This window comes from Allobosea lupini, from assembly GCF_900109525.1.
GTDB classification, from domain to species: domain Bacteria; phylum Pseudomonadota; class Alphaproteobacteria; order Rhizobiales; family Beijerinckiaceae; genus Allobosea; species Allobosea lupini.
Window position 1 is genome coordinate 497,450 of record NZ_FOAN01000004.1, and the last position, 54,898, is coordinate 552,347.

Annotated in this window: 56 protein-coding genes (2 of these 56 cut by a window edge); 35 read left to right on the forward strand and 21 right to left on the reverse strand. The window is 67.1% G+C overall.

All coding sequences use genetic code 11. The features are described from left to right. From murJ to BMZ21_RS15095, 13 genes are all read left to right on the forward strand, one after another. Positions 1–975: the 3' portion of a murein biosynthesis integral membrane protein MurJ gene (gene murJ / locus BMZ21_RS15035; RefSeq protein WP_091835779.1), read on the forward strand. Its footprint begins 630 nt before the window's first position; only the last 975 of its 1,605 coding nucleotides appear in the window; its start codon lies beyond the left edge, outside the window; it ends in the stop codon at positions 973–975. A 53-nt stretch (positions 976–1,028) separates the two neighbouring features. Then, positions 1,029–2,090 (forward strand): tryptophan--tRNA ligase, encoded by a 1,062-nt coding sequence (gene trpS / locus BMZ21_RS15040; RefSeq protein WP_091835784.1) that lies wholly within the window; start codon positions 1,029–1,031, stop codon positions 2,088–2,090. A 249-nt stretch (positions 2,091–2,339) separates the two neighbouring features. Then, positions 2,340–2,834 (forward strand): universal stress protein, encoded by a 495-nt coding sequence (locus BMZ21_RS15045; RefSeq protein WP_091835787.1) that lies wholly within the window; start codon positions 2,340–2,342, stop codon positions 2,832–2,834. 93 nt (positions 2,835–2,927) lie between these two features. Further along, positions 2,928–3,494: a NifU family protein gene (locus BMZ21_RS15050; RefSeq protein ID WP_091835790.1), complete on the forward strand. Its 567-nt coding sequence runs from the start codon at positions 2,928–2,930 to the stop codon at positions 3,492–3,494. Positions 3,495–3,529: 35 nt separating this feature from the next. Beyond that, positions 3,530–4,213, forward strand: a complete 684-nt coding sequence (gene tsaB, locus BMZ21_RS15055) for a tRNA (adenosine(37)-N6)-threonylcarbamoyltransferase complex dimerization subunit type 1 TsaB (protein ID WP_091835792.1) — start codon at positions 3,530–3,532, stop codon at positions 4,211–4,213. A 117-nt stretch (positions 4,214–4,330) separates the two neighbouring features. Next, positions 4,331–4,828 carry a GNAT family N-acetyltransferase gene (locus BMZ21_RS15060; protein WP_091835795.1) on the forward strand — a complete coding sequence of 166 codons (498 nt, stop codon included), beginning with the start codon at positions 4,331–4,333 and terminating at the stop codon, positions 4,826–4,828. 96 nt (positions 4,829–4,924) lie between these two features. After that, entirely contained in the window at positions 4,925–5,722 is a 798-nt protein-coding gene (locus BMZ21_RS15065; protein ID WP_091835798.1) for a lysophospholipid acyltransferase family protein, read from the forward strand. A 124-nt stretch (positions 5,723–5,846) separates the two neighbouring features. After that, a complete protein-coding gene (gene miaB, locus BMZ21_RS15070; RefSeq protein WP_091835801.1) occupies positions 5,847–7,202 on the forward strand; it encodes a tRNA (N6-isopentenyl adenosine(37)-C2)-methylthiotransferase MiaB in 1,356 nt (451 codons plus the stop codon). Between the two features lie 110 nt (positions 7,203–7,312). Continuing rightward, on the forward strand, positions 7,313–8,464 hold the full coding sequence (locus BMZ21_RS15075; RefSeq protein WP_425285443.1) for a PhoH family protein: 1,152 nt from the start codon (positions 7,313–7,315) through the stop codon (positions 8,462–8,464). An 83-nt stretch (positions 8,465–8,547) separates the two neighbouring features. Continuing rightward, positions 8,548–9,060, forward strand: coding sequence for an rRNA maturation RNase YbeY (gene ybeY, locus BMZ21_RS15080; RefSeq protein ID WP_199777568.1), 513 nt, complete (start codon positions 8,548–8,550; stop codon positions 9,058–9,060). Then, complete coding sequence (locus BMZ21_RS15085; RefSeq protein WP_091835809.1) at positions 9,057–10,049, forward strand: hemolysin family protein; 993 nt, start codon at positions 9,057–9,059, stop codon at positions 10,047–10,049. Before ybeY ends, BMZ21_RS15085 begins: the two co-directional genes overlap by 4 nt. Then, positions 10,046–11,644 (forward strand): apolipoprotein N-acyltransferase, encoded by a 1,599-nt coding sequence (gene lnt / locus BMZ21_RS15090; RefSeq protein WP_091835811.1) that lies wholly within the window; start codon positions 10,046–10,048, stop codon positions 11,642–11,644. Before BMZ21_RS15085 ends, lnt begins: the two co-directional genes overlap by 4 nt. 107 nt (positions 11,645–11,751) lie before the next feature. Next, positions 11,752–12,171 carry a helix-turn-helix domain-containing protein gene (locus BMZ21_RS15095; RefSeq protein WP_091835814.1) on the forward strand — a complete coding sequence of 140 codons (420 nt, stop codon included), beginning with the start codon at positions 11,752–11,754 and terminating at the stop codon, positions 12,169–12,171. Positions 12,172–12,274: 103 nt separating this feature from the next. Here BMZ21_RS15095 and BMZ21_RS15100 read toward each other — a convergent pair whose 3' ends face one another. From BMZ21_RS15100 to BMZ21_RS15110, 3 genes are all read right to left on the reverse strand, one after another. Continuing rightward, a complete protein-coding gene (locus tag BMZ21_RS15100; RefSeq protein ID WP_091835817.1) occupies positions 12,275–12,562 on the reverse strand; it encodes a hypothetical protein in 288 nt (95 codons plus the stop codon). Next, positions 12,555–13,199 carry an acyl-homoserine-lactone synthase gene (locus tag BMZ21_RS15105; RefSeq protein ID WP_158673583.1) on the reverse strand — a complete coding sequence of 215 codons (645 nt, stop codon included), beginning with the start codon at positions 13,197–13,199 and terminating at the stop codon, positions 12,555–12,557. The genes BMZ21_RS15100 and BMZ21_RS15105 overlap by 8 nt, the downstream gene beginning before the upstream one ends. A gap of 144 nt (positions 13,200–13,343) precedes the next feature. Continuing rightward, positions 13,344–14,075 carry a LuxR family transcriptional regulator gene (locus BMZ21_RS15110; protein ID WP_158673584.1) on the reverse strand — a complete coding sequence of 244 codons (732 nt, stop codon included), beginning with the start codon at positions 14,073–14,075 and terminating at the stop codon, positions 13,344–13,346. Between the two features lie 147 nt (positions 14,076–14,222). Between BMZ21_RS15110 and BMZ21_RS15115 the strand changes: the two genes are divergently transcribed. The 3 genes from BMZ21_RS15115 to trmB all read left to right on the forward strand — a co-directional run bounded on the left by BMZ21_RS15115 (position 14,223) and on the right by trmB (position 16,776). Continuing rightward, a complete protein-coding gene (locus BMZ21_RS15115; protein WP_091835826.1) occupies positions 14,223–14,636 on the forward strand; it encodes a helix-turn-helix domain-containing protein in 414 nt (137 codons plus the stop codon). 159 nt (positions 14,637–14,795) lie between these two features. Further along, positions 14,796–16,001 (forward strand): methionine adenosyltransferase, encoded by a 1,206-nt coding sequence (gene metK / locus BMZ21_RS15120; RefSeq protein WP_091835829.1) that lies wholly within the window; start codon positions 14,796–14,798, stop codon positions 15,999–16,001. A gap of 82 nt (positions 16,002–16,083) precedes the next feature. After that, complete coding sequence (gene trmB / locus BMZ21_RS15125; protein ID WP_091835832.1) at positions 16,084–16,776, forward strand: tRNA (guanine(46)-N(7))-methyltransferase TrmB; 693 nt, start codon at positions 16,084–16,086, stop codon at positions 16,774–16,776. Here trmB and BMZ21_RS15130 read toward each other — a convergent pair. Then, positions 16,724–17,839, reverse strand: coding sequence for a DUF2336 domain-containing protein (locus BMZ21_RS15130; RefSeq protein WP_091835835.1), 1,116 nt, complete (start codon positions 17,837–17,839; stop codon positions 16,724–16,726). The two genes, trmB and BMZ21_RS15130, sit on opposite strands and share 53 nt — an antisense overlap. 243 nt (positions 17,840–18,082) lie before the next feature. Here BMZ21_RS15130 and rimP point away from each other — a divergent pair, with 243 nt between their 5' ends. From rimP to BMZ21_RS15165, 7 genes are all read left to right on the forward strand, one after another. Further along, positions 18,083–18,781 carry a ribosome maturation factor RimP gene (rimP, locus tag BMZ21_RS15135; RefSeq protein WP_091835838.1) on the forward strand — a complete coding sequence of 233 codons (699 nt, stop codon included), beginning with the start codon at positions 18,083–18,085 and terminating at the stop codon, positions 18,779–18,781. A gap of 5 nt (positions 18,782–18,786) precedes the next feature. Next, on the forward strand, positions 18,787–20,382 hold the full coding sequence (gene nusA, locus BMZ21_RS15140; protein WP_091835843.1) for a transcription termination factor NusA: 1,596 nt from the start codon (positions 18,787–18,789) through the stop codon (positions 20,380–20,382). 16 nt (positions 20,383–20,398) lie between these two features. Beyond that, a complete protein-coding gene (locus BMZ21_RS15145; protein ID WP_091835846.1) occupies positions 20,399–21,088 on the forward strand; it encodes an RNA-binding protein in 690 nt (229 codons plus the stop codon). After that, positions 21,085–23,925 (forward strand): translation initiation factor IF-2, encoded by a 2,841-nt coding sequence (infB, locus tag BMZ21_RS15150; RefSeq protein WP_091835849.1) that lies wholly within the window; start codon positions 21,085–21,087, stop codon positions 23,923–23,925. Before BMZ21_RS15145 ends, infB begins: the two co-directional genes overlap by 4 nt. Before the next feature lie 100 nt (positions 23,926–24,025). Beyond that, a complete protein-coding gene (gene rbfA / locus BMZ21_RS15155; protein WP_091835852.1) occupies positions 24,026–24,484 on the forward strand; it encodes a 30S ribosome-binding factor RbfA in 459 nt (152 codons plus the stop codon). Then, positions 24,471–25,418, forward strand: coding sequence for a tRNA pseudouridine(55) synthase TruB (truB, locus tag BMZ21_RS15160; protein WP_091835855.1), 948 nt, complete (start codon positions 24,471–24,473; stop codon positions 25,416–25,418). The genes rbfA and truB overlap by 14 nt, the downstream gene beginning before the upstream one ends. 172 nt (positions 25,419–25,590) lie before the next feature. Beyond that, positions 25,591–27,666, forward strand: coding sequence for a methyl-accepting chemotaxis protein (locus tag BMZ21_RS15165; RefSeq protein WP_143079715.1), 2,076 nt, complete (start codon positions 25,591–25,593; stop codon positions 27,664–27,666). A gap of 98 nt (positions 27,667–27,764) precedes the next feature. Here BMZ21_RS15165 and BMZ21_RS15170 read toward each other — a convergent pair whose 3' ends face one another. After that, on the reverse strand, positions 27,765–28,664 hold the full coding sequence (locus BMZ21_RS15170) for an AraC family transcriptional regulator (protein WP_091835861.1): 900 nt from the start codon (positions 28,662–28,664) through the stop codon (positions 27,765–27,767). A 300-nt stretch (positions 28,665–28,964) separates the two neighbouring features. Here BMZ21_RS15170 and BMZ21_RS15175 point away from each other — a divergent pair, with 300 nt between their 5' ends. Continuing rightward, complete coding sequence (locus BMZ21_RS15175) at positions 28,965–29,351, forward strand: Atu4866 domain-containing protein (protein ID WP_091835864.1); 387 nt, start codon at positions 28,965–28,967, stop codon at positions 29,349–29,351. A 39-nt stretch (positions 29,352–29,390) separates the two neighbouring features. Here BMZ21_RS15175 and BMZ21_RS15180 read toward each other — a convergent pair whose 3' ends face one another. Continuing rightward, complete coding sequence (locus tag BMZ21_RS15180) at positions 29,391–30,002, reverse strand: NAD(P)-dependent oxidoreductase (RefSeq protein WP_091835867.1); 612 nt, start codon at positions 30,000–30,002, stop codon at positions 29,391–29,393. Positions 30,003–30,120: 118 nt separating this feature from the next. On the opposite strand from BMZ21_RS15180, the gene BMZ21_RS15185 reads away from it, so the two are divergent. Continuing rightward, positions 30,121–30,492, forward strand: a complete 372-nt coding sequence (locus BMZ21_RS15185; RefSeq protein WP_091835870.1) for a winged helix-turn-helix transcriptional regulator — start codon at positions 30,121–30,123, stop codon at positions 30,490–30,492. Here the strand turns inward: BMZ21_RS15185 and ligD are convergent, their stop codons facing one another. From ligD to BMZ21_RS15200, 3 genes are read right to left on the reverse strand one after another with little or no spacing between them, the layout of a single operon-like run. Further along, entirely contained in the window at positions 30,493–33,039 is a 2,547-nt protein-coding gene (gene ligD / locus BMZ21_RS15190; RefSeq protein ID WP_091835873.1) for a DNA ligase D, read from the reverse strand. An 18-nt stretch (positions 33,040–33,057) separates the two neighbouring features. Continuing rightward, positions 33,058–33,936, reverse strand: coding sequence for a non-homologous end joining protein Ku (gene ku, locus BMZ21_RS15195; protein WP_091835877.1), 879 nt, complete (start codon positions 33,934–33,936; stop codon positions 33,058–33,060). Then, complete coding sequence (locus BMZ21_RS15200; protein ID WP_091835880.1) at positions 33,936–34,178, reverse strand: hypothetical protein; 243 nt, start codon at positions 34,176–34,178, stop codon at positions 33,936–33,938. Before BMZ21_RS15200 ends, ku begins: the two co-directional genes overlap by 1 nt. A 255-nt stretch (positions 34,179–34,433) precedes the next feature. Between BMZ21_RS15200 and rpsO the strand changes: the two genes are divergently transcribed. The 3 genes from rpsO (at position 34,434) to BMZ21_RS15215 (ending at position 37,915) form a co-directional block, all read left to right on the forward strand. After that, complete coding sequence (gene rpsO / locus BMZ21_RS15205; protein ID WP_091836097.1) at positions 34,434–34,703, forward strand: 30S ribosomal protein S15; 270 nt, start codon at positions 34,434–34,436, stop codon at positions 34,701–34,703. A 282-nt stretch (positions 34,704–34,985) separates the two neighbouring features. Then, positions 34,986–37,157: a polyribonucleotide nucleotidyltransferase gene (pnp, locus tag BMZ21_RS15210; RefSeq protein ID WP_091835883.1), complete on the forward strand. Its 2,172-nt coding sequence runs from the start codon at positions 34,986–34,988 to the stop codon at positions 37,155–37,157. Between the two features lie 128 nt (positions 37,158–37,285). Beyond that, complete coding sequence (locus BMZ21_RS15215; protein WP_091835886.1) at positions 37,286–37,915, forward strand: pyridoxamine 5'-phosphate oxidase family protein; 630 nt, start codon at positions 37,286–37,288, stop codon at positions 37,913–37,915. Positions 37,916–38,102: 187 nt separating this feature from the next. On the opposite strand, the gene BMZ21_RS15220 is transcribed toward BMZ21_RS15215, so the two are convergent. Then, the gene (locus tag BMZ21_RS15220; RefSeq protein ID WP_091835889.1) at positions 38,103–39,734 is read right to left on the reverse strand and encodes an HAL/PAL/TAL family ammonia-lyase; all 1,632 of its coding nucleotides are present in this window, start codon (positions 39,732–39,734) and stop codon (positions 38,103–38,105) included. 209 nt (positions 39,735–39,943) lie between these two features. Between BMZ21_RS15220 and hemA the strand changes: the two genes are divergently transcribed. Further along, a complete protein-coding gene (gene hemA, locus BMZ21_RS15225) occupies positions 39,944–41,155 on the forward strand; it encodes a 5-aminolevulinate synthase (RefSeq protein WP_091835892.1) in 1,212 nt (403 codons plus the stop codon). An 18-nt stretch (positions 41,156–41,173) separates the two neighbouring features. Here the strand turns inward: hemA and BMZ21_RS15230 are convergent, their stop codons facing one another. From BMZ21_RS15230 to BMZ21_RS15250, 5 genes are read right to left on the reverse strand one after another with little or no spacing between them, the layout of a single operon-like run. Continuing rightward, entirely contained in the window at positions 41,174–42,172 is a 999-nt protein-coding gene (locus BMZ21_RS15230) for an adenosine kinase (RefSeq protein WP_091835896.1), read from the reverse strand. Between the two features lie 56 nt (positions 42,173–42,228). Continuing rightward, positions 42,229–42,603: a helix-turn-helix domain-containing protein gene (locus BMZ21_RS15235; RefSeq protein ID WP_091835899.1), complete on the reverse strand. Its 375-nt coding sequence runs from the start codon at positions 42,601–42,603 to the stop codon at positions 42,229–42,231. Further along, positions 42,603–43,160: a Smr/MutS family protein gene (locus BMZ21_RS15240; RefSeq protein WP_091835902.1), complete on the reverse strand. Its 558-nt coding sequence runs from the start codon at positions 43,158–43,160 to the stop codon at positions 42,603–42,605. Before BMZ21_RS15240 ends, BMZ21_RS15235 begins: the two co-directional genes overlap by 1 nt. A 3-nt stretch (positions 43,161–43,163) precedes the next feature. Further along, positions 43,164–44,327 carry a murein transglycosylase A gene (gene mltA / locus BMZ21_RS15245; RefSeq protein WP_091835904.1) on the reverse strand — a complete coding sequence of 388 codons (1,164 nt, stop codon included), beginning with the start codon at positions 44,325–44,327 and terminating at the stop codon, positions 43,164–43,166. Then, entirely contained in the window at positions 44,324–45,049 is a 726-nt protein-coding gene (locus BMZ21_RS15250; RefSeq protein ID WP_091835907.1) for a Tim44/TimA family putative adaptor protein, read from the reverse strand. The genes mltA and BMZ21_RS15250 overlap by 4 nt, the downstream gene beginning before the upstream one ends. 241 nt (positions 45,050–45,290) lie before the next feature. Here BMZ21_RS15250 and secB point away from each other — a divergent pair, with 241 nt between their 5' ends. After that, positions 45,291–45,791 (forward strand): protein-export chaperone SecB, encoded by a 501-nt coding sequence (secB, locus tag BMZ21_RS15255; RefSeq protein ID WP_425285444.1) that lies wholly within the window; start codon positions 45,291–45,293, stop codon positions 45,789–45,791. A gap of 152 nt (positions 45,792–45,943) precedes the next feature. Continuing rightward, entirely contained in the window at positions 45,944–46,687 is a 744-nt protein-coding gene (locus BMZ21_RS15260; protein ID WP_091835913.1) for a TerC family protein, read from the forward strand. Positions 46,688–46,728: 41 nt separating this feature from the next. On the opposite strand, the gene dnaQ is transcribed toward BMZ21_RS15260, so the two are convergent. The 5 genes from dnaQ to BMZ21_RS15285 are packed head-to-tail and all read right to left on the reverse strand — an operon-like array spanning position 46,729 to position 50,376. Next, on the reverse strand, positions 46,729–47,436 hold the full coding sequence (dnaQ, locus tag BMZ21_RS15265; RefSeq protein ID WP_091835916.1) for a DNA polymerase III subunit epsilon: 708 nt from the start codon (positions 47,434–47,436) through the stop codon (positions 46,729–46,731). Between the two features lies 1 nt (position 47,437). Next, the gene (gene coaE / locus BMZ21_RS15270) at positions 47,438–48,049 is read right to left on the reverse strand and encodes a dephospho-CoA kinase (RefSeq protein WP_091835919.1); all 612 of its coding nucleotides are present in this window, start codon (positions 48,047–48,049) and stop codon (positions 47,438–47,440) included. Positions 48,050–48,071: 22 nt separating this feature from the next. Then, entirely contained in the window at positions 48,072–48,905 is an 834-nt protein-coding gene (locus BMZ21_RS15275; RefSeq protein ID WP_091835922.1) for a shikimate dehydrogenase, read from the reverse strand. A gap of 20 nt (positions 48,906–48,925) precedes the next feature. Then, complete coding sequence (locus tag BMZ21_RS15280; protein ID WP_091835925.1) at positions 48,926–49,549, reverse strand: Maf family protein; 624 nt, start codon at positions 49,547–49,549, stop codon at positions 48,926–48,928. Next, positions 49,546–50,376 (reverse strand): pyruvate, water dikinase regulatory protein, encoded by an 831-nt coding sequence (locus BMZ21_RS15285; RefSeq protein ID WP_091835929.1) that lies wholly within the window; start codon positions 50,374–50,376, stop codon positions 49,546–49,548. The genes BMZ21_RS15280 and BMZ21_RS15285 overlap by 4 nt, the downstream gene beginning before the upstream one ends. Before the next feature lie 461 nt (positions 50,377–50,837). Here BMZ21_RS15285 and hemE point away from each other — a divergent pair, with 461 nt between their 5' ends. The 3 genes from hemE to rho all read left to right on the forward strand — a co-directional run bounded on the left by hemE (position 50,838) and on the right by rho (position 53,792). After that, positions 50,838–51,863: a uroporphyrinogen decarboxylase gene (gene hemE, locus BMZ21_RS15290; protein ID WP_091836099.1), complete on the forward strand. Its 1,026-nt coding sequence runs from the start codon at positions 50,838–50,840 to the stop codon at positions 51,861–51,863. 19 nt (positions 51,864–51,882) lie between these two features. Beyond that, a complete protein-coding gene (gene hemJ, locus BMZ21_RS15295) occupies positions 51,883–52,308 on the forward strand; it encodes a protoporphyrinogen oxidase HemJ (protein WP_091835934.1) in 426 nt (141 codons plus the stop codon). Positions 52,309–52,526: 218 nt separating this feature from the next. Then, positions 52,527–53,792: a transcription termination factor Rho gene (rho, locus tag BMZ21_RS15300; protein WP_091835939.1), complete on the forward strand. Its 1,266-nt coding sequence runs from the start codon at positions 52,527–52,529 to the stop codon at positions 53,790–53,792. A 431-nt stretch (positions 53,793–54,223) separates the two neighbouring features. Here rho and BMZ21_RS15305 read toward each other — a convergent pair whose 3' ends face one another. Beyond that, positions 54,224–54,436, reverse strand: coding sequence for a hypothetical protein (locus tag BMZ21_RS15305; RefSeq protein WP_091835942.1), 213 nt, complete (start codon positions 54,434–54,436; stop codon positions 54,224–54,226). Between the two features lie 94 nt (positions 54,437–54,530). Between BMZ21_RS15305 and mnmE the strand changes: the two genes are divergently transcribed. Further along, positions 54,531–54,898 carry the start of a tRNA uridine-5-carboxymethylaminomethyl(34) synthesis GTPase MnmE gene (gene mnmE / locus BMZ21_RS15310; protein ID WP_091835945.1) on the forward strand. The gene runs 937 nt beyond the window's last position, so 368 of the gene's 1,305 nt are visible here — the first part of the coding sequence; its start codon is at positions 54,531–54,533; its stop codon lies off the right edge, out of view.

A 54,898-nucleotide genomic window follows, 5' to 3' on the forward strand; every position in this document is an offset into this window, starting at 1 on the left:
GGCCTGGCGCATCTCGCCATGATCCTATGGCGGCTGCTTGGCATCGGCCTGCCGCGCCCCGGCCTGCGCTGGTCAACGGATATGAGCCGGCTGGTCAGGACCGGCGGGGCGACATTGCTCGCTGCCTCCGCCGCGCAACTCGTCCTCCTGATCTCGACGCAAATCGCCTCGACCGGGCCCGGCTCGGTCTCGGCGCTGTATTATGCCGACCGCGTCTTCCAGTTGCCGCTCTCCTTCTTCGGCGTCGCGATGGGCACGGTCGTGCTCTCGGCCATGGCTGGCGAACGCTCGCAGGCGGACCACGACGCCCTGCTCGGCCGGGCGCTGGCACTTGGCCTGGCACTGGCGATCCCAGCCGCGACGGCCCTGTTCGTGCTGGCCGAACCGATCGTCTCGGTTCTGTTCGAGAACGGGCAGTTCACCGCTGCCGACCGCGAGCGTACCGCCGCCGCGCTCGCAGCCTTCGCCTGCGGCCTGCCCTTCGCACTCGCCGCCAAGGTGTTCGGACAGGTCTATTTCGTGCGACGGCAGCCGCGCCTGCCATTGATCGCCGGCTTTGCCGCTGTCGCCGTCGCCGCGCTAGCCGGTTTCGCTTTGCTGGGCTGGCGCGATGCGGCGATGATCGGTGCACTGGCGGCAAGCCTCGCCTTCATCGTCCAGGCGGGCCTGCTCGCGATCCATCTGCTGCGGGCAGGGCTGTGGCGACCGCGCTGGACGGATGGCCGGACGATCCTCGCGATCATCATGGCCGCCTTGCTCATGATCGCGGTGCTCGAGGCCATGCTCAGGCCGCTGCTCTCCGCGCTCGACCTGGGCCAGCCGGCCCTGTGGCGGGCCGGCGCGCTGGCAGTGCTGTGCTGCGCGGGTGCTGCGGTCTACGCCGTTGCCGGCTTCCTGCTCGGCGCCTTCGACGCTGTCCTGCCTTCGCGGCTCTTGCGCCTTCGCGGCGCATCCGTCAGAACGCCGCGTTCCTGAGCGGATCGACCCCCGACTCGAAGGATTTCTTCGCCCTGACGACGGAGCGCCCCATGGCCGCTTTCTCTCCCCGCGTCTTCTCCGGCATGCAGCCGACCTCGACGCTCCATCTCGGCAATTATCTCGGCGCGCTGGTGAACTGGGTCGCGATGCAGAAGACCCATGACTGCATCTATTGCGTCGTCGACATGCACGCGATCACGCAAGGGCTCGACGTCTGGGGCGGGCCGGCCGAGCTGACCCGCGCCACACGCGAGGTCGCGGCCGCCTACATCGCTGCCGGCGTCGACCCGAAGAAGAGCATCATCTTCAACCAGAGCCAGGTCTCCGGCCATGCCGAGCTCGCCTGGGTGTTCAACACCGTCGCCCGCCTCGGCTGGCTCAACCGCATGACCCAGTTCAAGGAGAAGGCCGGTAAGGACCGCGAGAACGCCTCGGTCGGGCTCTACGACTATCCCGTGCTGATGGCGGCCGACATCCTGCTCTACAAGGCGACCCATGTGCCGGTCGGCGAGGACCAGAAGCAGCATCTCGAGCTGACCCGCGACATCGCCCAGAAGTTCAACAACGACTTCGCCGAGCGCATCGCCGAGCTTGACCTCGGCACCGGCGAGCTCGGCTATTTCCCGCTGCCCGAGCCGATGATCCAGGGCCCGGCCCCACGGGTGATGAGCCTGCGCGACGGCACCAAGAAGATGTCGAAATCGGACCCGTCGGACTATTCGCGCATCAACCTGACCGACGATGCCGACATGATCGCCCAGAAGATCCGCAAGGCGAAGACCGATCCGGAGGCGCTGCCCTCCGAGGAGAAGGGGCTGGAGGGCCGACCGGAGGCCGAGAACCTGGTCGGGATCTATGCCGGGCTCTCCGGCGAGAGCAAGGCGCAGGTGCTCGGCCAGTTCGGCGGCAGCCAGTTCTCCGGCTTCAAGGCGGCGCTGGTCGAGCTGGCGGTCGGCAAGCTCGCGCCGATCGCCGACGAGATGCGCCGCCTGCTGGCCGATCCCAGCCATATCGACGCCATCCTCAGCGACGGCGCCGACCGCGCCGCCGCGATCGCCGCGCCGATCATGCTCGACGTCAAGGACATCACCGGCTTCGTGCGCAGGCGCTGATCCGGCGGGCGCCCAGTGTCGTGATTTCGATGTTCGCTCTCGGTCGATATCAGGTGCGGCGCGAACTTCGAAATCAAAGAAAGGCACTAGGAATCAAGGGCTTACGAGTGTCCCTGACGATTCTGGAATTCGCTCCACACTCGATATCGGGCAGTGGCTAATTTCGGAATCGGGACAATTGGGAGGCTTGCACTGACGTTGCGACGCCTGTCACCATGACATGTCCTGAAACGGCGGCAGGCAACGGCAATGGTCAAGAGACGGCGGTCCTATGAGACGGGCCATCGCCCGAAATTCCTCGCTGTCGTCGACGACAGCCCGGAATGCGCGAAGGCGGTGCGCTTCGCGGCGCGCCGCTGCGCGCGCCTGGGTGCGTCGATCGTGCTGCTCGGCGTGGTCACCCCGCCACCGGACGAGACCTGGCTCGGCGTCGGCGACATGGTCCAGGCCGACGCCGAGGCCGAGGCGCAGGAGCTGATCGACGCGGCCGCCGCGGCCGTGCGCTCGCTGGCCGGACTCGAGCCGGAGAAGGTCGTGCGCACCGGCGTCAAGGCCGACGAGATGGTCAAGCTGATCGATGCCGACGAGGACATCTCGCTGCTGGTGCTCGCCGCAGGCACCGGTCGCGACGGGCCGGGCCCATTGGTCGCCGCGCTCGCCGGCAAGGGCGCCGGCAGCTTCCCGATCCCGGTCGCGATCGTGCCCGGACACCTCGCCGACGAGGAAATCGACGCGCTGGCCTGATCAGCGCTTGCAGCTGCTGGAATGATTCCAGCGTCCGGCCTATATCGGGACCAGGAACGGCGGCCTTGACCCGCCGGCGCCGGAGACAAAGCCATGTTCATCCAGACCGAAGCCACGCCCAATCCCGCCACCCTGAAGTTCCTGCCCGGCCGCAGCGTCTCGCCGCAGGGGCCGATCGAATTGCGCGACCCAGCCCTGGCCGAGCGCTCGCCGCTCGCGACGCGCCTGTTCGGCGTCAAGGGCGTCTCGGCCGTGTTCTTCGGCTCGGACTTCATCACCGTGACCAAGGCCGAGGGCGAGTGGCCGCATCTCAAGCCCGCCATCCTCGGCGCGATCATGGAACATTACATGTCGGGCGCGCCGCTGATGAGCGACGGCGCCCCGGTCGATGAACTCGCCGAAAGCGAGGACGAGTTCTTCGCCGAGGAAGACGCCGCGACCGTCGACACGATCAAGGAGCTGCTGGAGACCCGCATCCGCCCGGCGGTGGCCGGCGATGGCGGCGACATCACCTTCCGCGGCTACAAGGACGGCACCGTCTACCTCGTGATGAAGGGCTCCTGCTCGGGCTGCCCCTCCTCGACGGCCACGCTGAAACACGGCATCCAGAACCTGCTGCGGCATTTCCTGCCGCAGGTGCGCGAGGTCGAGGCGGTTTGATCTCCGTCCGCATCGCAGACCGGACCTAAGCCCCGATGCGCATCCTCGCGATAGACACCGCGCTCGGCGCCTGCTCGGCCTGCGTGCTCGACGCCGGCGATCCCGCCCCGCTCGCGATCGAACAGACCGCGATGGAACGCGGCCATGCCGAGGCGCTGATGCCGATGATCGAGCGCGTGATGGCCAAGGTGGAAGGCGGCTTTTCGTCGCTCGACCGGGTCGCCGTGACCATCGGCCCCGGCAGCTATACCGGCCTGCGCGTCGGCATCAGTGCGGCGAGAGCGATCGCGTTCGCCGCCGGCATCCCCGCCATCGGGATCTCGACGCTGGCCGCCAGCGCCGCGCCCTTCATCGGCCGCGAGGGCGGACGCGTCGTCGCCGCCGCAGTCGATGCCAAGCACGGCCAGGTCTGGTTCCAGGCGATGAACGCGCAGGGCAAGCAGCTGGTCTCGGTCCGCCAGGTCAACCATCGCGACGCTGCCCGCGCCATCGGCGCCGGCCCGGTCTCGCTGGTCGGTTCGGCCGCGCTCGCCGTCGCCAATGAGGCCTGGGCGATCGGCCTCGACGCGCTCGTCGTCGACGACGCTAAGGCTCCGGACGTGATCTGGGTGGCGCGCCTCGGCATGATCGCCGAACCGGAAAGCGCCCCGCCGCGCCCGCTCTATCTCAAGGCGCCGGAAACGACGCCGCAGGACCGCGCCCGGCTGCCGCGGCGCTAGAGCAGGATGCGAAAAGTGGGAACCGGTTTTTCGCAGGATTCCTGCTCTGAACTGTTAGAATCGATCACGTTTTTTGATTCTAGAACGATTCGATCCGAATCATCGTGATCTAGCGCGATGGACTGGTTCCAATCCCTGTTCCAGCGCCGGCCGAAGACGGGCCGCGCCGGCCCGCTCGACGTCCGCCATGCCCGCCAGGTCGCGGCCCTGCATCACCAGGGCGGCTTCGCGCGGCTGTGGGAACCCGGCGAGTGCGCGGCCCTGCTCGCCGACCGGGCGGTCGTGGCCGAGGGTGTGTTCATCGGCAGCGCCAACGAGCCTTGCGGCTTCGTGATGTCGCGGCTGGCCGCCGACGAGGCGGAAATCCTGAGCATCGTCGTCGCCGGCGGGAAGCGCCGGTCAGGGCTCGGGCAGACGCTGCTGTCAGCCCATCTCGCGCAATTGGCGGCGCGCGGCACGGCACGGCTCTTCCTCGAGGTCGAGGAGGGCAACGCGCCGGCAATCGCGCTTTACCGGCGTCTCGGGTTCGAGACCGTCGGGCGGCGCGAGGGATACTACCCGAAGCCGGACGGCAGCCGCGCCGCCGCGCTGGTGATGCGGCGCGATCTCGGTTGAGCTTCGTGCCGTTGGCGGCATGGACGGCCGCAGGAGGTCCGATTATAGCCGGGCTCGCAGAAGCGGGGCGCCAACGCAGAGAATGAGCGGCTCAGCATGAAAGGCATCCGTCCCGGCGCCATGGTGCGGCTTGCGCTGCTCGTCTTCGGCACGCTCGTCCTGATTCCGCCGCAGCTTGTCGCCATGCGCCTCGGGCGGCCGTTCTATTTCACTCGGCTGTTCCAGAAACTGGGCTGCCGCTGCTTCGGGGTGCGCATCACCACGCGCGGCGCGCCTCCGCCGGCAGGCCAAGGCGGGCTGATCGTCGCCAACCACACTTCCTGGCTCGACATCCCCGTCATCGGCACCACCGGGCCGCTCTCCTTCGTCGCCAAGGCCGAGGTCGCGACCTGGCCGGTGATCGGCTGGCTCTCGACACTGCAGCGCACCGTCTTCATCGACCGGATGCGCCGCGGCGCCACGGCCGGCGTCGCCAGCGAGATGGGCAGGCGGCTGCAGAACGGACAGTCGGTGGTTCTGTTCGCCGAGGGCACCACCGGCGACGGCACACGCGTCCTGCCGCTGCGCTCCTCGCTGCTCGGGGCCGCTCACGAAGCCGTGCGCGGGGCGGACGAGGCCGAGACAACGATCTACCCGCTCTGCGTCACCTATACCGGCTTCCACGGCCTGCGCGGCGGGCGGGCCGAGCGCTCGGCGCTGTCCTGGTATGGCGACACCGAACTCGCGCCGCATTTCCAGGCGATGATCAATTCCGGCGCCATCGATGTGGAGCTCGCCTGGGGCGAGCCGATCCGGATGGGCCGCAAGCTCTCGCGCAAGGAGGCGACGCGCCTCGCCGAGATAGCGATCCGGCGGGCGCGGCAGGAAGCCGTCACCGGCCGGTCACGCGGCTGAGCCAGATACGAACAGCTTGGACTGTTGCGGCCCGGATATTGCGTGTCGACCAGCGAGAGCGATATGATTCCCAAGCTAGCGGCGATTGGGATAAGGAGACGCGGTTGAGGCCGGATCAGCGTTGATGAAGAAAGTCCATATCAAGTCCTATGGCTGCCAGATGAATGTCTATGACGGCCAGCGGATGGCCGACGTCCTGGGCCAGGAGGGCTATGTCGAGACTGCTACGCCCGACGATGCCGACCTCATCCTGCTGAACACCTGCCATATCCGCGAGCGCGCGGCGCACAAGGTCTATACCGAGCTCGGCAAGCTGCGTGACCTGAAGCGCGAGCGTAAGGCGCAGGGGCGCGAGACCACGCTCGTCGTCGCCGGCTGCGTCGCCCAGGCCGAAGGCGCCGAGATCCAGCGCCGCCAACCGGCCGTCGATCTCGTCATCGGCCCACAGACCTATCACCGCCTGCCGGAATTGCTGGCGCAGGCGAAAAGCGGCCGCGTCGTCGATACGGACCTGCCGCCGGAGGACAAGTTCGATCACCTGCCGGCGCCGAAGCTGGCGGCGATCGTGGCCCGCGGCGTCTCGGCCTTCGTTACCGTGCAGGAAGGCTGCGACAAGTTCTGCGCCTTCTGCGTCGTGCCCTATACGCGCGGCGCCGAGTTCTCGCGCCCGGTCGCGCAGGTGATCGCCGAGGTCGAGCGCTTGGCGCAGGCGGGCGTGCAGGACGTCTCGCTGCTCGGCCAGAACGTCAACGCCTATCATGGCGACGGCCCCGATGGCCGGGTCTGGACGCTGGCGCGATTGATGCGGCGCATCGCCGAAGTGCCCGGCATCGCCCGCATCCGCTACACGACCAGCCACCCTCGTGACATGGACGAGGACTTGATCGCCCTCCATCGCGACCTGCCGCAGGCGATGCCGTTCCTGCATCTGCCGGTGCAAGCCGGTTCCGACCGGATCCTTGCAGCGATGAACCGCAAGCATACCGGCGACGAGTACCGCCGGCTGATCGACAAGATCCGCGCGGCGCGGCCCGATATCGCCTTGTCCTCGGACTTCATCGTCGGCTTCCCCGGCGAGAGCGATGCCGATTTCGAGGAGACGCTGCGGCTGATCGCCGATGTCAGATTCGCCTCGGCCTATTCGTTCAAGTACTCGCCGCGCCCCGGCACGCCCGCAGCCGAGCTGTCCGAACAGGTGCCGCCCACCGTGATGGACGAGCGGCTCTACCGGCTGCAGGCTCTGGTCGAACAGCATCGGCAGGAGTTCAACCACGCCATGGTCGGGCGCACCGTCGAGATTCTGATCGAGCGCAACGGGCGGCATTCCGGCCAGCTCGCCGGCAAGACGCCCTATATGCAGGCGGTCCAGATCGAGAGCGCAGCGCACCGGATCGGCGATCGCGTCATGGTCCAGATCGAGCGCGCCGGGTCGAACTCGCTGTTCGGCCGTGCGGTCGAACAGCCGGGGTTGGCTGCCTGAGACGATCCGAGTGCGTAGCGTGCGATGGCGTCTGCGTTGCGGTGAACGTTATTTGGCGGTGATGGTTTTGACTGCGCCTGTCCGACTCATTCCCACTGGAGACAATGGCATTGGCCCAGGCCGATCAATTCAATCCGAAAGCCGAGCGCGGCGGTCGCCGCGACGAGGCGCTGACGCGCGACGGCCTGCCCGGCGCGGAGGTCGAACTCACCTTCGACAACAACCAGACCGCCGGCCTGGTCTTCGGTCACTATGACCAGAACCTGGCGCATCTGGAGCGGCGCCTCGGTGTCGTCGTCAGTCCGAACGGCAACCACGTCACCATCAAGGGCCCGCGCGAGACCGCCGAGCAGGCGAGCCGCGTGCTGCGCACGCTCTATGCCCGCGCCAAGACCGGCGCGGCCGTCAATCTCGGCGAGGTCGACGGCGCGATCGAGGAGAGCAATGTGCAGCGCTCGCTCTTCCCCTCCGACAATGCCGGCAAGGCCGCCTTCGACGCGGTCGTGACGCGCAAGCGCGGCCCGGTCCGGGCCCGCAACGCCGCGCAGGACGCTTATCTGCGCCAGCTCAAGCGCCATGAGCTCGTCCTCGCCGAAGGCCCGGCCGGCACCGGCAAGACCTGGCTCGCCGTCGGCCACGCGGTCTCGCTGATCGAGCAGGGCGTGGTCGAGCGCATGGTGCTGTCGCGCCCGGCGGTCGAGGCGGGCGAGCGCCTCGGCTTCCTGCCCGGCGACATGCGCGAGAAGGTCGATCCGTATCTGCGGCCGATCTACGACGCGCTCAACGACTTCATGGAGGCGCGCCATGTCGAGCGCGCCCTGCAGACCGGCATGATCGAGATCGCGCCGCTCGCCTTCATGCGGGGGCGCACGCTGAGCAATGCCGTCGTGCTGCTCGACGAGGCGCAGAACGCGACCTCGGTGCAGATGAAGATGTTCCTCACCCGCCTGGGCGAGGGCTCGCGCATGATCATCACCGGCGACCCCTCGCAGGTCGACCTGCCGCCGGGCCAGCGCTCCGGCCTGGTCGAAGCGGTCAGGCTGCTCTCGGGCGTCGAGGGCGTCGGCCACGCCCGCTTCGAGGAAGGCGACGTCGTCCGCCACGCGCTCGTGCGCCGGATCGTCATGGCCTATGAGGACGCCGCAAGGGCGGAGCGCGACGAGCGCGAGGCGCGGCTAGCCGCCCTGCCAGCGCCGGAGGCTCCCGCCGAGGGCGATGCCGACGGGCTGAAGCGGATGCTGTCGCGGGAGCGGCCGCGATGACCGACCGACCTCGTTCGCGGCGCGCTGCGCCGCGAACCACAGCAGCGGAGCCTGCCATAAGCGGACCCTCGCTGGATATCCGCATGCAGTCCCGGAAATGGCGCGAGATCGGCGATTTGCGACCGCGGATCCTCGCCGCGGTCGATGCCGGTCTGGCGCTGGCTCCGGTCAAGCCGCTGCCCGGCGCCGAGCTCAGCCTACTGCTCACCGACGACAAGCGCATCCGCATCGTCAACCGCGACTGGCGCGGCTTCGACAAGGCGACCAATGTCCTCTCCTTCCCGGCCGCGCCGCCCGAGCGGATCGCATCGAGCCCGGTGATCGGCGACATCGTGATCGCTCTGGAGACCGTCGCCCGCGAGGCCGAGGCCGAGGAGAAACCCTTCGGCGACCATCTCAGCCATCTCGTGATCCACGGGCTGCTGCACCTGCTCGGCGAAGACCACGAGACGGAAGCCGAGGCCCAGCGAATGGAAGCGCTGGAGACCGCAGCGCTTGCCCGCCTCGGCATCGCCGACCCCTATGCCGGCTCCGAGCCGGAACCCATGCAGCCCCGCCCAGCGTCCAAGACCAAGAAGCCCCAGCCAGCGTCATGAGCGACGACACCCGATCTTCCTCCTCGTCTGAACCGACGGGCCGTGGCCTGGCGCACTGGCTCGGCCACTTCCTCGACCGGCTCGGCCTGCGCCAGGGCGGTTCGATCCGCGAGGACATCACCGAGGCGCTGGCGCAGGACGGCGGCGGAGTGACCGATCTCTCGCCTCAGGAACGGGCGATGCTCTCGAACGTGCTGAGCCTGCGCGAGCGCCGCGTCGCCGACGTGATGGTGCCGCGCGCCGACGTCATCGCGGTCTCCTCGGAGGCGACGCTCGGCGACCTCCTGGCGCTGTTCCGGACCGCCGGCCATTCGCGCCTACCCGTCTATGGCGAGTCGCTCGACGACCCCCGGGGGATGATCCACATCCGGGACTTCCTCGACTTCATCGCAGCCCGGGCCAAGCCGGGCCGGAAGCTGCGCGGCGAGGCGGAGCCGCCGGCTGGCCCGAGTCTGGGCGCCATCGACCTCTCGATGACGCTGGCCCAGGCCAAGATCCTGCGGCCGGTGCTCTACGTGCCGCCCTCGATGCCGGCGGTCGACCTTCTCGTCCGGATGCAGGCGACGCGCACCCATATCGCCCTGGTGATCGACGAATATGGCGGCACCGACGGGCTGATCTCGATCGAGGACCTGGTCGAGATCGTCGTCGGCGACATCGAAGACGAGCACGATCTCGACGAAGCTCCCGCGATCGCGCCGGCCGGCGAGAACCGCTTCATCGCCGATGCCCGCGCCACCCTCGACGAGCTGAAGCAGGCGACCGGAATCGACCTGTCGAGCGCCGAGGTTGCCGAGGAGGTCGATACGCTCGGCGGGCTGATCGTGACCCTGGCCGGCCGCGTGCCGGTGCGCGGCGAACTGATCAAGGGGCCGGAGGACCTCGAATTCGAGGTGCTCGACGCCGATCCGCGCCGGGTCAAGCGCTTGCGCATCCATCGCCGCGATGCGATCGCGACCGAGGCACCAGCCGCGCCGGACGCCGCATGACGCTGCTTTCGGCGCTGGCCGACCGCGTCATCCTCGCCTGGGGCTGGCCGCGCCGGTTGATCGCGCTCATTTGCGGCGCCTGCGGCGCGCTGGCGCTGGCCCCGCTCGATCTCTGGCCGCTGATGGTCGTGCCGATGACCGCGGCGGTCTGGCTGATCGACGGCTCCGTCGCGGCAAACCGGCGCGGGCGTCTCTGGGCGGCCGCGAGCGCCGGCTGGTGGTGGGGCTTCGGCTATCATCTCGCCGGTTTGTGGTGGCTCGGCGCCGCCTTCCTGGTCGAGGCCGACAAGTTCGCCTGGGCGATGCCGCTCGGCGTCGTGGCGCTGCCAGCCTTCCTCGCCGTCTTCCCGGCTGCCGGTTTCGCCCTGGCGCGGGCGCTCTGGCCGACCGGCGCCGGGCGCATCCTGGTGCTGGCGGCCGTGCTGGCGCTTAGCGAGTGGCTGCGCGGCCATGTCCTCACCGGCTTTCCCTGGAACGTCTACGGCATGATGCTGGCCGGCCCGGCTTGGCTGGCCCAGAGCGCCAGCCTGATCGGGCTCTATGGGCTGACGGCGCTGGCCGTCGCGATCGGGGCCGCGCCGGCCGTTCTCGGAACGGGCGAAAAGGGCGAAGGGCGCTGGCGCGCGCCTGCGCTGGCGGGGCTCGCGCTGGCAGCCATGGCCGGATTCGGCGCCTGGCGGATTCCGGCAGAGCCTGTTCCGGCGCTGAGCGGGGTCAAACTCCGGCTGATGCAGCCGAACCTGCCGCAGGATGCCAAGTTCAGCGCGCGCAACAGCGAGATGATCCTGTCGCACTACCTCGCGCTCAGCGACCGGGCGACCGGCCCGGCGACCTCGGGCGTGCAGGACGTGACGCATCTGATCTGGCCGGAGTCGGCCTTCCCCTTCCTGCTCGGGCGCACGCCGCAGGCACTGGCGCGGATCGCCGCGCTGCTGCCGCCGAGCACGACGCTGATCACCGGCGCGGCCCGCGCCGGCGAAACCTTGCCTGGTGAAAGCCGGCCGCCGATCTACAACGCGATCCAGGTGGTGAACGACGAGGGCACGATCACCGGCAGCTACGACAAGGTCCATCTCGTCCCTTTCGGCGAGTATCTGCCTGCTGTCTTCGAGCGGCTGATCCGGGCGGTCGGCCTGTCCGAATTCGTCTCGGTTCCGGGCGGCTTCGCGTCGGGCAGCCGACGCACGCCGCTGTCGATCCGCGGCCTGCCGCCGGCGGCGAGCCTGATCTGCTACGAGGTGATCTTCCCCGGCGAGGCGATGCCGAGCGGGCCGCGGCCGGGCTTCATCCTCAACCTGACCAATGACGGCTGGTTCGGGCAGACCAGCGGCCCCTACCAGCATCTCGCCCAGGCCCGCCTGCGCGCCATCGAGGAAGGCCTGCCGCTCGTGCGCGTCGCCAACACCGGGATCTCGGCGGTGACCGACCATTACGGGCGCATCCGCGCCGCGTTGCCGCTCGGCGAAGCCGGCGTCATCGACACCTCGCTGCCCCGCGCTGGTCCGGCGACGCCCTATTCCCGCTTCGGCGACCTTTTCTTTGCAGGTGTAGTTGCCAGCCTAATGCTCGCTGGAGTAATAATGCGGCGACGGTAATCCCATTTGGAACTTTCTTTCGGGACCGCCGCCGAATGGCCAACCGGGCCAGGCCTTCAACGGGCCACCGGCTGGCTGACCGGATAAAAAAAAGGGGACCGGCTGCCATGTTGAAGAAAGTACCGAATCCGATCGACCGCCATGTCGGCAGCCGCGTCCGGATGCGCCGCATGCTCGCCGGCGTCAGCCAGGAACGGCTCGGCGAGGCGCTGGGCCTGACCTTCCAGCAGGTTCAGAAATACGAGAAGGGCACCAACCGGATCAGCGCCAGCCGGTTGCAGCAGATTTCCAAGATGCTGGGCGTGCCCGTCGCCTTCTTCTTCGACGGGGCGCCCGCCGACGATAGCGTCGGGGAAGGCTTCGCCGATGCGTCGGCCACAACCTATGTCGCCGATTTCCTCGCGACCAGCGAGGGTGTGCAGCTGACCAAGGCCTTCGTGCGGATCAAGAGCCCGCGCGTGCGCCGGCGTATCGTCGATCTCGTCGAATCGCTCGGCGAAGCGCCGATCGACACCATCGAGCAGTGACGCACTGAACCGCTGGATTTCCTGCCGAGGCGTGCTGTCTTTCCGGAACTTCGCAGAGCGAAAGGCCGGAAAGACAGTGCAATTCCCTTGATGGGACGTTGGCTCAGTGCAGGGCCGGGGGCGTATCCTGAGTCAGGACGAGCGTGTTCTGATTGAGCCGCTGCAGTTGCGGGCTGGGATTCACCAGCAGGAAATCCCTGAGCTTCACCTGGTCCGGCTCAGACATGGACAGGATCTGCACTGCGAGCCAGAGCTCGTCCGGCAAGTCCATCCGGTGAGCCACATCCACCAGTTCCTGATGCACCGGCTGGTTGCGCAGCAGGGTAGTGAGCAGGCCGAGGGCGTATTCGATCTTGTCGCGGCTGCTGCCGGTGTCATGCTGATTAGCCATGCGAGATCCTCCGCTCGCCCGGGGTCCGCTTCGCGTCGCGACGCGACAGGATGACCGGCGCTTCGATGTCCTTGAAGGCAAGGGTACGGCGATAGGCGTCCTCGCTCACCGTGATGATCGTGCCGACGCAGTTCATGCCCTCGATCACGGTCGGCAGGCCAAGCGGCCGGACCTCCCAGCCCAGTTCCAGGAAACGCGGCATCCACCACGTCTCCATCACCACGGTGATCGCCGTGATGTCGTTGGCGAGGCAATACTCGAACATCCCGGCCAGAACGGTATGCAGCACCTTGCTGTCGGGGCCGCGCCGCTCCGGCACGACGAAGATGCGCGTCCATTCGACGATGTCGGTGCCGCGCTGGAGCCCACGCACATCGGCCAGGAACGGGAAGACATCAGCCATCAGATGCGGGCAGGTCGTAGGGACGAGCCGCGTGCCGCCGATGACGCGCCCGTTCTCGATCGCCAGCAGATAGGTCGCATCCGCGTTGTCGAACTGGTCGACCTCACGCCCGTCGGGCCGCTCGAGCGCCATCCATTTGCGCTCGCCGACATAAATCTGGTGCCGAATCTGGTAGTGCTGCTCGAGCTCGGCCCGGTAGAGGTGCCGGTTCCCGGCATCGATAACGTGGATCATCGCCGCTTCCCTCCCTAGAGGGACGCAAGCTGGCTCCATTCAGGTTTCACGGGTATTCCGGAATTCCGGAAGATGCGGGCGAAATCGACCGGATTCGAGCAGCTGTTCCTAACGCATAAGTAGTCCCGCCTCGACGGAACACGCCTAGATGCTGATCTCGCCGCGGCGATAGGCCTCGATCACCGTGCGCGTGCGGCCCCTGACGCCGAGCTTCCTGGCGGCGTTCTCGAAATGGGCCTCCGCCGTGCCGGCGGAAACGCCGAGGCGCTCCGCTACGCCTTCCGTCGTCTTGCCGATCGCGAACCAGGTCAGGACCTCGCGCTCGCGAACGGTCAGGACATGCTCAAGCCGTGCCGGCCGCAGGCAATCTGCGGCCTTGCCATGGGCGTAAATCGACATCAGGTGAATCGCGGAACGAGCCTGGCGCGACAGGTCCGGCCGATCGCCGGCCATGGTGACCACGGCCTGAAAGCCCGCTTCGCCATGGATCGGCACGCAGAAGCCCTCGATCATGTTGAAGTCGCGAGCCCGGTGCATCACCTCGCGCTGGCGCGGCAGCGCCGCGCCCTCCTGATAGACATCGTTCCAGGCGAACGGGTCGATCGTCGTCTTGCAATGGGCCGCGATCGGGTCCCAATCCGAGAACGACTTCTCCAGATAGAGCTCGAACCAGCCCGGCGGCCAGCCGTTGAGGAGAACGAGCGGATCGATCCGGTCGCCGATTTCCGGCAGGCCGGTGATCAGGAAGGCGTGGAAGCCATAGCTGGCGAGCTTATCGCGCAAAGCGGCGACGACCGTCGTCGGATCGGTGAGAGTGCTCAGCCGATCGATGAAGTCGAGCGCGTCTCGTCCCGCGTTGAAATGTCGTCCCGACATGTCCCGTCTTTTTCCGATCTTAGCAGCTTCAACGCAGATCGGCCAAGAATCAACGCATACCAATGCATACCAGCTCATGGCCTGCCAGAGCCGGCGGTAGACGCGCGGCCGGAAGTGCGATTGAGTGAGACCCGAGGTGAACGGCCCATGCTGAAGAAACTTCCGAATCCGATCGACCGTCATGTCGGCAGCCGGGTACGCATGCAGCGCATGCTGGCCGGAATCAGCCAGGAAAAGCTGGGCGAGGCGTTGGGCCTGACCTTTCAGCAGGTGCAGAAATACGAGAAGGGCACAAATCGGATCAGTGCCAGCCGCCTGCAGCAGATCGCCAAGATGCTAGGCGTACCCGTCTCCTTCTTCTTCGAGGGCGCCCCGGCCGGCGACGTGGCCACCGGCGGCTTCGCCGACGCCTCGGCGACGGCCTATGTCGCCGACTTCCTCTCCACCAGCGAGGGCGTACAACTTTCCAAGGCGTTCGTACGCATCAAGAACCCGCGTGTCCGCCGACGCGTCATCGACCTTGTGGAGGCTCTGGCGGATGAAACCGGAGAAACGGCCTGATTCCACATCCTATTCGTTCGACTTAACGAACAAAATATCTGTCAAAAGAATTTCCTGCCTTGACGGCGAACCTTTCCGCTGCAAAAGACGCTGCGCATTTTTCATTCGTGCGCAGGTTTCCACCGGCGCCCGCCCCGCAGCTTGGGAAGGATCCCGACCGTGTCCCGCCAGAACTACCTCTTCACCAGCGAGTCCGTTTCCGAAGGCCACCCGGACAAGGTCTGCGACCGGATCTCGGACGAGATCGTCGATCTGTTCTTCAAGGAAGCGATCAAGGCGGGCCATGATCCGGCTCAGGTGCGCGTCGCCGCAGAGACGCTGGCGACCACCAACCGCATCGTCGTCGCCGGCGAGGTCCGCACCCATCTCGACGAGAAGCAGATCAAGTCGAAGGTGAAGTCGGCGGCGCGCAAGGCGGTCCGCGCGATCGGCTACGAGCAGGACGGCTTCCACTGGAAGAAGGCCAAGATCGACGTGCTGCTGCACCCGCAGTCGGCCGACATCGCCCAGGGCGTCGACGAAGGCAGCAACAAGGATGTCGGCGCCGGCGACCAGGGCATCATGTTCGGCTATGCCTGCCGCGAGACGCCCGAGCTGATGGCCGCGCCGATCTACTACGCCCACAAGATCCTCGAGGTCCTCGCCAAGGCCCGTCACGCCGGCGAAGGTCCGGCTGCCAAGCTCGGCCCCGACGCCAAGAGCCAGGTCACGGTCAAGTACGAGAACGGCAAGCCGGTCGGCGTGACCCAGATCGTGCTCTCGACCCAGCATCTCGACGAGACGCTCACCTCGGCCGATGTCCGCAAGATCGTCGAGCCCTATATCCGTGAGACCCTGCCCGATGGCTGGATCTCGAAGGACACCGTCTGGCACGTCAACCCGACCGGCAAGTTCGTGATCGGCGGCCCCGATGGCGACGCCGGCCTGACCGGCCGCAAGATCATCGTCGACACCTATGGTGGCGCGGCGCCCCATGGCGGCGGCGCCTTCTCGGGCAAGGACCCGACCAAGGTCGACCGTTCGGCCGCCTATGCGGCGCGCTATCTCGCCAAGAACGTCGTCGCCGCCAAGCTGGCCGAGCGCTGCACGATCCAGCTCTCCTACGCCATCGGCGTCGCCAAGCCGCTGTCGATCTATGTCGACCTGCACGGCACCGGCAAGGTCGACGAGGCCAAGCTCGAGAGCGTGCTCGGTGAAGTGATGGACCTGACGCCGCGCGGCATCCGCACGCATCTGGGCCTCAACAAGCCGATCTACGCCAAGTCGGCGGCCTATGGCCATTTCGGCCGCAAGGCCGGTCGCGACGGCAGCTTCTCCTGGGAGAAGACCGATCTGGTCGACGCGCTGAAGAAGGCCGTCGCCTAATCCACGCCGCCTGCAGGATCATGAAGGCCGGGGCTTGTGCTCCGGCCTTTTTCTTTCGGCTGAACACGTTTAGAGCGCGGCCATGACCGACCAGCACGATCCAGACCGGGCCTTCTTCGGCCGCCGCAAGGGCAAGGGACTGCGCCAGGGCCAAGCAGAACGCATCGCCGACACGCTGCCGGCGCTTCGTCTGCCGGAAGGGCCGATCCCCGATCTGAAGGCGCTCTTTCCGATTCCCGTCGAGGCCGTCAGGCTCGAGATCGGCTTCGGCGGCGGCGAGCATCTGCTGGCGCGCATGCGCGAGAGCCCGCAGATCGGCTTCATCGGGGTCGAGCCCTTCATCAACGGCATGGCCAAGTTTCTGGCCGTGATCGAGCAGGAAGGCCTGCGCAACATCCGGCTCTGGGACGGCGATGCCGCGCTGCTCCTGCCGCAGCTACCCGCAGGAAGCATCGACGCGGCCGACCTGCTCTATCCGGATCCGTGGCCGAAGCGCCGTCAGCGCAAGCGCCGCTTCGTCTCGGAGCGGACGCTCTCCCTGCTCGCCAGGGTGCTGCGGCCGGGCGGTCGCTTCCGCTTCGCCAGCGACATCGACGACTATGTCGGCTGGACCCTGGCGCGGCTCGCCGCCTCGCCTGATTTCGACTGGACCGACGAGAGCGCGGACGATTGGCGCCAGCCCTATCCCGGCTGGGTCCGCACCCGCTACGAGGCCAAAGCGGTCAAGGCCGGGCGGGTGCCGAGCTATCTGACTGCGCACCGTCGCGCATCCTGAGGAAGCCGAGCACGCGCTGCGCCGTCACCGGCGTCAGGTTGCGGAAGCTCTGCTTGGCCCGCTCCAGCACCGGAGCGGACTTGCCGTCGCCCTTGCGCAAACCGATCAGCGCCCTCGTCGTCTCCCAGGACCAGCCCATGCCGCGCGCCACCAGGAGCACTGCGTCGCGATCGGGGCCGAAGACGATCTGCTCAGTCGCCGGCAGGGTCAGGCGGGCCAGAGTGGCGACGCCGCAGATCGCATGTTCGATCGCGCCGGAGGTCGCGTATTGCGCCACCACGGCTTCGTCGAGCTTGCTGGCTTCGTCGAGGGCCTTGACGTCCGCCAGCGCCTTGCCGAAGCGACCGAGCTCGTCGCCGATGGTCGCCTGGGCCGAGACGGCTTCGGCGCCGCGCTCGACGGCGCCGGCGACGGAGCCGAGCAGGGATGGTTCGAGCGAGGCTTCGAGGCGGCGGCGGGCCGAGCTCTTAGCAGCAGCCAGCAACTGCTCGGCGAGATCGCCGGGGATGTCGGCGCGGGTGCCGAGCGTCGCCTGGAGGGCATCGTCCTGGGCGGCGCGCATGACCAGCACGCCCATGCCGTGGCGCGAGAAACGGGCGCTCTGATTGGCGGCGACGGCGTGGGTCACGACGCGCCCGCCGCGCAGGATCAGGAAATCGGTGACCGGCTCGCCGAGGTCCGGACGCTCGGTGATGGCGAGCATGTGATCGCGGCCCTTGGCGGCGGCGATGGCGACGAGATCATGGTCGCTGAGACGCGGCGAGGCGACGAGGACCGGGCGCGCCACCGCGATCTCGTCGAGCGCGAGCTGGCGCACGACGCCGCTCGGCGCATTGGGGACCGGAGCGAGCCGCTCCGCCAGTTCGATGCGCGCCCTCATCTCGATCGCGCGGGCAAGGCGACCGATGACCACGTCGAAGACGCCGACCTGGTCCTCGCCCATCTCGTTGGCCGTGGCCAGGAAGAGGTCGGTCAGGCGTGACAGGATGACGGCGCGCTCGTCGGTCGAGCCGCGAGCCATCGTCGTCTCGAGATCGCGCAGCAACGCGCCGACAGGACTCATCACGCAACCCCACACACAACCATCCCCTCTCCTAGCAATGAAGAATGACCAGCCGGTTAGCAGGATCGTCGAAATCGAGGACAGGCTTGCAAGATCGCGGAAACGGGACTAGATAGCGCCCAACAGCTCTGGTTTCGGTGTAAGCCGGCGATCAAGAGCGGGCCCACCGGCCCGCTCTTTTTTATTGGCCGAACCGCCCATGAGTGTTTTTTGGAGCCGGCGGGAGACGGGCGAGCCATACGGATGGTCGAGCAGAACAGCCAGGATCAGGAAGAGCGCATCGTCGTGGAGAGCGGCATCGCCGCGCGCGTCGCGGCGATCATCGAGCCGGCGATCGTGGATCTCGGCTATCGGCTGGTGCGCGTGCGCATCAGCGCCCAGAACGGCTGCACCGTCCAGATCATGGCCGAGTTGCCCGACGGCACGATGACTGTCGAAGGCTGCGAGGCCGTGAGCCAGGCGGTTTCGCCGGCGCTGGACGTCGACGATCCCGTTCAGACGGCCTATCATCTGGAAGTATCGTCGCCGGGCATCGACCGGCCGCTGGTGAGGCCGAGCGATTTCGAGCGCTGGGCCGGTCACCTGACCAAGATCGAGACCAGCGAGCCCTTTGCCGGGCGCAAGCGCTTCCGCGGCATCCTGCGGGGCGCCAGCGGGACCGACGCCCTGCTGAGCCGCGACGACGCCAAGGCCGACGAGGAGCGCGATGTCGCGATTCCGATGCGCCTGATCGCCGAGGCGCGGCTGGTGCTGACCGACGCGCTGGTCACCGAATCGCTCCGGCGCGGCAAATCGGGCCTGGCGCCGGAAATGCCGCCCGCCGACGAGATCGCCCAGCCCGTACCCGGGCGCGGCAAGTCGCTCGGCCCCCGTGATCCCAAGGCCCGCAAGCCGGGCAAGGGCGCCAAGGGGCCGGTGAAGAACACACAGAAAGAGGAGTGAGCGCCATGGCCGTCAGCGCCAACCGGCTCGAGCTGTTGCAGATCGCCGACGCCGTCGCCCGCGAGAAGTCGATCGACCGGCAGATCGTGATCGACGCGATGCAGGACGCGATCGCCAAGGCGGCGCGCTCGCGCTACGGCGCCGAGACAGACGTGCACGCCGAGATCAACACCAAGTCGGGCGAGCTGCGCCTGGCGCGGCATCTCCAGGTCGTCGACCTCGTCGAGAACGGCGCCGTCGAGATCACTGTCGACGAGGCCAAGCGGCACAATCCGGCCGCCCAGGTCGGCGACGTGATCGCCGATCCGCTGCCGCCCTTCGATTTCGGCCGCATCGCCGCCCAGTCGGCCAAGCAGGTCATCGTGCAGAAGGTGCGCGAGGCCGAGCGCGACCGGCAGTATGACGAGTACAAGGACCGCATCGGCGAGATCGTCAACGGCGCGGTCAAGCGCGTCGAATACGGCAATGTCTTCGTCGATCTCGGCCGTGGCGAGGCGATCATCCGCCGCGACGAGATGATCCCGCGCGAGACCTTCAAGGTCGGCGACCGCGCCCGCGCCTATGTCTACGACGTGCGCCGCGAGCCGCGTGGGCCGCAGATCTTCCTGTCCCGCACCCATCCGCAGTTCATGGCCAAGCTGTTCGGCCAGGAAGTGCCGGAGATCTATGACGGGATCGTCGAGGTCAAGGCCGTCGCCCGCGATCCGGGCTCGCGCGCCAAGATCGCGGTGATCTCGCGCGATTCCTCGATCGACCCGGTCGGCGCCTGCGTCGGCATGCGCGGCTCGCGCGTGCAGGCCGTGGTCGGCGAGCTCCAGGGCGAGAAGATCGACATCATCCCGTGGTCGCCCGATGTCGCGACGTTCGTCGTCAACGCACTGCAGCCGGCGGAAGTCGCCAAGGTCGTGCTGGACGAGGAAGCCGACAAGATCGAGGTCGTGGTGCCGGACGAGCAGCTCTCGCTCGCCATCGGCCGCCGCGGCCAGAATGTCCGCCTGGCGTCGCAGCTCACCGGCTGGGATATCGACATCCTGACCGAGGCCGAGGAGTCCGAGCGCCGCCAGAAGGAGTTCGTGCAGCGCACCGAGCTGTTCATGAACGCCCTCAATGTCGACGAGACCGTCGGCCAGCTGCTCGCTTCGGAAGGCTTCCGCTCGGTCGAGGAAGTGGCCTATGTCGAGCCGAGCGAGTTGTCCTCGATCGAGGGCTTCGACGAAGACACCGCCGCCGAGATCCAGAATCGCGCCCAGGAATATCTGGCCACGATCGAGGCCGAGCTCGACGACAAGCGCAAGGCGCTGGGGGTCGAGGACGCGCTGCGCGAGGTCGAGGGCGTCACCACCGCGATGATGGTCGCGCTCGGCGAGAACGACGTGAAGAGCGTCGAGGACCTTGCGGGCTGCGCAACCGACGATCTGGTCGGCTGGACCGAGCGCAAGGATGGCGAGAGCACCCGCCATTCCGGCTATCTCGACGGCTTCGACCTGTCGCGGCAGGATGCCGAGGCGATCGTGATGGCCGCCCGCGTCAAGGCGGGCTGGATCGAGGCGCCGGAGCCGGAAGCCGAGGCGGAGGCTGAGACCGAGGAGTCGCAGGCCTGAGCCGGGGCAGCGCAAGATGAACCGGCGCGCCGAACGCGAGGGTCCGGAGCGGACCTGCGTGGTGACGCGCCAGGGCCGGGCGCCGGATGACCTGATCCGCTTCGTGGTCGGTCCCGGCGAGGTCTTGGTGCCGGACATCAGGCGCAAGCTGCCGGGACGCGGCGTCTGGGTCTCGCTCAGCGCTGCCGCAGTCCGCGAAGCGGTCAAGCGACGCGCGTTCGAGCGCTCGCTGAAGATGAAGGTCACGGTTTCGCCCGAGCTGGCGGCCGAGGTCGATGCGCTGCTGGTCCGGGACGCGATCCAGGCGCTGGCGATGGCGAACAAGGCGGGACTGGTCTCGACCGGCTTCGCCAAGGTCGAGGCCCAGGCGGAAGCAGGGCGCCCTGCCGCGGTGATCGCCGCGAGCGACGGCGCCGAGGACGGAAAGCGCAAGATCGGCCAGGCGCTGCGGCGTGCACCGGGGCCGAAAGAGATACCGGTCGTGGCGATTTTCGCCGCGGCTGAACTGGAACTGGCGCTGGGGCGTGAGCATGTGATACATGCAGCGCTTGCTCCGGGTCCGGCGACTGAGGGTTTCCTCGCGCGCTGGCGTCGGCTCATCCGTTTTCGGATGAACGATGCTGGCGAAACGGCGTTCATCGACCCGGCTGAATCCGACGTACGCGACCAGACGAAGACCGAACCGGCAGGACCGACAGCGGAATGAGTGATACCAAGACCCCCGGCGACAAGACCTTGAGCGTGACGCCTCCCAAGACGTTGTCGCTGAAGCGACCTGTCGAGCAGAGCACGGTTCGGCAGAGCTTCTCGCATGGGCGCACGAAGCAGGTCGTCGTCGAGGTCAAGCGCCGCGTCAGCGGCCACGAACCCGTGGCAGCTCCGGTTGCCCGTGCCCCGCAGCCACAGCAGCAGGCTCCGACGCCGCCGCGGCCACAGGCACCGCAGCCCGCGCCACAAGCCAGCCGCCCGGCCGGCAGCATGCTGCTGCGCACGCTCTCGGACGATGAGAAGGACGCGCGCCAGCGCGCCCTCTCCGACGCCCGCGCCACCGAGGCGGAGGCCCGCGCCCGCGCCGAGGAGGAAGCGCGCCAGCGCGCCGCCCGTGAGCAGCGTGAACGCGCCGAGCGCGAGGCCGCCCAGGCGCGCCAGCGCGAGGAAGAAGACCGCAGGCGTCAGGAAGACGAGCATAAGCGCCGGGCCGAGAGTGCGGCCCGCCAGCGCATGAGCGAGGAGGCTGCCCCGCCGCGGCCCGCGCCGCCGCGCGATGCTGCGCCTTCGGCTGCTCCCTCTGCTCCGTCCTACACCCAGACGCCGCGTCCTGCTCCGTCCGGCCCCCGGGAGACGCGCGAATTCGGCGGACCGCGTCCGCCGGCGCGCGATGTCGGTGCCCGCCCGCCGCGCCTGGATTTCCGGCCGCCCCGTTCGGACTCGCCGCGCCCGCCGCGCCCCGATGCCAATGCGACCGCCGAGCCGCTCGTCGCCCGGCCCGCGCGCCAAGCGCCCTCTTCGGCAGGCGCGCCGCGCAGCCGTCCCGATGATGGCGAGGCGCGTCCCGCCTTCCGTCGCCCCGGCGGCAGCCCCGGCGGTGCACCCCGCGGCGCCCCGGCTCCGGCTCCGAAGACCCCGAAAGTCGGCGAGAAGCCGCGCGGCCGCCTGACGCTGTCGACCGCCACGGGCGGGGACGACGAGCGGACACGCTCGCTCGCCTCGTTCCGTCGCCGCGTGCAGCGCATGACCGGCCATCGTGCCTCGGATGTCGCCAAGGAGCGCGTGATGCGCGAGGTGATCATCCCGGAGACGATCACCATCCAGGAACTCGCCAACCGCATGACCGAGCGGGGCGTCGACGTCATCCGCCTGCTGATGAAGCAGGGCGCGATGCACAAGATCACCGACGTGATCGACGCCGACACCGCCCAGCTCGTGGCCGAGGAAATGGGCCACACCGTCAAGCGCGTCGCCGAATCCGACGTCGAGGAAGGCCTGTTCGACACGCCGGACACCGACGAGACCCTGGTCTCGCGCCCGGCGGTCGTGACGATCATGGGCCATGTCGACCACGGCAAGACCTCGCTGCTCGACGCGATCCGCAAGACCCATGTCGTCTCCGGCGAAGCCGGCGGCATCACCCAGCATATCGGCGCCTATCAGGTGACGACGCCGAACGGTGCCAAGGTGACCTTCATCGACACGCCCGGCCACGCCGCCTTCACGGCGATGCGCGCCCGCGGCGCCAAGGTGACGGACGTGGTCGTGCTCGTGGTCGCGGCCGATGACGGCGTGATGCCGCAGACGGTCGAGGCCATCAACCATGCCAAGGCGGCGAAGGTGCCGCTGATCGTGGCGATCAACAAGATCGACAAGTCCGACGCCAACCCTGACCGGGTCCGGTCCGAGCTGCTGCAATACGAGATCCAGGTCGAGTCGCTCGGCGGCGAGACGCTGGAGATCGAGGTCTCGGCCAAGACCGGCCAGGGGCTCGACGCGCTGCTCGAAGCGATCGCGCTGCAGGCCGAGGTGCTCGACATCAAGGCCAACCCCGAGCGCGCCGCAGAAGGCACGGTGATCGAGGCCAAGCTCGACCGCGGCCGCGGCCCGGTCGCGACCGTCCTTGTCCAGCGCGGCACCCTGCGCACCGGGGACATCGTCGTCGCCGGCGCAGAATGGGGCCGCGTCCGCGCGCTGATCTCCGATACCGGCGCCCAGATCAAGGAAGCGGGGCCGTCGCTTCCGGTCGAGGTGCTCGGCTTCAACGGCACGCCGGAAGCCGGCGATCGCGTCGCGGTCGTCGAGTCGGAAGCCCGTGCCCGCGAGATCACCGACTACCGCGAGCGTCAGAAGCGCGATCGGCTGGCCGCCCGCGGCGCCGGCTCGGGTGCCGGCCGCTCGTTGGCCGAGATGATGCGCGAGCTCAAGGAAGGTGCCGGCCGCAAGGAGTTCCCGCTCGTCGTCAAGGGCGACGTGCAGGGCTCGGTCGAGGCCATCGTCGGCTCGCTCGAGAAGGTCGGCAATGACGAGGTTCGCGCCCGCGTACTCTCGTCCGGCGTCGGCGCGATCACCGAATCCGACGTCACGCTGGCCCAGGCTTCGGGTGCGGTGGTGATCGGCTTCAACGTCCGCGCCCACAAGGAAGCGCGCGAAGCGGCCGAGCGGGCCGGGGTCGAGATCCGTTACTACAGCATCATCTACAACCTGATGGACGATGTGAAGGACGCGATGTCGGGCCTGCTGGCACCGACCCTGCGCGAGACCATGCTCGGCAATGCGCAGATCCTCGAGATCTTCAACGTCTCGAAGGTCGGCAAGATCGCCGGCTGCCGCGTCACCGACGGCACGATCGAGCGCGGCGCCAATGTCCGCCTGATCCGCGATGGCGTCGTGGTTCACGAAGGCAAGCTCGCCCAGCTCAAGCGCTTCAAGGACGACGCCAAGGAAGTGGTCGCCGGCCAGGAATGCGGCATGTCCTTCGAGAACTACCAGGACATGCGCGCTGGCGACGTGATCGAGTGCTTCCGCGTCGAGGAGATCAAGCGCAGCCTCTGACAGGCACGCTTGCTCCCGGATGTTTTGAGATGGCCGGGCTTTCGCCCGGCCATGACGTTTCAAACCCGTCCATCCGGTCCGATCCCGGAGAACGAGAACCATGGCAAAGAAACCAAACACTCAGGGCTCCGGGCCCTCGCAGCGGCAATTGCGTGTCGGCGAACTGATCCGGCATGCGCTGGCGGAGATGCTGGCGCGCGGCGACATCCATGACGATGTGCTGGCGAAGCACGTCATCACCGTGCCCGAGGTCCGGCTCTCGCCCGATCTCAAGCTCGCGACCTGCTACATCATGCCTCTCGGCGGCCAGGACGTCGCGGCGGTGCTGAAGGCCCTCGACGGGCACAAGCGCCATATCCGCGGCGAGATCGCCCATCGGGTGAACCTGAAATATGCGCCGAACGTCCGCTTCCTGCAGGATGAGAGCTTCGCCGAGGCCGAGCGCATCGATGCGCTGCTCTATTCGGACAAGGTGCGCCAGGACATCCTGAAGCAGCCGCTGCGCATCGACCAGGGCACGGACCACGACCAGCAAGACAAGCACCATGACGACGACTGACGAGAACCGCCCGGCAGAGGCGGATGGCGGCCGGCCGCCGCGGCCCAAGAAGCGCGACGTGCATGGCTGGGTCGTGCTCGACAAGCCGATCGGGATGACCTCGACCCATGCGGTCGCCGTGGTGAAGCGCGCCTACAACGCCAAGAAGGCCGGCCATGCCGGCACGCTCGATCCCCTCGCCTCGGGCCTTCTGCCGATCGCGCTGGGCGAAGCGACCAAGACCGTCCCCTTCGTGATGGACGGGCGCAAGGCCTATGAGTTCACCGTCGCCTGGGGCTCGCAGACCGATACGGACGACACTGAGGGCAAGGTCGTCGCGACCTCCGAGCTCCGGCCGGACGAGCCGGCGATCGCGGCCTTGCTGCCGCGCTTCACCGGCACGATCCAGCAGGTGCCGCCGAAGTTCTCGGCGATCAAGATCGCCGGCGAGCGCGCCTACGACCTTGCCCGTGACGGCGAGGAGGTGACGCTGGAGGCCCGCCCCGTCGAGATCACCGCGCTGCGCATCGTCCGCCATGACGGCCCGACCACGACCTTCGAGGCCGAGTGCGGCAAGGGCACCTATGTCCGCGCCATCGCCAGGGATCTCGGCCTGGCGCTCGGCTGTCTCGGCCATGTCGCGCATCTGCGCCGCACCCGAGTCGGCCCGTTCGCGGTGACGGATGCGGCGACGGTCGAGGCGCTGCGCGACTGCGACGGCGACAGCGCCGCAGAAGCGCTGCTGCCGGTCTCGGCGGCCCTGCAGCTGATCCCGGAGATCGTGGTGCATCGCGACGCCGCGCTCCGGCTCAAGCGCGGCCAGAGCGTGCTGCTGCGCGGCCGCGACGCCCCGCTGGAGGCCGATGCCGTCTACGCGGTGAGCGGCGGCGTGCTGATCGCCACGGGCTCGATTACCCAGGGCGAGTTCGTCCCGCATCGTGTGTTCAACCTGTAGAGGAGCACTCTCAAAAACACACGCATTCCGCGGTCAATTTTGTACTGAATGGAACGAACTCTTTGAAAATCGGCGCCTTTAGGGTCGATTTCGAGCCCTTTTAAAGCGAAATTTACCTGTTTCGACGGGTTCTTGAGTGCTGGCCCATATCGGCCGCCTCAAGGAGCCGTTCGTGAAGAAGCTCGCCTCGCTCTGGCTACCCATTTCCAACCGGCTCGCGATCGTCGGCCTCGCCATCTTCGCTGCCGCGATTGCGGCATCGGTGATCGTCTCGATCCGCGCCGCCGACAACGCCATGCGCGAGCGGGCTCAGGCCAGCCTGACCGTCAACATCAACCTGCTGCGGGATATCCTCAGCGCCAAGGGCGAGCCACGGCTGGAGGGCGACAAGCTCTATTTCGGCTCGGAGCCGGTCAACGGCAACTTTGCTGCTGTCGACAAGGTCAAGGCGCTCTCCGGCGGCACCGCGACCGTGTTCATGGGCGATACGCGCGTCTCGACCAACGTCCAGAAGCCGGATGGCGGGCGTGCGGTCGGAACCAAGCTGGCGCAAGGCGCAGCCAATGACGCCGTCTTCAAGGAGCGCCGTACCTATTCCGGGGCCGCCGACATCCTCGGTGTCCCCTATTTCACCATCTACGAGCCGATCGTCCAGAAGTCGAACAATGCAGTGATCGGCATTCTCTATGTCGGCATCAAGCAGTCGGATTTCCTCACCGTCATCGACGAGATGATCCGCAACAACGTCATCGCCGGCCTCGTCATCGCCGCGATCGGCGGCGCGCTGCTGTTCTGGCTGACGCGTCGGACATTGAGGCCTCTCGGCCAGCTCAAGGATTCGATGCTGAAGCTGGCAGCCGGTGATCTCGCCAGCGAGCCGCCGAAGCTGCGCAGCGGCGACGAGGTCGCGGCCATGGCCGACGCGGTGGCCGTGCTGCGGAAGGCAGCAATCGAGAAGGCGCGGCTGGAAACCGAAGCGAGGGAGCAGTCGGAGCGCAGCGACGCCGAACGCCGCAGCAACCAGGCCGAGCGCGAGCGCACGGCTGAGCAGCAACGCGACCACGCACGGCAACAGGAGGCGATCGTCCGCGCCCTCGCCGCCGGGCTGGAGCGCCTCGCCCACGCCGACCTGACCTGCCGGATCGAGGATGCCTTCCCGGCGGAGTACGAGCAGTTGCGGGCCGATTTCAACGAAGCCGTCGATCGCCTCTCTGCCACGGTGTCGACGATCCAGGTGACGGCGTCGGATGTCGGGATCGCGGCGCGCGAGATCAACACGGGCGCCGACGATCTGTCGAAGCGCACCGAGGAGCAGGCCTCCTCGCTCGAGGAGACCGCGGCGACGACCGAAGAGCTGGCGGCCTCGGTGAAGGCGTCGGCCCAGGGCGCGCGCCAGGCGGCGGCGGTCGCCGAGGAGGCGATGAAGGCGGCTCAGGACGGCGGCGCCATCGCCGGCGAAGCGGTCAGCGCCATGGCGCGGATCGAGGACGCCTCGCGCAAGATCTCCGACATCATCCGCGTCATCGACGACATCGCCTTCCAGACCAACCTGCTGGCGCTCAACGCCGCGGTCGAGGCGGCAAGGGCCGGCGATGCCGGCAAGGGCTTTGCCGTGGTCGCGAGCGAAGTGCGCACGCTCGCCCAGCGCTCCGGCGAGGCGGCCAAGGACATCTCCGGGCTGATCTCATCGTCCAATGCCGAGGTCGAGGCGGGGGTGAAGCTGGTGCGCCGGGCCGGCGAGTCGCTGGAGACGATCCTGGCGGCGTCGCGGAAGGTCACCGGCACGATCCAGGAGATCTCGGCGGCGGCGGGCGAGCAGGCCAACGGCATCGAGGAGATGAGCCAGGCGGTCGCCCATCTCGACGAGATGACGCAGGCCAATGCGGCGCTGGCCGAACAGAGCGCCGCCTCGGCGGGAGCGCTGTCGGGCCGGATCGGCGAGCTCAATACGCTGGTGGCGAGCTTCCGCACCGGGAACGCCGCCCACGGCGCCATGGCGCCTGCACCGGCCTTCGCCGGCCCGGGAACGCGTCCGGCTGCCCGGCCGGCGATGCGCGCCCCCGCCCGCCCTGCCGGCACCATGCCGCATGCCGCCGGCCCGGCGGATCGGGGGAGCGGCCAGGCGCCCGAGCCGGAGCGTTTGCGCCAGCTCGCCGAAGCCGCCTTCGCCCAGAGCAAGGCCACTGCTCCCCAGCCCCGCAAGGCCGCGAACGGACGCGCCAGCGATGCGGGATGGGAGGAGTTCTAGAGCATTCTCGAGCGAGGCGGATACCGGTTCGCGTGAAGAAAATGCGATAAAACAAAGACCTGGAGCATTTCCGCGATTCGGAGAAACACGGGAATGCTCTAGGCGGCGTCAGCCGCCGAGGCACCGCGCAGGCGCGCGACATCACGCAGCGGCGGAGCGCCGAACAGGCGGCTATATTCCCGGCTGAACTGCGAGGGGCTCTCATAGCCTACCTGGAATCCGGCCGAGGCAGCGTCATGCGCCCTGGCCAGGATCAGCCGGCGGGCTTCCTGCAATCTGAGCTGCTTCTGGTACTGCAGCGGGCTCATTGCCGTTACCGCCTTGAAATGCTGGTGCAGCGCCGAAGGGCTCATCCGCGCCTCCGCCGCGACGATCTCGACGCTGAAGGGGCTGCGGTAATTGCGCTTGATCCAGGCGATGGCGCGGTTGACCTGCTGCAGCTTGCTCTCCGCCACCGCGACCTGGCGCAGGCGCGCCGCCTGCTCTCCGGTGAGCAGGCGATAGAGGATTTCGCGCTCGACCAGCGGCGCCAGCACCGCAATGTCTGCGGGAGCCTCCAGCAGGCTGGTCAGCCTGATCACGGCGTCGCGCAAGGCTGGAGTCATCGGTCCGACTGTCAGGCCCGGACCGGATGACAATTCCCGCTCGGTCAGCGGCGGCGCTTCCAGCATCAGAGCGCCGATGGCGGCCGGATCCAGCTCGAGCTTGACGCAGAGATAGGGCTCTTCCGGCGTCGCCTCGATCACCTGGCCGATGACCGGCAGGTCGAGCGAGACGACGAGGCAATGGGCGGCGTCGTAGCGATAGATCTGGTCGCCCAGAATCACCTGCTTGGCGCCCTGGGCGATGATGCAGAGCGCCGGCTCGTGCAGGCCATGCATCGGCTCGCTGGGTTGCGAGAGACGAACAACCTTCAAGCGCGGGATCGCGGTCTGGTGGACGCCGTCGCTCGGCGCAAAGCGCGCGATCAACCTGGCGAGTTCCTCGACCTGGGACATGTGCCGACCTCCTGGCAGGTCGCTGGAAGACGGCCCAGCTGCCTGGAGTTCCATATAAGGAATTGGTTGTGCTTTGCCATGGGTGGGCTGCAGCGCTGGAGGATCAGGCAATGATCGCGGCGGATCGGTCTACCGCTCCAGCCTCGCTCCGGTGCATTGTCCCGCCATACCGGCAGCGTCGTCGACCAACGGACCCAGGAGCGGAGCGCCCTGGCGCCCCGAGCCGGCCGCTACTGACATAATCCTGTCAAAGGCGGCGCTATCCGCACCGCCCAACAACCTGAACGAAAGGAGATCATCATGCCCTTCAACCAGGTCTTCCAGTCGCTCGGCGCGATCGCGTCGATCATCGTGCCGGCCAAGCCGTCGGTCCGTCCGCTCGAGATCGATCTCGAGCTTCCGGAGCCGCTGACCAAGGCCGAACTCGCCGTGCTCGGCCGCTGGGTCAGCGAGGATGGCGCCATCCGGCTCGATCTTCGTCCCAATGGCCGCTTCGGCAAGCAGCGCGACCAGGCACCGGGTCATGGCGGCCGCTACGAGGTCGATGCGTCGCAGCTATATTTCGAGAGCGACGCCGGCCATGTCTGGAGCGGCGAACTGCGCCGCGGCCAGCTCGCCTTTGGCGAGAAGCGTTTCCGCCGGATTTTGCAGCTGGATCCGGCCAGACTGATGCAATCTGGCCGGTAACCGCGCCCATGCTGAGAGGGGACGCTAGCAGGTCCCGTCTCAGTAGCCGACGGTAAAGCGCCGGCGCGAATGCGCCGGCTTTTCCAGCTCGTCGACCAAGGCAATGGCATAGTCCTCGGCCGAGATTCGGCTCTGGCCGTTATCGTCGACCAGGAGCTCGTCCTTGCCGAGGCGGAACTTGCCGGTGCGCTCGCCCGGCTCGATCAGGGCGGAGGGCGACAGGAAGGTCCAGTCGAGATCGCTCTCGCCCTTCAGCTGATCGAGATAGGCGCCGCCCTTCCTGGCCTCGTCGAGATAGAGTGCCGGGAATTCCTTGGTGTCGAACAGCTTGACGCCCGGCGCGACCTCGAGGCTGCCGGCGCCGCCGACGACGAGATAGCGCTTCACGCCGGACTGCTTGACCGCCGCGAGCAGAACCGCCGGATCGCTGGCGGTGTAGTGCACCGAGCTGATCACCGCGTCATGGCCAGCGAGCAGCGCAGCGAGCCCGTCCTTGTCGTAGACATCGCCCTTCTCCGCCACGATGCCCGCGCCTTGCGGCACCTTTTCGGGATTGCGGACGATGGCGGTGACCTCGTGGCCGCGGCTGGTCAGCTCGGCGAGCAGGCGCGAGCCGATGAAGCCGGTGGCGCCGATGAGAGCAATCTTCATGGTGATCTTCCCTGGTATCCGTTGGGAACCTACATCCCGATGGACACCAGATGGCAGCCATGCGACTTTCTCTCAAGAAGGCACTTTCACGCCACAAGGTCACCTACCGGAAACCGCCATGCTTCATCGCCCCGACGCCTTCAACGCCCGCTGCCCGACGCGGCAGGTGCTCGACCGCATCGGCGACAAATGGGCGGTTCTGGTGTTGATCCTGCTCGAGCAGGAGACGTTGCGCTTCAACGAATTGCGCCGGCGGATCGACTCGATCTCACAGAAGATGCTGTCGCAGACGCTGAAGAGCCTGGAGCGCGACGGGCTGATCTCACGCCGGGCCTTCCCGACCGTGCCGGTCACAGTCGAATACTCGCTGACACCGCTCGGGCGCACCCTTGCCGGTACGGTCGCGGCGCTGACGCAATGGGCCGAGGCCCATATCGGCGAGGTCGAGGAAGCGCAGCGCCGCTACGATCGCGGCGACATCGCCGCCTGATCAGCGCTTCAGTGCTCGCTTCGGCTTGAAGAAAGCGGCCCAGGCGTCGTCAGGCGGTCCCTTCTTCGTGACCTCTGGAGCCTTGTAGGCATCGGGCGCCAGATCCTTCTCCAGCAGCTCCCAGGCGACCGGCACGGCCACCGCGGCGCCGGGCCGCGCCCTTGTCGAGAACGGCGCGATCGCGGTCGAGCCGCGGCCATTCCTGAGATAGTCGATGAAGATGCGGCCCTTGCGCGCCTTTTTCGAGAGCGTGGCGGTGTAGAGCTTCGGCTCGGCCTGCTCCATCGCTTTGGCGAAGTCGCGGGCGAAGCCCTTGACCGCGTCCCAATCCGCTTTTGGCTTCAGCGGCAGGACGACATGGAAGCCCTTGCCGCCGGAGGTCTTGAGAAAGCTCTCGAAACCGAGCTCGTCGAGGCGCTCGCGTACGGTGAGCGCCGCCTCGCGCACACGCTCCATCGGCACGCCCTTGTCGGGATCGAGATCGAAGATGATCTGGTCCGGCATCTCGACCGCATCGATTTTTGCGCCCCAGACGTGCACTTCGACGGTGCCGAGCTGGACGAGCGCCGCGAGCCCGTCGAAATAGCGGATGAACAGAAGCTCCTCGCCATCCTTGTCCTTAATGCGCGCCACCGCCTTATGCAGGCCGGCGCCAGCGTGCTTCTGGAAGAAGACCGGCCCGCCGACGCCATCGGGCGCCCGCAACAGGCTGAGGGGGCGGTCCACCACGAAAGGTGCCATGCGCTCCCAGACGCGGGCGTAGTAGTCGAGCAGATCCTGCTTGCTGAAACCGATGTCGGGCCAGAGCAGCTTGTCGGGATTGCTCAGCGTCACGGTCGTCTCCGGGCCGGCCTTGCGGCTGGTCTTCGTCGCACGCTGGGCCTTCTTCGCTTCGGCCTTGACCGGCTTCTCCGCGACGACTTCATCGGCCGGCTTGTCCTCGCGCAGGCCGAGAAAAGCCGAGTGCCGGAGCGTCTTCGAGGCCGTCCAGGAACCGAAAGCGATCTCTGCCACGAGTTCGGGCTTCACCCAGACGATACCACGCTCACGTCCGGCTTCGCCGCGGAATGGCGAGGCTTTTGCGGCGACGGCGTCGAGCGTCTTCTTCAACGCGGCTGCGGAGTTGCGGGTAAAGCCGGTGCCGACGCGGCCCGCAGGCTTCAGCTCGCCATCCTCGTGATAGCCGAGAACGAGGGAGCCGAGCTGATTGCGCGAGGCTTTCGACGGCACATAGCCGGCGATGACGAATTCCTGGCGCTGCGTACATTTCGACTTGATCCAGTCGCGCCCGCGGCCGCTGCGATAGGGCGCTTCGGCGCGCTTGGAGATCACGCCCTCAAGTCCCATGCGGCAGGCGTGGCGCAGCATGGTCTGGCCCGGCTCGAGGAAATGCTCGGAATAACGCAGCGGCGAGTCCACGTCGGCGACCTTGAGCAGCTCTTCCAGCTGCTCCTTGCGGGCGAGCAGCGGCTCGGTTTGCAGGTTTGCGCCATCGAGATGGAGCAAGTCGAAGGCGAAGAAGACGAGGTTCGCAGTCTTCCCCTCCGACAGCGCGGCCTGAAGCGCGGAAAAGGAGGAGATGCCGTTCTCGCCCAACGCCACGACCTCGCCGTCGATCAACGCGGTCTCGCAAGGCAGCGCAGCCAGTGCATCGGCGATCCGCTCGCCGAAGCGCTCGGTCCAGTCGAGCCCGGAGCGGGTGAGCAGCTTGACCTTGCCGGCGGAGATGCGCGCCTGCAGGCGATAGCCGTCGAACTTGACCTCATGCAGCCAGGCGTCGCCGGCCGGGGGCTTGTCCTGCAAGGTCGCGAGACAGGGCTCGACGAAACGCGGTAGCGACTCACCATCGGCTTTTTGTGAACGGCGGGCCGCCTTGGCCTTCGCTGGTTTTGCCGTGGCGGTCCTGGCCTTTGCGCCCTTGGGCTTGCGCCCCTTCGCGGGCTTCTCATCGGTCGACCAGACGTCGCCTACGGGATCCTCGCCGACTTCCTCGACGCTGCGGCCGGATTTCACCGAATCAGGCGCGGTCTCGAGAATGTCCTCGTCGTCGCGGGCAAAATCGTCGTCGACCTTGATCAGTAGCCAGTTGTCGCGCTTCTCGCCACGCCGTGGCTTCAACCTGACCAGATGCCAGTGGCCGCCGAGCTTGTGGCCTTCGAGCGCAAAGGCGAGATGGCCCTTCTCCATGCCGCGGACAGGGTCGCCTTCCGGGATCCATTTGCCCTCGTCCCAGATGACGACCGAGCCGGCACCGTACTCGCCTTCCGGAATCGTGCCCTCAAAAGCGCCGTATTCGAGCGGGTGGTCCTCGACATGGACGGCGAGGCGCTTCTCGGCCGGATCGAGGCTCGGCCCGCGCGTCACCGCCCAGGACCAGAGCACGCCGTCATGCTCGAGCCTGAGATCGTAGTGGAGACGGCGCGCGGCGTGCTTGTGTATGACGAAGGCGCCGCCGCTCCGGGCTGCCTTGCGGCGGCTGGCAGCCCCTTTAGGCTCACGTGTGCGGGAGAAATCACGCTTCGAGCGGTAGAGGTCGAGATTGGCCATGGCGCCCTCCGACGCGCGTCAGGCGCTCTTTTTGGCCTTGCCGGCAGCGGTCTTCTTCGTCGGCTTGCGCGCGCTCGCCGGTTTCCTTTCGCGAGCCGCCGACTTGCCGGGCGAACCGCTTTCCTCGCCAAGGCTCTTCTTCAGCGCCTCGAACAGATTGACGACGTTGGAGGGGCGCTCGGCCGGCTTCGCCACCGGCGGCTTCTTGCCCTTGCGCTTGGCCGCGATCAGCTCGAGCAGCGCCTCCTCGTACCGGTCCTCGAAGCCGCTCGGATCGAACTTCGCCTGCTTCTTCTCGATGATGTGCGTGGCGAGCTCGACCAGTTCCTCGTCGAGCTTGCCCTTCTCCAGGCCGTCGAAGATCTCGTCCGGCTGGCGCACGGTCTTGTCGTAGCGCAGCGTGGTCAGCAGCAGTCCATTGTCGAAGGGCTCGATCATCACCGGACGCTCGCGGCGATAGAGCACGATGCGCGCGATGCCGGCCTTCTTCTGCTTCGCCATGGCCTCGCGGATCACGGCGAAGGCTTCCTCCGAAACCTCGTCGGAGGGGCTGAGATAATAGGGCTGGTCGAAATAGATCTGCGGGATCGCGGCGCGGTCGACGAATTGCTCGATCGAGAGTGTGTGCGAGCTCTCGATCTGGACCGCATCGATCTCGTCTTCCTCGATCAGCAGGTATTCGTCGCCGCCGATCTCGTAGCCCTTGACCTCGTCGTCGGTATCGACCGGCTTGCCGCTGACGCTATCGATATATTGGCGCCTGACCGTGTTGCCGGTCTTGCGGTTGATGACGCGGAAGGACACCTTCTCGCTATGGTCAGTCGCCGAGGTCAATTCGACGGCGCAGGAGACCAGCGAGAGCTTGAGATAGCCCTTCCAGGCCGGCCGGGGCGCCATCAGGCCGCCCTCAGCTTGGGCGGGGCGGGCAAGGCCGGCGGCAGGCCGCGCAGCCAGGCTTCGGCCCTGACAATCTCGTCGCGGGTCACGATCGGCACCGGATCCGAGAGGATTGCGAGCAGGACCTCGCGGTCGAGCTGACCATTGGCGATCACGTCGCGGAGCGCATCGCGTGTCTCGCGCTCTGCCCGAAGCTGGGCTCCGAGCGCGGCGATGAGGCGGTCCTTCGGCATGGCGGGCATGATACGCTGCTCCCGGGTTTGGAAACCTGCGGCAAGTCAACCTGCGGAACCAACAGAGGTTCCGAGAGCTGCGCTTTCCCCGTGCTGCGCTGCAGCACCCTAGCGTTTCCCTGGATTTCGTGTATATGCCCGGGCAACCGGCCCGACAGCCGGCTGCGCATTCCTTCCGCGATGAAGCGGATGCGGGCTTCGGACCTTGCTGGACGACATCCCGGCCTGGCCCGCCAGATCAACACCGAACCAAAGGACATCACGATGTCGATCACTGCCGAGCGCAAGACCGCGCTCATCAAGGAACATGCCACCAAGCCGAACGATACCGGCTCGCCGGAAGTCCAGGTCGCGATCCTCACCGAGCGCATCAACAACCTGACCGGCCACTTCAAGTCCCACACCAAGGACAACCATTCGCGTCGCGGCCTGCTCAAGCTGGTCTCGCAGCGCCGCTCCCTGCTCGACTACCTCAAGGGCAAGGAAGAGGCGCGCTACAAGACGCTGATCGAGAAGCTCGGCATCCGCCGCTGATCGAGACGGAATTCCGCCCGGTGCCTCGCTGCTCCGGGCGGTTCTGCTAGGGGCCAATTGATCGGCCTCAATCCGGGAGCGCCGCAATGACGCGACCTCCCATTCCAGTGCGGCAACCGCATGGGGCGGCTTCCCGCATGATCCGCCGGCGTCAGCGACGCTCATGGCAGGATCGCCGAGCGCCCGGGCGCGCTTCCTGCAAGCACCTCCCGGACGTTTAGCCGTCTTGCCCATGGGCACGATCGACGCCGGACGGATCGCATCCGACCGAAAGAAAACTCTATGTTCGATGTACAGACCGAAGAGCTGATCTGGGGCGGGCGCAAGCTCGTGCTCGAAACCGGCAAGATCGCCCGCCAGGCCGATGCCGCCGTGCTCGCCACCTATGGCGAGACCGTGGTGCTCGCGACCGTCGTCTCCGCCAAGTCGCCCAAGCCCGGGATCGATTTCTTCCCGCTGACCGTGAACTACCAGGAAAAGACCTTCGCCGCCGGCCGCATTCCCGGCGGCTATTTCAAGCGCGAGGGACGCCCGACCGAGAAGGAGACGCTGGTTTCGCGCCTGATCGACCGGCCGATCCGCCCGCTCTTCGTCGAAGGCTATCGCAACGAGACGCAGGTCGTCTGCACCGTGCTGCAGCATGACCTCGAGAACGACCCCGACATCGTCGCCATGGTTGCGGCCTCCGCCGCGCTGACGCTCTCCGGCGTGCCGTTCATGGGGCCGGTCGGCGCTGCCCGCGTCGGCTATTTCGACGGCGCCTACAAGCTCAACCCGCTGGTCGACGAGATCAAGGAATCGCAGCTCGACCTCGTCGTCGCCGGCACGCCCGACGCCGTGCTGATGGTCGAGTCGGAGGCCAAGCAGCTCTCCGAGGAGGTCATGCTCGGCGCCGTGATGTTCGGCCACAAGCACTTCCAGCCGGTGATCGACGCGATCATCCGCCTGGCCGAGAAGGCCGCCAAGGAGCCGCGCGACTACGTGCCGGCCGACAATTCGGTCGTGCTCGAGGCGGTGCTGAAGCTGGTCGATGCGGATATCCGCGCCGCCTACAAGATCACCACCAAGGCCGAGCGCTACAAGGCGCTGGACGCCGCGAAGGCCAAGGTTCAGGCGCTCGTCTCCGAGACGCCGGACGGCAAGACCACCTTCACCAAGGAACAGGTCGCCGGCCAGTTCAAGGAAGCCCAGGCCAAGGTGGTGCGCTGGACCATTCTCGACGACGGCGTCCGCATCGACGGCCGCGACCTGAAGACGGTCCGCAAGATCGTCTCGGAAGCCGGCATCCTGCCGCGCACCCACGGTTCGGCGCTGTTCACCCGCGGCGAGACCCAGGCGCTGGTCGTGACCACGCTGGGCACCGGCGACGACGAGCAGTTCATCGACTCGCTGGAAGGCACCTACAAGGAGACCTTCCTGCTGCACTACAACTTCCCTCCCTATTCGGTGGGTGAAGCCGGCCGCATGGGTTCGCCCGGCCGTCGCGAAATCGGCCATGGCAAGCTCGCCTGGCGCGCCATTCGCCCGATGCTGCCAGCGAAGTCGGAGTTCCCCTACACGATCCGCGTCGTCTCGGAGATCACCGAGTCGAACGGTTCGTCCTCGATGGCCACCGTCTGCGGCACCTCGCTGGCGCTGATGGATGCCGGCGTGCCGCTGAAGGCACCGGTCGCGGGCATCGCCATGGGCCTGATCCTGGAAGGCGAGCGCTTCGCGGTGCTCTCCGACATCCTCGGCGACGAGGACCATCTCGGCGACATGGACTTCAAGGTCGCCGGCACCGCCGAGGGCATCACCTCGCTGCAGATGGACATCAAGATCGCCGGCATCACCGAGGAGATCATGAAGGTCGCCCTCGACCAGGCCAAGGGCGGTCGCGATCACATCCTCGGCGAGATGAACAAGGCCCTGTCGGCCTCGCGTGGCCAGCTCGGCGAGTATGCGCCGCGCATCGAGACGATGAAGATCCCGGTCGACAAGATCCGCGAAGTCATCGGCTCGGGCGGCAAGGTCATTCGCGAGATCGTCGAGAAGACCGGCGCCAAGGTCAACATCGAGGACGACGGCACCATCAAGATCGCCTCGGCCGACGGCAAGTCGATCGAAGCGGCGATCAAGTGGATCAAGTCGATCGTCTCCGAAGCCGAGCCGGGCATGATCTATGACGGCACCGTCGTGAAGGTCATGGAGTTCGGCGCCTTCGTGAACTTCTTCGGCGCCAAGGACGGTCTCGTCCACATCTCGGAGCTGGCCCCGCGCCGGGTCCAGAAGGTGCAGGACGTCGTCAAGGAAGGCGACAAGGTCAAGGTCAAGTTCCTCGGCATGGACGAGCGCGGCAAGGTGCGCCTGTCGATGAAGGTGGTCGACCAGACCACCGGCGAGGACATCACCGAGAAGCTGAAGGCGGAGCGGGAGGCCGAGAAGTCCCGCGAGCGCCAGGGCGCCGAGGACTGATCGGCGATCGGCGTTTCACGTGAATCAGACGCCCCGCACCTGATGGTGCGGGGCGTTTTCTTTTGGGGTCCCTCTGGTGCGCCGCAGCGAAGTCAAATAGTCTAGACTTATTGTCTTCGGAGGCTGGCATGACCCCCCATCGCATAACGTCGCTTGATCAGCTCGCCGTGGTTTATCCAAATCCGGTCGCACCGGCCTCGGTCATCAAGGAGATCGATCACGTCGACGCCAACTACGGCGCGCTGATCGCGGCGTCGCCGTTTTTCGTGCTTGCGACCAATGGTCCGGAGGGGCTGGATTGCTCACCGCGTGGGGATCAGCCGGGCTTTGTCACCGTCAGCGACGCCAAAACGCTGCTGATTCCGGACAGAAGAGGCAATAACCGCATAGATTCATTGAAGAATCTTCTGTCCGACAATCGAATCGGAATGCTCTTTCTGATCCCCGGTTACGGCGAAACCCTGCGTGTGAACGGCACCGCGGTGCTCTCGACCGATCCGGGGCTGTGTGCGCGCTTCGAGATGGCGGGGAAGCTGCCGGCCTGCGTGATGGTGGTCACGGTCGAGGCCGCCTATTTCCAGTGCTCGCGAGCGGTGGTGCGGGCCGATCTCTGGAACCCCGCGGTGCAAGTCGACAAGCGCTCGCTGCCGAGCGCCGGCACGATCCTGCGCGACATCTCGGCGCGAGCGACGGAAGCGTTCGATGGCGACGCTTATGACAAGGCGCTGCCGGAGCGGGTCAAGGCGACGCTGTATTGAGCGGGATTGCTCGACCGCGACTATCAGAGCGCGGGAACCCTCTCCTGTAAGGCGAGGGTAGGGTGAGGTGTAGGCCCTTTGACCAGTTCCGTAAGCGCTGAGCGCACGGCCGGGTTCAAGCTCACGTTTCCAGTCCGAACACCTCACCCCTGCCCCTCTCCTTTCAGGAGAGGGGTTCTCCAGAGCCTTACTCTAACCCGCCCACAGCCGCCTCGACCGCCTCGACGATCGCGCCGGAGCGCACCAGAGCCGTCGCCTGGTTCATCTCGGCAGCGTACCAGCGGTCACCGTCGAGCGCCGGCGGGATCGTCTCGCGCAGCGCGTCGAGCGCCGCCTGCGTGCCCTTGCCGAGCGGATGGGCCTTGGCGGTCTCGGCGATCAGCGAGAGCGCCTGGCAGGCCATCAGGATCTCGGCCGCGATGATCATTTCGACATTCTCGACGACGGTGCGTGCCTTGCGTCCGCACCAGGTCGAGTTCGAGACATGGTCCTCGGCATTGGACTTGCCGGGGATCGAATCGACCGAGCCGGGCGAGGACAGCGTGCGGTTCTCCATCACCAGCGCCGACATCGAGCACTGCACGGTGGCAAAACCGGTATTGAGGCCGCGCTTGCCGGCGAGCAGGTTGCGCGGCAGGCCGTAGCTCAGGGTCGGGTCGACCAGCCGAGCGAGGCGGCGCTCGCAGATCGAGCCCAGGTCGGTCATGGCGATGGCGAGCAGGTCCATCGCCTGCGCGACATACTGGCCGTGGAAATGGCCGCCGGAGATGACGCGGTAGCCGTCATCCTCGGGGAAGATCAGCGGGTTGTCGGTCGCCGAATTGGTCTCGGTCGCGATGATCCTGCTGACATAGTCGAGCGCCTCGCGGGCTGGGCCATGCACCTGCGGGGCGCAGCGCAGCGAATAGACATCCTGCACGCGCGGGGCCGGCGGCTTGCCTGGCGTGCGGCCGATTTCGTCGGGATAGATCGTCTCGCGGGCCGAGGCCGAGCAGCGCTTCGAACCCTGCGTGATCTTGAGCAGGTTGCGCGCGACCAGGGCCTGGCCAGGATGCGGGCGGGCGGCATGGACGCGCGGATCGAAGGCGGCAAGCTCCCCGCGCATCGCTTCGAGCGAGAGGGCAAGACCGATATCGGCGGCCTTGATCAGCCGCTTGGCGTCCTCGGTCGCGAGCACGCCGAGCGCCAGCGATACCGTCGACCCGTTGATCAGGGCCGAGGCATCCTTGGCGCCAAGCTTGAAGTCTGGCTCCAGCCCGGCCTTGGCCAGCGCGTCGCGGGCCTTCATCCGCTTGCCCTTGTAGACCGCCTCCGCCTCCTCGAAGCCGCAGACCGCGGCCGACATATGGGCGAGCGGAGCGAGGTCGCCGGACGCTCCGACCGAGCCCTTCTGCGGGATCACCGGGTGGATGCCGGCATTGAGGCAGTCGAGCAGGCGCTCGACCAGGGCGACCTGCGGGCCGGAATAGTTCGAGGCGAAGGCATTGGCGCGCAGCAGCATGGTGGCGCGCGTGACATCCTCCGCGAAGGGCTCGCCGATGCCGGTGGCGTGGGCGTAGACGCTCTTGCGCTGATACTCGGTCATCTCCGACATCAGCACGCGCTGGTCCTTGAACAGGCCGACGCCGGTGTTGAAGGAGTACATGAACGGGGCTTCGTCGTTCATGAAATTGGCGTCGATATGGGCGCGCGTCGCCGCGATCGCCTCGCGGGCCGATTTGGCCAAGGTCGCCTTCTCATAGCGGCCGGCGGCGCCGGGCCGGGCCACGCGCAGCACCTGCCTGCCCTTCAGGGTTCGTCCGTCGATCGTTACCGCCATGGCCTGGTCCTCGTCAGCTTTGCCGACGATCTAAAGGCCCGGCGCGCCAAAGGGAAAGGCCCATTCCCTGCCGGAAACGAAAAGCACCTTGCACGATGCGGCGCGGCCGGCCCCGGGATCGATCCGCTGCGACCTTGCCGCGGCGCGACATCGGCGCGCCTTTACCCTGTGCCTGGAATCCCTCAAAGGTGGCGCCAGGAGGCTCCCCAATGGATTTCGAGGCCTTTTTCCGCAGCGAACTCGACGCCCTCAAGGCCGAGGGGCGCTACCGCGTCTTCGCCGATCTCGAGCGGCGCGCCGGCCGCTTTCCGCGCGCCGCCTTCCACGGCCCGAACGGGGCGCGCGAGGTCACGGTGTGGTGCTCGAACGATTATCTCGGCATGGGCCAGCACCCCGCCGTGCTCGCCGCGATGCGCGAAGCGCTCGATGCCTGCGGCGCAGGCGCAGGCGGCACGCGCAACATCGCCGGCACAAACCACTACCATGTCCTGCTGGAGCGCGAGCTTGCCGATCTGCACGGCAAGGAGGCGGCACTGCTGTTCAACTCCGGTTATATGTCGAACTGGGCCTCGCTCTCGACGCTGGCCGCGCGCATTCCCGGCTGCGTCGTGCTGACCGACGCCGCCAACCATGCCTCGATGATCGAGGGCATCCGGCATTCGCGCGCCGAGAAGCTGATCTTCGCCCATAACGACGCGCAGGATCTGCGCCGCAAGCTGCAGGCGATCGATCCGGCACGGCCGAAGCTGATCGCTTTCGAATCGGTCTACTCGATGGATGGCGACATCGCGCCGGTCGCCGAATTCTGCGATCTCGCCGAGGAATTCGGCGCGCTGACCTATATCGACGAGGTCCATGCCGTCGGGCTCTACGGCGCCCGCGGCGGCGGCGTCAGCGAGCGCGACGGGCTGACCCACCGGCTCGACTTGATCGAGGGCACGCTGGCGAAATCCTTCGGCGTGATGGGCGGCTATGTCACCGGCTCTGCAGCGCTGTGCGACTTCATCCGCAGCTTCGCCTCGGGCTTCATCTTCTCGAGCTCGCTGCCGCCGGCACTCGCCGCGGGCGCGCTGGCCGCGATCCGGCATCTCAAGACGAGCTCGGCCGAGCGCGAGGGCCAGCAGGACCGGGTCCGCAAGCTGCGCGGGCAGCTCGACCGGGCCGGCATCCCGCATCTCAGCAATCCCAGTCATATCGTGCCGGTGATGGTCGGCGATGCCGCCCTGTGCAAGCGGATCAGCGACGAGTTGCTGGAGCGCTTCGCGATCTACGTCCAGCCGATCAACTACCCGACCGTGGCGCGTGGCACCGAGCGCCTGCGGATCACGCCGACGCCGCTGCATTCGGACGAGGACATCGCCACTCTGGTCGGCGCGCTCAGCGAGATCTGGAGCGCGACGGGGCTGCAGCGGGCGGCCTGAGCCGCCCGCCCTCACATCTCAGAGCAAACCGTTATTGCCGGCGAGCGTCTTCAGGTTGACGTCCGGGCGCGCGCCGACATGGCTGATGACCTCGGCGGCGGCAAGCGCACCGAGCCGCAGGCAGTCGCGCGCTTCGCGGCCCGAGGTCAGGCCATGCAGGAAGCCCGCGGCGAAGAGATCGCCGGCGCCGGTCGCATCGACGACGCGCTCGATCGGGAAGACCGGCTCGGCCACGACGCCGTCCGGCGTCAGCGCCAGCGCGCCGTTCTCCGAGCGGGTGATGACAGCAAGCACGTTCTCGGCCCGAAGAGCCGCCAGCGCCGTGTCGAAATCCGCGCTTTGATACAGGCTCTTGAGCTCGTGCTCGTTGGCGAAGACGAGGTCGACCATGCGGTTGCGGATCAGGCCGAGGAATTCGTCGCGGTAGCGATCGACGCAGAAAGAGTCGGACAAGGTGATGGCGACGCGGCCGCCGGCCTTGTGGGCGATCTCGGAAGCCTTGCGGAAGGCATCCTTGGCCGCCGGCGGATCCCAGAGATAGCCTTCGAGATAGACGATGTCGGCGTTCTCGACAGTGGCCGGGTCGACATCGGCCGGCGACAGGCCCTGGCAGGCGCCGAGATAGGTGTTCATCGTGCGCTCGCCATCGGGGGTGACGATGATGAAGGAGCGTGCCGTCGCCGGGCCGTCGGTCGCCGCGGCGGTGTCGAAGGCAACCCCGAGCGAGGTGAGGTCGTGACGGTAGAGCTTGCCGAGCTCGTCGGCCTTGACCTTGCCGATGAAGGCACCCTTGCCGCCGAAGGAGGCGAGGCCGGCGATGGTGTTGGCGGCCGAGCCACCGGAGACCACCTTGCCCGGGCCCATCGCGCCATAGAGCAGCTCGGCCCGCGGCTCGTCGATCAGCGCCATCGAGCCTTTGACCAGCTCGTACTTCATCAGGAAGTCTTCCTCCGCCGAAGCGAAGACGTCGACGATGGCGTTGCCCAAGGCGAGCACGTCGTAGCGCTTGGAGGTCATTGAACGATCCGTGATGGCGGGAGGATGGCGGCGTGTTGCATTGCCGGCAGGTCAGGTCAAGCGCTTCCGCGCCTGCGCGCTGCACTGTCGAGGATCGAGGTCAGCGCCGCCAGGTCCGACGGGCCGAGCCATTGTACCTCATGGGCGAGGCGGTTGGCGAACAGGGTCGCTTCCGGTTCGAGGCCGGCGGTGTCGATGACGATGCGCGGGTGAGAGAGCTCGGCGAGGCGGATCAATTCGTCGGCCTCGTCCCAGATCACGCCGAGATGATGGATTGCGCTCTGGATCAGGGTGAAGGTGGGCTGGCCGCGCTTGCCGTGCTCCAGCGCCGACAGATAGGCCGGGGTGACGCCGAGCGCCTGCGCCATCTGCGCCAGCGTGACGCCGCGGGCGGCCCGCAGTTCACGGACGCGGCGGCCGAACGGCGTCATCAGTCGACCTCCCGGCTGCGACGCAGGCGGATATAGAGCGCGCCTGCGCCGCCATGGCGCTGCTCGGCCTCGTCGAAGCCGAGCACCAGCGGGCGCAGGTCAGGAAGGCGCAGCCAATGCGGCACGTTGCGGCGCAGGATGCCCCTCTCCCCGCCATAAGGCACCTCGCCGGCTATGCCCTTGCCGGTCACCACCAGCACAAGCCTGGCGCCGCGCTGCTGCTGCAGGCGCAGGAAGCCGCGCAAGGCCGAATGCGCCTCGTCCTGGCGCAGGCCGTGAAGGTCGATGACAGCCTCGACGCCCTGCTGGCCGCGGCGCAATTGCGTGCGCAGGCGCCGGTCCAGCGGAACCAGGGGCGGCGGTGCCGGCTTGGCGGGCCGGGCTGGTGTCAACATGGCTGGAGGCGAGACGTTGTCCGCAATCGGAGCGGGTTCGGGCCGTGCTGCTTCCGGTTCAGGCTCGACGGGTGCACGGCCGGCCAGCGGCTTCACCGTGCGCGCAACCTGGCGCCAGAGCGCGAGTTCCGCCTCGGAAAGAAGCTTGCCGCGCCGGCGCATGGCTCAGCGCGGCCAAAGCACGATGAAATCGACAGGATGCCGGATCAGACCGGCGCGATGTCCCGCTTGCGGTCCGGAGCCGACGAAGAGATCGATCCGCGCCGGCCCGACGATCGCGGTGCCCGTATCCTGCGCCAGCATGAGCCGGGAGAGTTTCTCGCTGCCACCCTTGCCGTCGGGGATCTCGGTCTCGATCCAGGCCGGCATGCCATAAGGCCAGAGCGAGCGGTCGACCGCGATGCTGCGCAGCGGGGTCAGCGGCAGGCCGGCCCCGCCGATCGGGCCGGACTCGGGGAGGAGATCGTCGTTGCGGGCATAGAAGACGAAGGAGCGGTTGAGCCGGATGAGGTCGCGGGCAAAGCCGGCATCGGCCTTCAGCCGGGCGATGAGCTTGTCCATCGTCATCTGCTCGGGCGGGATGTTCTCGCGCCGGCTCAGCTCGCGCCCGAGAGAGGTGTAGGGGTGGCCGTTGCGCCCGGCATAGACCAGGCGTGTCACCTTGCCGTCCGGCAGGCGGATCCGGCCCGAGCCTTGGACCTGCAGCACGAAGCGATCGACAGGATCGCGCATGAAGAGGATCTCGAGCCCCTGGCCGGCGAGTGCGCCTTCCTCGATCGCGGCACGGTCCGGGAAGGGCTCCAGGCCGCTCGCCGTCCGGCGCGCCGAGGTCAGGGCCGGGTCGAGGCCGGGCCAATCATCGCCCGGCATCTTGGTGACGAGATCGGCCGGGCGGCCATAGAGCGGCGTCGGGAAGGCGTCGGAACGTGTCAGCGAGCCCTCGAATTCCGGCTCGAAATAGCCGGTCATGAAGCCGTGTTCGGCACCGGCCGGCCGGATGCGCCAGAAGGCGAAATTATCGGCGAAGAAGTTGCGGGCCGAGTCCGCACTCACGGGGCCGGCGGCCAGCAGGGCCGCCGCCTTGGCGCACAGCGCTGGAAGGACTGGCGGCGGGGGAGCGCCCTGCCGCAACGGCGGATCGGTCTCGCAACCCTGCGCGAACAGCCGCAGCACAGCAAGCTGATCGTCGGCGCTCCAGCCGGCAAGCGAAGCGGGCGCCACGGGTTCGGCCCGGGCGCCCTGCGGCAGAGATGGGGGAGAGGCGTTTGCGCCGGTCATCGACGGGCCTGCGACCAGAAGCCCCAGAACGAGACCGACGACACGGATCACGCGGCCGATTCGGTGGCGACCAGCAGCCAGTTCGGATCGCGGCTGCCGAGCTGGCGCGCAAAGGTCCAGACGTCGTTGACCTCGGAGACCGCCTCGGCGCTGCCGTCGACGACGTTGCCCTGCGCATCGCGGACCGCGCTGATCAATTGCGAGACGAAGGCGATGGTGACCTGGGCGGCCTTGCCCTTGACGTCGACGCCAACGATCTGCGCCTTGTCGATCGAGACGAAGTTGGACTCGGCCTTCTCGCCGCGCTTCTCGCGCTCAGCGATCGCCTGCTCGAAGCCGTCATAAACTTCCTTGGCGAGCAGGCCCTTCAAGGTCTTGCGGTCGCCGCGGGCGAAGGCGGTGACGATGGTCTCATAGGCCGATTTCGCGCCGATGAGGAAGCCCGGCGCGTCGAAGCGCGGTTCCTGGCGGAGGATGGCGTCGAGGCCGACAGCGATGGCCGAGCCCGGCTCGGCAATGTCCTTCCAGCGCTCGGCATCGGCCACGGGGGCAGCCGCTGCGTCGTTGGCGGCGCCCGGCAAGCGGACGACATTGTCGCGTCTGTCGCCATTGCCGGGCTGATCCGGGCGCAGCGGCGGCGTCTCGCGCCGCGCGAACGGATCGGCCGGCGGCTTCTCGTGCCCGGTCTTCTGGCCCAGAACCGAGCGCAGTTTCCAGGCGACGAAAACGGCCAGGGCCAGGAAGACCAGGGTCGTCATATCGAAATTCTGCATCGCCGGCTGATCCGAACCTCGAAAACTCGTTCCCACACAGGCATACGTCGTCGCCCGTCATCGAACGGATATGGTGAGGGAGGCTCGTAACATCCACCCCCGGAGGCGACAAGGGCGCGAAAGCGTGGGTCGCTTGTGCCGGCCCCGCCGCCATGATAGCCGACGCGAGCCCGGCGCCGCCGCTTGCCGGGCAATTCCGGCCCTGGCACGGAATTTCCCGATGGTATTATAGACAATGATGATGGGACCCATGGCCAACGAAAACGGCAACGGCGCCGCCGCCGACCAGCAGGGGCCCAGCCTCAACACGCTGGTCCAGTACATCAAGGATCTCTCCTTCGAGAACCCCAATGCTCCGCGCTCGCTGACCCAGCAGCAACAGCAGGGTGGGCCGCAGATCGGCCTGCAGGTCAACGTCCACGCCAACGCGCTGGGCGAGAACGACGTCGAGACGATCCTGACGCTCGAAGGCAAGGCGACACTTAACGACGAGACGCTGTTCGCCTTCGAGCTCAGCTATGCCGGCGTCTTCCGCATCCTCGGCGTGCCGCAGGAACAGCTGCACGCGGTCGTGATGATCGACTGCCCGCGCCTGCTTTTCCCGTTCGCCCGGGCGATCGTCGCCGAAGCCGTCCGCAATGGCGGCTTCCCGCCGCTCTATATCGACCCGATCGACTTCGCCCAGCTCTACCGCCAGCGCCTCGAAGAATTGCAGGCGCAGCAGGGCGCACCGAACGCCTGAATAGCATCCGACATCACGAATTCGACAGGAAAGAGCCCTCAGGGGCTCTTTTTTGTTGGGTCGGCCGTTGAAAATCGCCCGGGCGTTTCCATGTCCCGCGGGCCAGAGGCGCGCCATCCCCGCGCGCCGGTCCCGCGAGGTACACGACTTCCATGGATTCCCTTATGACGCTCGCCGCCGATCCAGCAGTCTGGGTGGCGCTCGGCGCCCTGATCGCCATGGAGGTCGTCCTCGGTATCGACAACCTCATCTTCATCTCGATCCTGACCAACAAGCTGCCGGAGCATCAGCGCTCGCGCGGCCGGCGGATCGGCATCGGCCTGGCGCTGATCCTGCGCCTCGGCCTGCTCTCGACCGTCGCCTTCATCGTGCAGCTGACCGCCCCGGTGTTCTCGGTCTTCGGCAAGGCCTTTTCCTGGCGCGACATCATCCTGATCGCCGGCGGCCTGTTCCTGGTCTGGAAGGCGACCAAGGAGATCCATCACAAGGTCGATCCCGATCACGGGCCCGACATGTTCGACGGCAGTGCGGCCGCGGCCGTGACCTTCGGCGGCGTGATCTTCCAGATCCTGCTGCTCGACCTCGTCTTCTCGATCGACAGCATCATCACTGCAGTCGGCATGACCGAGCATATCCCGGTGATGGTGATCGCCGTCGTGGTCGCCGTCGCGGTGATGCTGCTCGCCGCCGACCCGCTGGCTCGCTTCATCGACAAGAACCCGACGATCGTGATGCTGGCGCTCGGCTTCCTCTTGATGATCGGCGGCACGCTGATCGGCGAGGGCTTCGGCGCCCATATCCCCAAGGGCTACATCTACGCTGCCATGGCCTTCTCGGCCCTGATCGAGGGCCTCAACATGATGTCGCGCCGGGCGAGCCGGAAACAGGGGCAGTAGCGAGAACGTCGTCAGGCTCGGCCCGAGCCTGACGCTCGGCCTCAGGCCTCCTCGGGCACGCCGAGATAATTGCGCCAAAGCGGCCCCTTGAGCTTCATCACGAAGGCCTCATGGGCCGCTCTTTCCTCAGGGGTCAGCCGCGGAGCGAGCGTCCGCTGGCGCACCGGGCGCTCGATCGCGACCGCAAGCCCGGCACCCGCCTTGCCGGCAACGGCACCGCCGAAACCGAGGCTGGTCTGCTTGCCGCCGATCAGCTCGATATAGACCTCGGCCAGGATCTCGGAATCGAGCAGCGCGCCGTGCTTGGTGCGGCGGCTGTTGTCGATGCCGTAGCGCGAGCAGAGCGCGTCCAGGCTGTTGCTGGCGCCGGGATGCTTGCGGCGGGCCATGGCGAGCGTGTCGACGACGAGCGCCGGAGCGATCGCAGGCAGGCCGAGCCGGCCGAACTCCATGTTGATGAAGCCGACGTCGAAGGCGGCGTTGTGGATGACCAGCTTGGCATCCGCGATGAAGGCCACGAACTCGCCGGCGATCGCAGCAAAGACCGGCTTGTCGGACAGGAAGGCCGCGGACAGCCCGTGCACCCGGAAGGCGCCATCCGGCATGTCGCGCTCGGGGTTGATGTAGACATGGTAGTTGCGGCCGGTCGGACAATGATTGAGCAGCTCGACACAGCCGATCTCGACGATGCGATCGCCTTTCAGCGGTTCGACGCCGGTCGTTTCCGTGTCGAGAACGATCTCGCGCATATCAGCCCGCCCTTTGCGTCCGACCGAAGCGGCCGGCGACGGCATTCAGGATAGAGCGGACCTGGTGCTCGGCGGCCACGAGCCCGCGCGAGGTGTCCACAAGGAAGTGGGCGCGGCGGCGCTTCTCCGCATCCGGCATCTGGCGGGCGAGGATCGCGTTGAGCTTCTCCTCGCTCATGCCGGGGCGGGAAAGGACGCGCTTGCGCTGAACCTCGGCCGGAGCGGTGACGACGACGACTGCGTCGCAACGCGCCTCTCCGCCGGTCTCCAGCAGCAGCGGCACGTCCAGCACGGCGACGCCAGCGCCGCTCTTGCGAGCCTTCTCCAGGAAGGCCTGCTCCTCGGCGCGGACCAGCGGATGGACGATCGCCTCGAGTTTCGCCAGCGCCTCGGGACGGCCGAGCACGGCGGCGGAAAGCCTGGCCCGATCGACGACACCCTTCGTTGTGGTCCCCGGGAAAGCCGCCTCGATCTGCGGCGCTGCCGCGCCGGCATAGAGATCGTGCACTGCCTGGTCGGCGTCGTGGACGGGTACGCCGGCGGCACGGAACATCGCCGAGGTCGTCGACTTGCCCATGCCGATCGAGCCGGTGAGGCCGAGCAGGAAGGTCATCGCAGCGCCTCCGCCATCGCGCTCACACGCGGGGAATGTCGACTTCGAGCTTCGCCCGCAGCTCCGGCGTCACCTGCGGGCGGACGCCGAACCAGCGCTCGAAGCCCGGGACTGCCTGGTGCAGCAGCATGCCGAGGCCGTCGACCGGGATGCCCCCGCGACGCCGGGCTTCGGCAAGCAGCGGCGTTTCCAGCGGGACATAGACGATGTCGTCGACGATCGTGCCCGGGCGCAAAGCCGAGAGATCGATCTCGAGCGGCGGCTGGCCATGCATGCCGAGCGAGGTGGTGTTGACGATCAGGTCGCTCTCGCCGACGAGTTCAGCGACATCCTGCCAAGGCCGGGCTTCGACCGTTCGCGGGAACGAAGCTGCCAGCTCGACTGCACGCTCCGGGCTGCGATTGACCAGCAGGATGCGGCCGACGCTGCGTTCGACGAGACCATGGATGACGGCGCGCGCCGCGCCGCCGGCGCCGAGAATAAGCGCCGTGCCGGTCCGCCGGGCCCAATCGGGCACGCAGGCGTCGAGGTGGGCCAGGAAGCCATAGGCGTCAGTATTGTCGCCGCGGAGCGTGCTGCCTTCCATCCACAGCGTGTTGGCCGCGCCCATCGCCCGCGCTGTCTCGCTGGCCACGTCGAGCAGAGGCAGCACGACTTCCTTGTTCGGCACGGTGACATTGCCGCCGACGAACTCACCGGCCCGCAGCCTGGCGATGAAGCCCCGCACCTCGGCGGGTGGGACATCGACGCGCTCATAGCTACCGGCAAGGCCATGCTCGGCGAGCCAGTGACCATGGATCAGCGGTGAGCGGGAATGCGCGACGGGATGTCCGATGATGAAGCAGCGTCTGGTCATGGCAGTCGTGGAGCTAATGATCATGCGACGAGGTCAAGCTCGCGCAGCGTGGCGAGCAGGCTCAGCATCGGCAGGCCGAGGATGGTCGAATGATCGCCCTCGATCGTCTCGAACAGGTGGATTCCAAGACCTTCGAGCTGATAGCCACCGACGCTGGTGGTCGCTGCCTCGCCAGCCAGTGCGACGTAATCGCTGATGAAGTCCGAGGTCAGCGGGCGCATGACGAGCACCGCGCTGCTGGTGCCGCGGCCGATGATCTCGCCATCGCGAGCCAGGGTGAAAGCCGAGGTGAGTTCGTGCTTGCGACCGGCGAGCATGGCGATCTGCCGCTCCGCCGCTACCGTGCCCTCGGGCTTGTGGAACGGACGGCCTTCGCAGACCAGCATCTGGTCCGCCGCAAGGATGATCCGGCCAGGATGCTGCGGCGAGACCGACTGGGCTTTGGCATCCGCCAGCGCGGCTGCCACGCCGGCGGGTAGACGGCCCATGGCAAGGAAATCGGCTTCGATCGTACGCTCGTCGACATCCGGCCTGATCGCCTCGACCGGGAGCCCTGCCGCTTCGAGCAGCTGCCGCCGCGTCGCGCTGCCGGACGCGAGGATGAGCGGCGCATCGCCGCGCCAGAATATCGCCTGCCCGGTCACGTCGCGATGAATTTCATGCGGTGGTCGCGCAGCAGGTCGAGGATGGCGGCTGCCGTCTCCTCGATCGAGCGGCGCGTGACATCGATCACGGGCCAGCCCCGGCGGGCGCAAAGCCGGCGCGACTGGGTGATCTCGTCCGCGACCGCATCGGGGTCGACATAGGGCGTCTCGTCATCGGCCTTCAGAGACAACAGGCGGTTCTGGCGGATCTGGATAATGCGCTCTGCGCTGGCGACGAGGCCGACGATCAGCGGTTTCTTCAGGCCGTCGAGCTCGGCCGGGAGCGGCACGTTCGGCACAAGCGGGATGTTGGCGGTCTTGATCCCACGATTGGCCAGATAGATGCTGGTCGGCGTCTTCGAGGTCCGGCTGATGCCGATGAGGACGACATCGGCATTTTCGATATCGCCGCCGAGCTGGCCGTCATCGTGCATCAGCGTATAATTCATCGCGTCGATGCGGCGGAAATACTCGGCATTGAGCATATGCTGCGCGCCCGGCCGGGGTGCCGAAGCCTGGCCGAGATAGGACTGGAACAGCGACAGGACCGGCTGCAGCACCGACAGGCAGGGGCAGCCGATATCGCGGCAGAAGCTCTCCAGCCGCTCGGCCCATTCCGGCTCGACCAACGTATAAAGAACTACGCCGGGAGAGGTTTCGATCTCGGCGAGCACGCGCGACAGCTGGTTCTCCGATCGAACCAGCGGGTAGACATGCTCGATCGCGGATACCGCTTCGTACTGTGCTGCAGCGGCGCGGCTGACCGCGATCAGGGTCTCGCCGGTCGCGTCGGAGACCAGATGCAGGTGAAAATAGTTGCGCGCCACGGTTTCCGTCGCCCCTGCCGGCCTCTTGTCCGGCTCAGCTCTAGAGCTGTTCCGCCGGCCTGGGAATCCCTTTTCGATGCTTCGGTCGCCGGCGGACCGCTGATTCACAAGGCTGGGACAAGTGGGGATAACCCGGCGCTTCCAGGAATCCGTCTCGACGGCTCGGGATAACCCGGCCAAAGCCTCAACAGGCATTGGCCTGTGGGCGGAATCCGGATGTTTCACGTGAATCATTTTTGAACGCGGCGCCAGGCCGCGCCCGGGAACGAAATCCAATTCGTTAAGAAAGTCTTAAGGGTCGGCCAGCCCAGAATCGGTCAGCCCACTGACTTGCGGGCGCCCTGTGGACCGGTTGTGGACAATCTTGGGGCGGGCTATGTGCCCACATCCAAGAGTCTAAACAGAAGACTCTCTTAGAAAAGAATCTTTTAGGAAGATGGGCTCAAGGCCCGGTGCGCTTCATGACCCAAAGCCTTTACCTCCGCGCTCTCTCCGGCGAGACGCTGCCGAAGCCACCGCTCTGGCTGATGCGTCAGGCTGGCCGATATCTGCCGGAGTATCGCGAGCTTCGTGCCAAGGCCGGCGGCTTCCTCGATCTCTGCTACAATCCGGAATGGGCAGCAGAGGTCACGCTGCAGCCGATCCGGCGTTTCGGCTTCGATGCGGCGATCCTGTTTTCCGATATCCTGGTGATCCCCCACGCGCTCGGCCAGAAGCTCTGGTTCGCGCAAGGTGAAGGACCGAGGCTGGAGCCAGTGGCCGATGCGGTCCGCTTCGGCGAGATCCGCGACGAGATCGACCCCGACGTGCTGGCGCCGGTCTACGAGACTGTCCGGCGCGTCAAGGCAGCGCTTCCCAAGGAAACTGCGCTGATCGGCTTCTGCGGCGCGCCCTGGACTGTCGCGACCTATATGGTCGCCGGTCGCGGCACACCCGATCAGGGCCCGGCCAAGGCCCTGTTCCAGCGCGACCCTGCCCTCTTTGCGCGGCTGATCGATCGGCTCGTCGTCAATTCGGCGGCCTATCTGAACGCCCAGATCGATGCCGGTGTCGATGCCGTGCAGATTTTCGACAGCTGGGCGGGCTCGCTTGGCCCCGAGGATTTCAAGCGCTGGTGCATCGAGCCGACCAGGCGGATCGTCGATCTCGTTCGGGGGCGCCATCCCCAGGCGAAGATCATCGGCTTTCCGCGCGGAGCCGGAGCCGGCATTCCGGCTTACGTCCGGGATACCGGCATCGACGCGGTCGGGCTCGAGACCGAGATCGAACGCAGTTTCGTGCGCGAGGCGATTCAGCCACTCGTGCCGGTGCAGGGTCATCTCGATCCGCAGCTGTTGCGGGCGGGCGGACCCGAGCTTGATCGCGAGATCGAGGCGATCCGTGCGGCATTCGGCGGAGGTCCCTTCGTCTTCAATCTGGGGCATGGCATCCTGCCGGACACGCCGATCGCTCATGTCGAGCGGCTGGTCGAACTGGTTCGCGCCTGAAGCCTAGAGGACTACCGCCATGGCCTACGAATGGATCAAGGCTTTCCACGTGATGGCGGTGATCGCCTGGATGGCCGGGATGCTCTATCTGCCGCGGCTGATGGTCTATCACGCCGAGGCGCAGGTCGGCTCGATCCAGTCCGAGACCTTCAAGATCATGGAGCGCCGGCTACTCAAGGGGATCATCAACCCCGCGATGATCGTCACCTGGGTGCTCGGGCTCTACCTCGCCTGGAGCGCCTTCGGCTTCAAGGGCGGCTGGCTGCACGGCAAGATCGCGCTGGTCCTTGTCCTCTCGGGCATCCATGGCTATCTCAGCGGCCGGGTCAGGGCCTTCGCCGAAGACCGCAACGACAAGCCGGCGCGTTTCTATCGCATCCTCAACGAGGTACCGGCGCTGCTGATGGCGGCTATCGTCATCCTGGTGGTCGTCAAGCCCTTCTGAGATCGCCGCGGTTTCCCGCTTGAGCGATTCGGGGAAAGCGGTTATCAAGCCTCTGCGCTTTTCGTATGCGTCCTTCCTTATCGTCGACGGCTCGTGCCGCGGCTGCTTTCTCGGCCGACACGACGTCCTGACAAGTGGGCCTTCAGGCCTTTCGTCCCGTCGATCCCTCCACTGCCGTCCGGCCTGCCTGATCGCGGGCCTGTTACTCCGGGTACCCCATGCGGGAAATCAAACTCCACGAACTCAAGGCGAAGTCGCCGACCGAGCTGCTCACCTTCGCCGAAGGCATGGAGGTCGAGAACGCGAGCACCATGCGCAAGCAGGAGCTCATGTTCGCCATCCTGAAGCAGCTCGCCTCTCAGGAAACCGAAATCCTCGGCGAAGGCGTCGTCGAGGTGCTGCAGGATGGCTTTGGCTTCCTGCGCTCCTCCGATTCGAACTACCTGCCGGGTCCTGACGACATCTACGTCTCGCCCTCGCAGATTCGGAAGTTCGGCCTGCGCACTGGCGACACCGTCGAAGGCCCGATCCGCGGCCCGAAGGATGGCGAGCGCTACTTCGCCCTGCTCAAGGTCAATACGATCAACTTCGAGGATCCGGAGAAGATCAAGCACAAGATCCACTTCGACAACCTGACCCCGCTCTATCCTGACGAGCGGCTCAGGCTCGAGGTGCAGGATCCGACGAAGAAGGACTTCTCGCCGCGCGTCATCGACATCGTCGCGCCGATCGGCAAGGGCCAGCGCGCCCTGATCGTGGCCCCGCCGCGCACCGGCAAGACCGTGCTGCTGCAGAACATCGCGCAGTCGATCACGACCAATCATCCCGAGTGCTATCTGATCGTGCTGCTGATCGACGAGCGGCCCGAGGAAGTCACGGACATGCAGCGCTCGGTCAAGGGCGAGGTTGTGTCCTCGACCTTCGACGAGCCGGCGACCCGCCACGTCCAGGTCGCGGAGATGGTGATCGAGAAGGCCAAGCGCCTGGTCGAGCATGGCCGCGACGTCGTCATCCTGCTCGATTCAATCACCCGCCTCGGCCGTGCCTACAACACGGTGGTGCCGTCTTCCGGCAAGGTGCTCACCGGCGGTGTCGATGCGAACGCCCTGCAGCGGCCGAAGCGCTTCTTCGGCGCGGCCCGCAATATCGAGGAAGGCGGCTCGCTGACCATCGTCGCGACCGCGCTGATCGATACCGGCAGCCGCATGGACGAAGTCATCTTCGAGGAGTTCAAGGGCACCGGCAACTCCGAGATCATCCTCGACCGCAAGGTGGCCGACAAGCGCATCTTCCCGGCGATCGACATCATCAAGTCGGGCACCCGCAAGGAAGAGCTCATCACGCCGCGCTCGGATCTGCAGAAGACCTATGTGCTGCGCCGGATCCTCAACCCGATGGGCCCGCAGGACGCGATCGAATTCCTCTTGGACAAGCTGCGCCAGACCAAGCAGAACTCCGAGTTCTTCGACTCGATGAACACCTGACGGCGACCACCTCCGTAGCGATATCGAAAGGCCCCGGAATCGCGCCGGGGCCTTTTTCATTGTCGATAGCAACTGTGGCCAAGTGGGCGCTCGCGGTCACCTAGCCAACCGATTCGGATCCGTGACGGGTTGCGGTCCCTCCGGATCGGGCAGCCGACCAGGATCGCCGTCAGATGCGGTCGTGCCAGGCGGTCCGCCTGAAGGATTCTTGAGTCGGACCAGCGGGCACAATTTCCATGCCTTTAGGGTCGCGGTCACGGGCGTTGAGGATCGAGCCATGAGCCATCGGGGCATGCGCTGCCGGAGCGAGTATGGCCACACGGAAATCGAATCCTTCTCACGATCTTCGGCGCCTCGCTGAGCCTACGGCACCGCCGGAGTCGATCCGAATTGTCTCCAGCAGTCCCGACTTGGCGCCGCGGTAGTACCAATCATTTTGCGCGATTTGCCTGCTGGGGATCTGTCGCGCGGCTCGCCTGCGCGGGCGGACTGGCGAACCACAACAGGTGCTGCCCTAGATTCGGATACGAAACAAAACGCCTGGTAAGCGCGATCCGGCGCTGTTGCGAAGGGCGCATGGGCGGAAGGAAAACCCAATGCCGCGCCTCGTGCTCGATCTTGATGTTCGCGCAGGCCTCGTTCATCACCCTATCGATAGCGGGGGTGAGTTCTCATGTGCGATAGCACGGCACCGATGGTTGTCCGCTCGGGGTGTTCAAGCGCCCATGGGACGGAAACGTGAAAGCCCATCCGACGATCGTAGCGTTGTCCTCCGGCGCCGGACGCGCTGGCGTCGCGGTGGTTCGTGTTTCAGGACCAAGCGTCCGATTCGTTATCGAAACGATCGCGGGATCCGTGCCTGAGGCGCGCAGAGCTGCCTATCGGGCGTTGCGCGATGGCGATGGCGCGATCATCGACCACGGTCTCGTGCTGTTCTTTCCAGCGCCAGCAAGCTTCACCGGCGAGGATGTCGCCGAGTTCCATATTCATGGTTCGCGCGCGGTGCTGTCGCGGCTGCTCTCGGTGCTCGCGGCCCTGCCCGGCCTGCGCCTGGCGGAAGCGGGCGAGTTCACCCGCCGCGCTTTCGAGGCGGGCAAACTCGACCT

What these genes read in the sequence shown, in the direction of transcription:
- BMZ21_RS15215 (WP_091835886.1), top strand. Translation starts at nt 37,286, where the DNA reads ATGACCCCCCATCGCATAACGTCGCTTGATCAGCTCGCCGTGGTTTAT.
- BMZ21_RS15305 (WP_091835942.1), bottom strand. Translation starts at nt 54,436, where the DNA reads ATGAACGAGGCCTGCGCGAACATCAAGATCGAGCACGAGGCGCGGCAT.
- BMZ21_RS15175 (WP_091835864.1), top strand. Translation starts at nt 28,965, where the DNA reads ATGCCCTTCAACCAGGTCTTCCAGTCGCTCGGCGCGATCGCGTCGATC.
- BMZ21_RS15045 (WP_091835787.1), top strand. Translation starts at nt 2,340, where the DNA reads ATGGTCAAGAGACGGCGGTCCTATGAGACGGGCCATCGCCCGAAATTC.
- ligD (WP_091835873.1), bottom strand. Translation starts at nt 33,039, where the DNA reads ATGGCCAATCTCGACCTCTACCGCTCGAAGCGTGATTTCTCCCGCACA.
- rpsO (WP_091836097.1), top strand. Translation starts at nt 34,434, where the DNA reads ATGTCGATCACTGCCGAGCGCAAGACCGCGCTCATCAAGGAACATGCC.
- rbfA (WP_091835852.1), top strand. Translation starts at nt 24,026, where the DNA reads ATGGCAAAGAAACCAAACACTCAGGGCTCCGGGCCCTCGCAGCGGCAA.
- BMZ21_RS15085 (WP_091835809.1), top strand. Translation starts at nt 9,057, where the DNA reads ATGAGCGACGACACCCGATCTTCCTCCTCGTCTGAACCGACGGGCCGT.
- dnaQ (WP_091835916.1), bottom strand. Translation starts at nt 47,436, where the DNA reads ATGCGCGAGATCGTTCTCGACACGGAAACGACCGGCGTCGAACCGCTG.
- truB (WP_091835855.1), top strand. Translation starts at nt 24,471, where the DNA reads ATGACGACGACTGACGAGAACCGCCCGGCAGAGGCGGATGGCGGCCGG.
- BMZ21_RS15200 (WP_091835880.1), bottom strand. Translation starts at nt 34,178, where the DNA reads ATGCCCGCCATGCCGAAGGACCGCCTCATCGCCGCGCTCGGAGCCCAG.
- coaE (WP_091835919.1), bottom strand. Translation starts at nt 48,049, where the DNA reads ATGACCTTCCTGCTCGGCCTCACCGGCTCGATCGGCATGGGCAAGTCG.
- BMZ21_RS15230 (WP_091835896.1), bottom strand. Translation starts at nt 42,172, where the DNA reads ATGACCTCCAAGCGCTACGACGTGCTCGCCTTGGGCAACGCCATCGTC.
- BMZ21_RS15065 (WP_091835798.1), top strand. Translation starts at nt 4,925, where the DNA reads ATGAAAGGCATCCGTCCCGGCGCCATGGTGCGGCTTGCGCTGCTCGTC.
- rho (WP_091835939.1), top strand. Translation starts at nt 52,527, where the DNA reads ATGCGGGAAATCAAACTCCACGAACTCAAGGCGAAGTCGCCGACCGAG.
- BMZ21_RS15250 (WP_091835907.1), bottom strand. Translation starts at nt 45,049, where the DNA reads ATGCAGAATTTCGATATGACGACCCTGGTCTTCCTGGCCCTGGCCGTT.
- BMZ21_RS15240 (WP_091835902.1), bottom strand. Translation starts at nt 43,160, where the DNA reads ATGCGCCGGCGCGGCAAGCTTCTTTCCGAGGCGGAACTCGCGCTCTGG.
- hemA (WP_091835892.1), top strand. Translation starts at nt 39,944, where the DNA reads ATGGATTTCGAGGCCTTTTTCCGCAGCGAACTCGACGCCCTCAAGGCC.
- BMZ21_RS15095 (WP_091835814.1), top strand. Translation starts at nt 11,752, where the DNA reads ATGTTGAAGAAAGTACCGAATCCGATCGACCGCCATGTCGGCAGCCGC.
- BMZ21_RS15100 (WP_091835817.1), bottom strand. Translation starts at nt 12,562, where the DNA reads ATGGCTAATCAGCATGACACCGGCAGCAGCCGCGACAAGATCGAATAC.
- nusA (WP_091835843.1), top strand. Translation starts at nt 18,787, where the DNA reads ATGGCCGTCAGCGCCAACCGGCTCGAGCTGTTGCAGATCGCCGACGCC.
- tsaB (WP_091835792.1), top strand. Translation starts at nt 3,530, where the DNA reads ATGCGCATCCTCGCGATAGACACCGCGCTCGGCGCCTGCTCGGCCTGC.
- hemE (WP_091836099.1), top strand. Translation starts at nt 50,838, where the DNA reads ATGACCCAAAGCCTTTACCTCCGCGCTCTCTCCGGCGAGACGCTGCCG.
- lnt (WP_091835811.1), top strand. Translation starts at nt 10,046, where the DNA reads ATGACGCTGCTTTCGGCGCTGGCCGACCGCGTCATCCTCGCCTGGGGC.
- BMZ21_RS15110 (WP_158673584.1), bottom strand. Translation starts at nt 14,075, where the DNA reads ATGTCGGGACGACATTTCAACGCGGGACGAGACGCGCTCGACTTCATC.
- BMZ21_RS15105 (WP_158673583.1), bottom strand. Translation starts at nt 13,199, where the DNA reads ATGATCCACGTTATCGATGCCGGGAACCGGCACCTCTACCGGGCCGAG.
- BMZ21_RS15185 (WP_091835870.1), top strand. Translation starts at nt 30,121, where the DNA reads ATGCTTCATCGCCCCGACGCCTTCAACGCCCGCTGCCCGACGCGGCAG.
- BMZ21_RS15145 (WP_091835846.1), top strand. Translation starts at nt 20,399, where the DNA reads ATGAACCGGCGCGCCGAACGCGAGGGTCCGGAGCGGACCTGCGTGGTG.
- BMZ21_RS15060 (WP_091835795.1), top strand. Translation starts at nt 4,331, where the DNA reads ATGGACTGGTTCCAATCCCTGTTCCAGCGCCGGCCGAAGACGGGCCGC.
- BMZ21_RS15275 (WP_091835922.1), bottom strand. Translation starts at nt 48,905, where the DNA reads ATGACCAGACGCTGCTTCATCATCGGACATCCCGTCGCGCATTCCCGC.
- BMZ21_RS15235 (WP_091835899.1), bottom strand. Translation starts at nt 42,603, where the DNA reads ATGACGCCGTTCGGCCGCCGCGTCCGTGAACTGCGGGCCGCCCGCGGC.
- BMZ21_RS15115 (WP_091835826.1), top strand. Translation starts at nt 14,223, where the DNA reads ATGCTGAAGAAACTTCCGAATCCGATCGACCGTCATGTCGGCAGCCGG.
- BMZ21_RS15130 (WP_091835835.1), bottom strand. Translation starts at nt 17,839, where the DNA reads ATGAGTCCTGTCGGCGCGTTGCTGCGCGATCTCGAGACGACGATGGCT.
- ybeY (WP_199777568.1), top strand. Translation starts at nt 8,548, where the DNA reads ATGCAGTCCCGGAAATGGCGCGAGATCGGCGATTTGCGACCGCGGATC.
- BMZ21_RS15180 (WP_091835867.1), bottom strand. Translation starts at nt 30,002, where the DNA reads ATGAAGATTGCTCTCATCGGCGCCACCGGCTTCATCGGCTCGCGCCTG.
- trpS (WP_091835784.1), top strand. Translation starts at nt 1,029, where the DNA reads ATGGCCGCTTTCTCTCCCCGCGTCTTCTCCGGCATGCAGCCGACCTCG.
- secB (WP_425285444.1), top strand. Translation starts at nt 45,291, where the DNA reads ATGGGACCCATGGCCAACGAAAACGGCAACGGCGCCGCCGCCGACCAG.
- BMZ21_RS15050 (WP_091835790.1), top strand. Translation starts at nt 2,928, where the DNA reads ATGTTCATCCAGACCGAAGCCACGCCCAATCCCGCCACCCTGAAGTTC.
- hemJ (WP_091835934.1), top strand. Translation starts at nt 51,883, where the DNA reads ATGGCCTACGAATGGATCAAGGCTTTCCACGTGATGGCGGTGATCGCC.
- ku (WP_091835877.1), bottom strand. Translation starts at nt 33,936, where the DNA reads ATGGCGCCCCGGCCGGCCTGGAAGGGCTATCTCAAGCTCTCGCTGGTC.
- infB (WP_091835849.1), top strand. Translation starts at nt 21,085, where the DNA reads ATGAGTGATACCAAGACCCCCGGCGACAAGACCTTGAGCGTGACGCCT.
- pnp (WP_091835883.1), top strand. Translation starts at nt 34,986, where the DNA reads ATGTTCGATGTACAGACCGAAGAGCTGATCTGGGGCGGGCGCAAGCTC.
- miaB (WP_091835801.1), top strand. Translation starts at nt 5,847, where the DNA reads ATGAAGAAAGTCCATATCAAGTCCTATGGCTGCCAGATGAATGTCTAT.
- BMZ21_RS15170 (WP_091835861.1), bottom strand. Translation starts at nt 28,664, where the DNA reads ATGTCCCAGGTCGAGGAACTCGCCAGGTTGATCGCGCGCTTTGCGCCG.
- BMZ21_RS15260 (WP_091835913.1), top strand. Translation starts at nt 45,944, where the DNA reads ATGGATTCCCTTATGACGCTCGCCGCCGATCCAGCAGTCTGGGTGGCG.
- rimP (WP_091835838.1), top strand. Translation starts at nt 18,083, where the DNA reads ATGGTCGAGCAGAACAGCCAGGATCAGGAAGAGCGCATCGTCGTGGAG.
- trmB (WP_091835832.1), top strand. Translation starts at nt 16,084, where the DNA reads ATGACCGACCAGCACGATCCAGACCGGGCCTTCTTCGGCCGCCGCAAG.
- BMZ21_RS15220 (WP_091835889.1), bottom strand. Translation starts at nt 39,734, where the DNA reads ATGGCGGTAACGATCGACGGACGAACCCTGAAGGGCAGGCAGGTGCTG.